The following is a 55,293-nucleotide window of genomic DNA, read 5'->3' on the forward strand; positions in this document are numbered from 1 at the left end:
GCGACGAAGATCGTCGGGGTAGGGGATGCCATCGGCGCCGCGGCCGATCTCGCCCAGATCGCCGACGAGGAGTCGAGCGCGAGTGGTGCCGAGCGCGATGCCGCTGAGCGGGCTCGGCTGCTCGAGCTGCTCGGTGCCGACCCGACCGCGCGCACTCAGCCACCCCACATCCGGTCGCAGGTCAGCGCGCTCGAGAAGGAGCAGAAGACCCGGGCCACCCGGTTCGCCCGCGACATGATCGACCGCTCGCTCGTCGACCTCACCTCGATCTACCGCGACGCCCTCGTCACGTCGCTGGGCTCCGGTGTGGCGCTGGTCAACCCTGACGCGATCGACAAGGTGCGGGCGCTGGCCGGCGTCTTCTCCCCTGAGGGTCTGCTCGCGGCGATGGACGCCATCAACGAGGCGCGCGACCGCATCAACGCCAACGTGCCCCCGCTGCTCGCGCTCGAGGCCATGGCCCTGCAGCTACGGGTGCCCCGAGACCTCGGCGCCTGACCCTCCCCGTCGGGTGAGGCTCGGGAGCCAGGTCGACGTCTCCATGTCTCCATGTCTCCATGTCTCGATGTCTTGACGTCTCGATGTCGCAGCCACCCGCCGAGTCGGCGCCGAACGACGTCGCGGGTTACGGTTTCGGGCATGAGTCTCCGGTCGCGCACCCGCGCCGTCGTCGTCGCGGTCGCGGTGGCGACGGTGCTGTCGTCGGCGGGCGCCTGCACCACCTCGGGCCCCGACCCGGTGGCCCCCACCGTCGTCGCGCCGCCTGCGACGGCCGCGCCTGACGCGGCGCTCAGCACGTTCTACGACCAACAGCTGACGTGGCAGGCCTGCGCGACGTTCGAGTGCGCCGACCTGCGCGTGCCCATCGACTACGCGAAGCCGGCTGACGGTCAGATCGACCTCAAAGTGCTCCGGGTCAAGGCACGCGACCAGGGCAAACGGCTCGGCTCCCTCGTGGTCAACCCCGGTGGCCCGGGCGGGTCGGGGGTCGACTATGCCGCGAACGCCGATGCGATCGTCGGCGACTCGGTGCGTCGCTACTACGACGTGGTCGGGTTCGACCCGCGCGGGGTGGGGAGGTCGGCTCCGGTCGACTGCCTCTCCGACCGCCAGCTCGACGCCTTTCTCGGCACCGACCCCACTCCCGACAACCGGGCCGAGGAGCAGCAGCTGCTCGTCGAGGCCAAGGACATGGCGGCCGGCTGCGAGCAGAAGAACGCCAAGCTGCTGCCCCACCTGTCGACCGAGGACGCTGCGAAGGACATGGACGTGCTGCGGGCCGCGCTCGGCGACCCGCAGCTGAACTACCTGGGCAAGTCGTACGGCACCTTCCTCGGCTCGACCTACGCGGGCCTCTTTCCACAGCGGGTCGGTCGGTTCGTGCTCGACGGGGTGGTGCCCCCTGACCTGACGAGCGCCGAGCTGGGCCTCGGTCAGGCCCAGGGTTTCGAGCTGGCCACCCGGTCGTACGTGCAGAGCTGTGTCGACGGTGGCGACTGCATCCTCGGTGGTTCCGTCGACGAGGGCATGCAGTGGATCCGCACCTTCCTCAAGGGCCTCGACGCCAAGCCGTTGCCGTCCGGCGACTCGGCGGTGCCCGAGCTGAACGAGGCGTGGGCCTCTCTCGGCCTGGGCCAGGCCCTCTACGACGAGGGGTCGTGGGGCATCCTCACCGACGCCCTCACAGAGGCGAAGGCGGGCAGCGGCGTCGGCCTGATGAGGCTCGCCGACCAGTACGCCGACCGCGACCCGGGCGGGAAGTACACCGGCAACCTGCTCGAGGTCATCTACGCCGTCAACTGCCTCGACCGGCCCGACAGCCCCGACCTCTCGGCCTACGAGCAGTACGCCAAGGACTTCTCCAAGACCGCGCCGACCTGGGGCCCTTTCCTGGCCTGGGGCGCCCTGCCGTGCGGCGTCTGGCCGGTCAAGGGTGGCACGCCACCGCACACGATCTCGGCTGAGGGCAGCAACACGATCGTCGTGGTCGGCACCACCCGCGACCCGGCCACCATCTACGAGTGGAGCAAGCGGTTGCGTGACCAGCTGAGCAACGCCGTGCTCGTCTCACGTGACGGTGACGGTCACACTGCCTACCGGCGGGGCAACGCCTGCGTCGACTCGGCGATCGACTCCTACTACGTGCAGGGCACCACCCCCAAGGACGGACTTCAATGTTGAACGACGACCACGAGGCAGAGCCCGTTCCGCACGACCTGCCGCAGGGGCCACACCCGACCCAGCCGTATGCGGCCGTGCCGCCGCAGTACACGCCACCGGTACCGCCCTCGCGCAGGCCCGACTCCGCGCCGAGCTCGGGGAGCCAACGGCCACCGGATGCCGGTTCGTCACCAGGCCGTGTCGCCGTCGGCGTCGCCGGTCTGCGCACCCGACGGTCGTTCCCCGTCGTGACGGTCGGGGTGGTTGTCGCGCTGCTCGCTGTCGTCGCGTTCGCGGTCTGGCGCATCGGAGACATCGGCGGGTCGACGCCGGTTGCCGGCCCCACCGCATCCGTCACCCCTCTTGCGGCGCCTGCGACGACCGGCACCGTGCCGACCCCGACGTCACCCACTCCTTCGACGAGTAGCACGACGACGGCCGACTGGGCGCCTGCCCTCAGCGCGTTCTACACGCAGCCGGTCTCATGGTCGAGGTGCTCCGACAAGACGAAGCACCAGTGCGCCACGATCGCGGTGCCGGTCGACTACGCCAAGCCCGACGGCGACCGGTTCGAGCTGGCGCTGCGCAAGGTGTCGGCCCCCAACCCGTCGAAGCAGATCGGGTCGCTGCTCATCAACCCCGGCGGGCCGGGCGGCTCGGGAACCGAGTACGCGCAGTACGCCTCGTTCGTCTTCAGCCCCCAGGTGCGCGCGTCCTACGACATCATCGGGTTCGACCCTCGGGGCATCGGTCAGTCGAGCCCGGTCGGTTGCCTGATCGACAACGACATGGACCTGCTGTTCGCCGACGACCCCACGCCCGACACCCCCGCCGAGAAGGCGAAGCTGCTGGCTGACGCGGATGCCGTCACGGCGCGGTGTGCCGTCAAGGGGGGCGAGCGGGCCCGGCACATGAGCACGGCCGAGGTCGCCCGAGACATGGACGTCATCCGGGTGCTCGTGGGCGACCAGAAGCTCAACTACTTCGGCGTCTCCTACGGCACCATGCTCGGGGCGCTCTACGCCGACCAGTTCCCGCAGAAGGTCGGCCGCTTCGTGCTCGACTCGGCCATCTCGCCGAACCAGACGCAGACGCAGGAGATGACCTACGACATCCAGGGCTTCGAGAGCTCGATCGACGCCTTCACCGACTGGTGCGTGGCCCGCAGCGACTGCGCGCTCGGCACCGACCGGTCGGCCGCCCGGGGCAAGATCGTCACCCTGCTCGACGAGGTGGAGAAGAACGGCCTGCGCACGTCGAAGCCGGGGCTCGAGACGATCGGTGAGGGCTGGGCCAGCTTCGGCATCTTCATGTGCCTCTACTCCGAGCAGAGCTGGCCGACCCTCAACCAGGGCCTGCGCGAAGCGCTCTCGGGCCGCGGCGACACCCTGCTGACGCAGGCGATGACGGTCGTGGGGCGCGACGCCTCAGGGCAGTTCGCCGCCTCGTCGTACCTGCAGGCGATGATCCCGGTGCGTTGCGCAGACTGGCCACGTAGCCCCCAGACCCCCGCGCTGGCAGCCGAGGAGGCCACGGCGAAGGCAGCGCACCCGCTGTGGGCCCGGATGACCGGTGAGCTCTACGACAACTGCAAGAGCTGGCCCGCGGCCGGTCGGACGCCGAAGGGCAAGACGCTTGCGGTGGGGGCGGCCCCGATCCTGGTCATCGGCAACCTGCGTGACCCGGCCACCCCGATCGGCGGCACGAAGCAGCTCGCCGCAGATCTCGACTCCGGCACTCTGGTGACGTCCGACCATGACGGACACGGCACCTACTACGCCGGCAGCGCGTGCGTGGACTCAGCCGTCGACGGCTATCTGAACCAGGGCGTCGTGCCCAGGAACGGTCTCGCCTGCGGACCGTCGCCCGCTGTTCCCTGACCGCCACACGGCGGGCCCTGATACGGGTCTGCCCTTCGACGGACTGGAGGCGCACCCGCTCAACGACCGCCATCAACCGGCCGAGCGTCCAGCGCAACGATGCCGGCACCTACTCGTCGCCGGGCTTCGCGAGACAGCGAGGGTCGCTGCAGCAGTCGGCGCGGGAGCCTTGGCCGTCTCAGATGCGGCCGGTCTCGTGGGCCCACATGGCGACCTCCACGCGGTTTCGGGCGCCAAGCTTTCTCATGAGGCTGGCCAGGTGGGCCTTGACGGTGCTCGGGGTGATGTACAGCTCGCTGGCGATCTCGTTGTTGGTGCGTCCTCGGGCTACCGGTACGAGGACCTGTTCTTCGCGGGCGGTGAGCGGCTCTATCGGCTGTTTCGGTGGTGAGGTCTGTGTGTGGGCGAATGCTGCGAGCAGGCGGACCGTCACGCTGGGTGCGATCAGTGCGTCTCCGTCGGCGGCGGCGTGGATCGCCTGGGTCAGCAGGGCGGGGCCGGCGTCTTTGAGCAGGAACCCGCGGGCGCCGGCCTTGAGTGCGCCGTGGACGTACTCATCAAGGTCGAAGGTGGTGATGACCACGATGGGCAGGGGGTCGACGACGTCGGGGCCGGCGAGTCGACGGGTGGCTTCGATGCCGTCCATCAGCGGCATCCGGATGTCGAACAGGCCCACGTCGGGGCGCAGCCGGAGCGCCAGGCGAACTGCTTCGCGCCCGTCGGCGGCCGCGCCGACCACGTCGATGTCGGGTTGGGCGTCGAGCAGCATCGTCAGCCCGGTGCGCACGATGGGCTGGTCGTCGGCGATGAGAACCTTGATGCTCATCGTGGCATCCCGGTTCGGGGCAGGATCGCTTCGACCCGCCAGCCCCGCTCGACGGTGGGGCCGGCGTCGAAGGTGCCACCGAGCAGGGTGGCGCGCTCGTGCATGCCCACCAGGCCGTAGCCCGCTGGGCCGCGGCCGCCGGCCCCGGAGGAGCCGTCGTCGTCGACGGTCAGTCTTACCCGGTCGGCGTCTGCTGTGACGGCCACGGTGACCTGGGTCGCGTGGCGGGCGTGCCGTCGAGCATTGGTGATGGACTCCTGGGCCAGGCGGTAGATCGCGGCCCCGACCGCCGGGCTGAGGTCGTCGAACTCGCCTGAGAGCGTCACCTCGACGCAGGGCCGCGTCAGGCCATCGGTGGCGAGCTGCTCAACCTCGGCCATGCCGGGTTGCGGTTCGAACTCCGCGTGCTGCGAGGCGCGGAGCACGCCGACGATGGCGCGCAGCTCGGTGAGGGTGCGGGTCGCCGCGTCCTCGATGGTGGCCAGGGCCTCGATGGCCTGCTCGGGATGGGATGCCGCGACGGCGCGGCCTGCTTGAGCCTGGATGGCGATACCCGACACGTGATGGGCCACGGTGTCGTGAAGCTCGCGAGCGAGCTGTTCACGTTCGCGAGCCCTGGCCTGGTCGATGTCGCGGATGCGGACTCTCGCGCCGTACCGGGTCGCGGTGCCGAGCGCTGCGGCGCACAGGAAGAACGCGTAGCCGGCAACCACCTCCGCCAGGCCGGCCGGGTTGGCGACGAGGGTGATGGGTAGCCAGACCAGGATGACACCGAGGCCGCTTGCGGCCTCGCGACCGGAGCCCCACCGGAACAGGGCGTAGGTCAGCACCAGGGTGGCCGAGACACTTGAGGGCAGAGCGCCTTGCGACCCGGTGAGGATTCTGACGAGGTCGACCACGGTCAATGTTCCGAAGGCGACCGCGACCGCGACGAGCGGTTGCTGGCGTCGCCAGAGCAGGGGGGTGACGACCACGATCACGGCGAGCAGCAGCAGCGGGCGCGGCGCCAGATCCTCACCCAGCACGGCCTCCAGCACGGACCAGCAGATCAGAGCGGCGACCAGGGCCCAGTCTCGACGCCCCCTGCCCGGGGGGTCCGCCGGTCGAGGTTCGGCCCACAGCGAGCGGAGTGCGTCGGTGGCCATCTGATCAGCCTAGGCAAGCCGCGTGGTCGGTGTACTGGCCGAAAGTACGAGAGCACGGCTGTGCCCGCGGCCAGGTCAGTTCAGGCTTCTGGGCTGATGTGCCCGCCGCCGCCGGCCGTGATGGTGGAAGCACCCACCCAACCAGATCAAGGAGCAACCTGATGAGAACGCCTCAATCGCACACCGCGCTGGAAGATCTGCGCATGCCCGTGCAGGCCAAGATGGCTGCCGCATGGACCAGCTTGATGTTCCTCGTCATCTACGTCGACTACTACCACCTCTACCAGCCCGGCGCCATCGACCAGATCCGGGGTGGCCGCATCTTTGAGTTCGACATCACTCCGACGTTGATGACCATATTCCTCGTGGTCATTGGGATCCCGGCCCTGATGGTGATGCTCTCCATCACGCTGCCCGCCCGGGTGAACCGCGCCACGAACCTCGTGGTGGCATCGATCTATATCCCGGTCATGGTGTTCAACGCGGCAGGGACGTCCTGGGACTGGGCCTTCTACTACGGCCTTCACATCGGGCTCGAGGTGCTGCTGCTGGCCTTCATCCTGCGCTCCGCCTGGGCCTGGCCGCGCCGCACCGCCTCGCCGGCGACCCTCGCCGCCGGCCTCGACAACGAGCCACGCCGCACGCGGCAGCAGGCCTGACTGCCGCGCGGAAGGTGTCTCCCCGCTCGCGTTCCGCGCGGGAGCGGGTCTCACGATCGTTGGCTCTGGACAGCTCGACGGCGTCGTGGTCGATTTCTCCCGGCCTGCGCCTCTGCGTATACTCGCTGTCCGTGCCAGTCGCTCTCGCCAGCGGCTGGACACGTTGCCGCTTTAGCTCAGTCGGCCAGAGCGATTCACTCGTAATGAATAGGTCATCGGTTCGATTCCGATAAGCGGCTCCACAACAGCACGCCGACGCCTCCGCCTTCGTGGCGGGGGCGTTTCTGCTGCCCCGACTGGGTGGCGGTACCCGCAGCGACGCGGCGGGCGGCGGGCGTCAGCGGCATCCGAGAAGGGCCCCGTCCGCCTGAGCGGGAGGGGCCCTTCTGGGCGAGCGGCTGCGGATCGTTGCTCGTGGCCCGTGCTCGTGGCCCGTAGAAAACGGCCCGCGGCTCGGCTCAGCGGGTCTGGGCGCGCCCACCGCTCGGAACACGCGCCGTCAGGCCACCCGACTGCTCACGCTCGGCCGCGACTGAGCGCCGTGCACCGGGGGCCGGGGTCGCCTCGTAGTACTCCATCGTGCCGGTGACGTCGATGATGACGTCGGTCGAGCCGGAACCGTTGAACACCTTGAAGGCGTTGGTGCTGGCCACGCCCACCATGGCCATGCTGGCCGCGATCGTGCCCTTGGCCGGGTTGAGGTTGCTCACGGCCGGACGGGGCACCCCGCTGAGGCTGCTCCACAACGTCAGGTAGGTGTCTGCGGTCGGCAGCACCCCGGTGACGTTGGCGACGATCGCGCCGGTGTCTGGCCCGGCGACGGTTGACGGGGTGGCGACGGTCTTGGTCTGACCCGCGCCGAGCTTGGTCATTCCCTTGCCGACGCGGGTGTCGACGATCCGCTTGGGGTCGATGCTCTTGAACCGCAGTCCCAGACCCGAGGTGTCGTCGTCGAAGAAGCCGACCACGTCGACGATGACGTGAGAGCTGCCCTTGCTGACGTTGTCGATGTCGAAGGCCTTGACCGGGTAGTCGGCGCAGTCGGTGCAGGTTCTGACGGGGACGACCGCCATGTTGGGGGTTGTCTGCTTCGGCAGGTAGTTGACCGTCGACGTGCCCGGGCGGTTGTCGCTGTCGCCGGCCCAGGCCGTGAGGTAGCCGGGCGCCGTGGGCGCCACCGAGGTGATGTTCACGGCGACCGCCTTGACGTGCAGGCTGTACTCCGGCCCGATGTCGAGCGGAACGGTGAGGTACTTCCCGCTGGGGAGGGGGCTCTTGCCCCACTCCGCGGTACGGGTGTCGACGGCGCGGAAGGGTTCGAAGCGCTGGTAGGAGCCGTAGCTGCCGGCGGTCGCCGTCGTCGACCCGCTCAGGTAGTAGCCGGTGACGTCGGCGAGCACGTGGGTGGAGCCGGTCGCGTTGCGAATGCTCAGCTTTCCGCCGCTGCCGAGGGGGACGGTGACGAGGTTGGCGCGCGTGCCGCCCTTGCCGAAGTTGACGCTCGAGGTGCCCGGGAACGCCCTGCCGGCCGGGTAGGCGGCCAGGTAGCCCGCGGCCGTCGGGTTGACGGCCGTGAGGTTGAGCACGACAGCTGACACGCCGGATGCCGGCACGCCCCCGCGACCGCTGACCTGCAGGCTCACGGTGGCTCCGGGCCCGACCGGAGACGTGGTGGTGACACCGTTCTTCGAGCGAGTGTCGAGGATGCGGGCCGGTCTGACGGAGGTGTAGGCGCCAGTGGTGGCAGTGGTGGCAGTGGTGGCACTGGTGGCGGTCGGGCTCGCCGCGGGGACCGGCGATGCGGTGGCGACCGCCAGGGGGCTCGCGGCCAGGGTGAGCGCGGCGGTGGCGCCGAGCAGGATCGACGTGCGCATGGGTGGGTGTTCTTTCGTCCGGCCGATGGGTGACGGCTGAAGGTAACCCTGATGAACTACCCCAGCCGGTGAAATTAGTGACGTTTCGGTCACAACGGCCGATCGTGCACGCTGAGGGTGGGCGACCGAGCCGGGTCAGGCGGTCGAACCCTCGGCCGCGGCGTTGCCCTCGCGCTCGCTCTCACGCAGGATGCCGGAGCACGCCCATGACAGCAGCACTGCGGCTGCCGCCGCGCCGACGGTGACGGCATACGCAGGGGTGTGGCCGCCCCAGTCGGCGAGCCGACCAGAGGCGGCAGCGCCGATCGCGTAACCGAGCCCGGTCGCGGCGGCGAGGATCGTCATGGCGGCTCCGGTGCGTGAGGGCGGGGTGACCCGCTCGCCGAGGGTGAAGGTCGTGATCACGTAAGGGGCGATGGTGCAGCCGAGCACGAGCAGCACCGGAACGAGGCCGCCGAGGGAGTTGACGAGCAGCAGCGGGGCGGTGAGCACGAGCAGGCTGATGGCGAACCAGCGGAGCCGGGCCGGCAGCGAGAAGGATGCCGGGAGCGCGGCCATGCCCAGGCCCGCGGCCACGCTGCCCACCCCGAGCAGGGCGTGGAAGTAGCCGGTCAGCCCGGGTGAGCCGGAGGCGGTGGCGAGCACCGTCGTGCCGGTCTGCACCGAGCCGAACACCGTGCCGATGAGCAGCTGGGCGCCGCACAGCACGAGGAGAGCGGGGGTGAGCAGGCGCCCCGTCGAGGCACCGGCGCTCGCCGTGGCCGCGTGGGTCGTTCGTGCCGTGTCGTGCAGCGCGAACCAGGTGCCGAAGACGCCGAGGCCGACGGCTGCGATCACCAGCGCCACCGTCGGGTTGGCGACCGAGACGCCGAGGCCCACCAGGGCCGGCCCGAGCACGAACGAGGCTTCGTCTGCGGCGCCCTCGTACGAGAAGGCGACGTCGACGAGGCGGCCCTGCGACAAGCCCGCGTCGGCCGTGATCGGGCGCCAACGCACCCGGGCCAGGGGGCCGATCTGGGGCAGCAGCAGCCCGGTGACGGCGCTCGCGGCGGCAGCCATCCCCCAGGGCAGCTCGGCGTGCACGACGAGGAGCACCACGATCAGGGCGGTGGCCCCGGACAGCGACTGGAACGCCACCACTCGCCGTTGGCCGAGACGGTCGGCACGCGTCCCCCAGAACGGGGCGCCGACGGCATTGGCCACGGCGAGGGCACCCGCACAGAAGCCCCCCGCGCCGTAGCTGCCGGTCTGGCCGGCCACGAGCAGCAGGATGCCCAGCTGGCTCATCGCGAGCGGCATCCGAGCGAGGAACGCGACCACGACGTAGGTCGTGCCGGTCAGGTTGAACAGGCGGCGGTACGAGTCGATCGGTGACACGGGCGGCTCCGGGACGAGAGACCTTCGCGGGTACGCGAAAGGGGTGTGTGCCTACCCGCCCTTCAGGCACACCGGATCCCTGTGCACCGCCAGTCTACGAGCCAGGGTCGGGCTGGCCCAAGTCGTCGCCGACCCTCGATGCGGCGGCTCTCATCCGCCGTCGTGCCGGCTCGGGCCGGGACCGGGGGCAAAGCGGTGGACCAGCTCGACCGCACCCGCGCCCACGGCGCCGACCGCGAGCGACTGCCAGACCAGACCGGCCGGGGCGTCGAACCCGAAGAGCTCGCGGCCGGCCGGCAGCACGAACGCGAGAACGGCCACGGCGACGAGAGACCCGACGAGCACGACCTTCCACGCGGCCAAAGGTCGAGCGAGCACGATGAGGATGGCGAAGAAGACGACGAGCAGGGTGATGGTCGCCCCGGTGCCGGTCTGCCAGCAGGCGTGGTCGGGCACCGTCGACTGGCCGGGCGCCACCGTGCACCGCCTCAGGAACTCTTCGCCGGGAACGCCGTAGTTGCGGTTCGCGATGAGGTACGAGGCGAACACCGACACCCCTGCCACGACTCCCACCGGCACGGCGAACCGCAACACCCGACCGAGAAAGCCGGGAACGTAGCGGCGGGGGGTCGGCCCCAGCGCGGGGAAGAACGCGGGGATGCCGATCGTGACCGCTGAGACGAGGCTCAGGTGGCGCGGTAGGAAGGGGAACGGCAACAGGGCGATCGCGGCGGCAAGAATCGCGACGAGGCTCATCGCGTTCTTGGCCACGAAGAGGTTGGCGACGCGCTCGACGTTCGCGATGACCCGGCGTCCCTCGGCGAGCACCCGGGGCAGGTGCGAGAACTTTCCGTCGAGCAGCACGAGCTCGGCGACGGCTTTGGTGGCCTGGGCTCCGTTGCCCATCGCGACACCGATGTCGGCGTCCTTGAGGGCCAGCGCGTCGTTGACCCCGTCACCGGTCATCGCCACCACGTGCCCGTCGGCCTGCAGGGCGTGCACGAAGGCGCGCTTCTGCTCGGGGCTGACCCGACCGAAGACGCTGGCGGTGCGCAGCACCTCGCGCAGGGAGTCGGGGTCGTCAGACAGCGTGCGGGCGTCGACCGGCTCGCCGACATCGAGGCCGACCTCGCGCGCTACCGCCGCGACCGTCGCCGGGTTGTCGCCCGAGATGACCTTGACCGCCACGCCCTGCTCGGCGAAGTAGGCGAACGTCTCCCTGGCGTCGGGGCGCACCTGCTCGGTCAGCGTCACGAGCCCGGCCGGGGTGAGGTCGTCCGGCAACTCCGTCTCGGTGAGCGGCTGCGGGCTGCGGGCGATCATCACGACGCGGCGGCCCGAGGCGGCCAGGTGGGCGACCTGCTGACGGATGCCGTCGCTGGGCGGGCCGTCGCCCGGCCGGCTGCCGCTGGTCGCGCAGTGAGCGAGCAGCACCTCGGGGGCTCCGAGCACCCAGGTGTCGTGTCCCTCGAAGGTGGCCGCGCTCCACTTGCGGGTCGAGTTGAAGGCGACGCTGTGGGTGCGGGTCCAGCCGGGGGGGGCGATGGCGCGACCGATGGCCAACAGGGTGCCGTTGGCGAACGGGTCGTCGGCGATCGCTCCGAGCGCTTGACGGGTGGCGTCGGCGTCGGCGTCGGCCTCGCGACGCGGCAGCGGGTGCAGCTGCTCGAACGCGATGTCGCCGATCGTGAGGGTGCCGGTCTTGTCGACGCAGACGACGTCGACCCGGGCCAGGCCCTCGACCGCCGGAAGCTGCTGCACGAGCACCTGCTGGCGGGTCAGCTGAACGGCCGAGAGGAGGAAGGCGACCGAGGTCAACAGCACCAGGCCCTCGGGCACCAGCCCGACCACGCCGGCGGCCGAGCGGATGACCACCTCGCGCCAGCCCTGCTCACCGACGGCGCGCCACTGCGACCACAACGCGACGGGCAGGGCGATGACGATGACCCAGGTGATGTACCGCAGCAGGGTGTTGACCGAGTCCTGGATCTCCGACCTCGTGCGGGTGAAACGGCGGGCATCGGCCGCGATCTTGTTGACGTAGGCGTCGGCTCCCACCGCCCTCGCGCGGTACCGGCCCGAGCCGGACACGACGGTGGTGCCCGAGCGAACCTGCTCACCGGCGGCGTGTGGCACGGGGTCGGCCTCACCCGTGAGGTTCGACTCGTCGAGCTCGAGCCCGTTCGCGCTGGTCAGGGGGCCGTCGGCGGGCACCTCATCGCCGGTGCGCAGCTCGATGAGGTCGTCGAGCACGACCTCGCTCGTCGGCACGTCGATGATCTGACCGTCGCGCACCACTCTCGTCGTGGGGGAGTTCAGCAGCGCGAGCCGGTCGAGCTTGCGCTTGGCGAGGTACTCCTGCACGATCCCGATCGCCGAGTTGAGCACGAGCACGCCGCCGAAGAGCCCGTCTGCGAACGAGCCGGTGACCATGACGAGCACGAAGAGGGCGCCGAGGATGGCGTTGAACCGGGTCAGCACGTTGGCCCGGAAGATCTCCGCCAGCGAGCGCGACGTGCGTTCGGTGAGGGCGTTGACCTGGCCCCGGGCCACCCGGTCCGCCACCTCGGCGCTGGTCAGCCCCGTCTGGCGCTCGGCAGTGGTCTCACGGGCAGTCGTCACGACGACATCCTCGCCCACGACCACGCAGCGGTCCGGGATGCCGGTGGGCCGCGGGGATCGGACCGTGGCGGGGTTTGGTGGGGTCGTGGGGGCATCTGGCCGCGGGGATCGGACCGTGGCGGGGTTGTCGGCGTGGATGCCGGTGGGGCCGCGGGGATCGGACCGTGGCGGGGTTTGGTGGGGTTGGTCCCGGCATCCGGCCGCGGGGATCGGACCGTGGCGGGGTTTGGTGGGGTCGGGGGCGGCATCCGGCCGCGGGGATCGGACCGTGGCGGGCATCGGGGTGCTGGGACGCGCGCCCCCGCACCACGGGGCGCGAGATGCGGGAGTGCGCCTGCGTCGATTCGTGACAGGATGACCTCCGTGTCAGAGTCGAAGAATCGTGCCCGCGCCACAGCGGCGTCCTACTCGATCACCATGCGCATCCACGCCGGCACCGATCCTGCCGTCATCGGGGCGCTTGCGATGAAGGTGGCCGACGGAGGTGGCATCACCACCGCCCTCGACATCGTCGACTCCCACCCCGACCGACTGGTCATCGACCTCACCTGCTCGGCGTCGAACGCCGACCACGCCGGCGAGATCGTCGACGCGGTCGAGACGCTCGAAGGTGTGCACGTGCACAAGGTCAGCGACCGCGTGTTCCTGCTCCACCTCGGCGGCAAGATCAGCGTCGAGAGCAAGGTGCCCATGCGCAACCGGCAAGACCTCGCGATGGCGTACACGCCCGGTGTCGGCCGCGTGAGCCAGGCTCTGTTCGAGCACCCAGAAGATGTGGGCCGCCTCACGATCAAGGGCAACTCGGTCGCGGTCGTCACCGACGGCACTGCCGTGCTGGGCCTCGGCGACATCGGCCCGATGGCCGCGCTACCCGTGATGGAGGGCAAGGCGGCGCTGTTCAAGCGGTTCGCCGACATCGACGCTTGGCCGATCTGCCTCGACACCAAAGACGTCGACGAGATCGTGCGCACCGTCGAGCTCATCGCGCCCGGCTTCGGAGGCATCAACCTCGAGGACATCTCCTCGCCCCGCTGCTTCGAGGTCGAGGCGAAGCTGCGCGAGCGGCTCTCGATCCCGGTGTTCCACGACGACCAGCACGGCACCGCCATCGTCGTGCTCGCAGCGTTGACCAACGCCCTGCGGCTCATCGACAAGCCGCTGCCCGACGCCAAGATCCTCGTCTCGGGTGGCGGGGCCGCCGGCTCGGCGATCGTGCAGCTGCTGCTTGCGGCCGGCGCGGTCGACGTCACCGTGTCTGATCGGGCCGGACTGCTCAACAAGGCCGATGACACTCTCACCCCGGCGTGGAAGAGCCTGGCCGAGAAGACCAACCCCCGCGGGCTCACTGGCACGCTCCGTCACGGCCTGCAGGGAGCTGACGTCTTCATCGGCGTCAGCGCCCCCAACATCATGGATGCCGACTGGATCGACGAGATGGGCGAGAAGCCGATCGTGTTCGCCCTGGCCAACCCCGACCCCGAGGTCGACATCTACCTCGCCACGCAGAAGGCGACCGTCACCGCCTCCGGTCGCAGCGACTACCCCAACCAGATCAACAACGTGCTGGCCTTCCCCGGGGTCTTCCGCGGGCTGCTCGACGCACGGGCCACCGACGTCACGACCGAGATGCTGATCAAGGCGGCCGAGGCCATCGCCTCGGTGGTCACCGACGAACAGCTCAACGCGAACTACATCATTCCCAGCGTCTTCCAGCCCGACATGGCCAAGACCGTCGCGAAGGCCATTGTCGACTGCGTGCCCAAGGCGCCGGCGGCCAAGTCGGCGGCCACGAGCGCCATCGACTGAGAAGGGCTGTTCGTCCGAGATCCGCACGTCTGAGATCTGCACGTCTGAGAACCGCACGTCCGTGAGGCCAGCATGACCCAGCACGACCGGCCTGCCCAGCGCTACGCCCTCGACGGGCGCCGCGCGTGGGCGGTTTGGGGTACGGCGATCTTGGTGTACGTGCTCGCCGTCTTCCACCGCACCTCGCTCGGGGTGGCCGGTCTGGATGCCGCTGAACGCTTCGGTATCAGCAGTGCCCAGCTCTCGACCTTCACCATCGTGCAGGTCGCCATCTATGCGGCGATGCAGATTCCGGTCGGGGCGCTGCTCGACCGGTTCGGGTCGAAGAAGCTGCTCGGGGTCGGCCTGACCCTGCTCACGGTGTCGCAGTTCGCGTTCGCCTTCGTCGACTCCTTCGAGGCCGCGCTCGTCTGCCGGGTGCTGCTGGGCATGGGTGACGCGATGGTCTTCATCTCGGTGCTGCGTCTCGTGGCGCTCTGGTTCTCACCGCGCCGCACGCCCATGGTCACCCAGATGACGGGCCTGCTCGGTCAGATCGGGGCGCTGGCCGCGGCCGGGCCGCTCGCGTTCTCGCTGCACCGGTTCGGCTGGACCCCCTCGTACGCTGTGGCGTCGTCTCTCGGTGTCATCTCCGGCATCCTGCTCGTCATCGTCGTCAAGGACAGCCCGTACGCCGACCAGCGCCGCGACGAGCTGCGGTTGCGCGCCATCGCCCGCACCCTGAAGCAGGCCTGGCTCGTGCCCGGCACCCGGCTCGGTCTGTGGTCGCACTTCACGTCCCAGTTCTCCGCGAACATGTTCACGATGCTGTGGGGCTTCCCGTTCCTCGTCGCGGGGGAGGGGCTCTCGGAGGCGACGGCGAGTGTGCTGCTCATGGCGATGACGGCGACGGCCATGGTCTCCAGCCCGATCATCGGCACGATGACGATGCGCTTCCCGTTCTCTCGAAGCACGTTGGTGCTGGGCATCGTCGCGGCCGCGATCGTGGCGTGGACGACGGTGTTGCTGTGGCCCGGTCGGGCACCCACCTGGATGCTGGTGATCCTGGTCGTGGTGATCGCCGTGGGGGGCCCCGGCTCGATGATCGGCTTCGACCTGGCGCGCACCTTCAACCCTCCGACCCGCATCGGCAGCGCCTCCGGCATCGTCAACACCGGGGGGTTCATCGCGACCCTCGCTGGCGTCGCGATGGTCGGCATCGTGCTCGACCGCGTCGCCCCGGGCGGCCCTTCCACCTGGGACGTCGACGCCTTCCGGGTCGCGATGACGGTGCAGTATCCGGTGTGGGCCCTGGGCCTGGTGATGATCCTGCGGTTCCGTCGTCGGGCTCGCCGGGCGGCGCTCGCGGCCGACCCCGACGGGTACGCCGACATCAAGGCCGGCAAGCCGGTCACCTTCCACTGAGCGCCGGCCCAGCGGCATCCTCGACCGGCCACCCAGCTGCATTGACGCAACACACCGAGCAATCACCAACTCACCGGGTTGTTACCCGGTGAGTTGGTGGTTACTCGGTGTGTTGGCGGGATGGGGCCTCAGGCGTCGCCGACCGACAAGGCCTCGGCCTCGACCCGCGAGGTGACCGGCTCGGCGCCGTGGCCGGGCTCGGCGTCGAGGATGCGGAAGATGCTCTTCGCGGTGAGCAGCACCAGCACGGCGAGCACCACGGCGCCCGAGCCGACCCAGAACGGGAGGTGGATCGACTTCTCGCCGAGCGTGCCGGCGAGCCAGGGCGCCACGGCCCCGCCGCCGAAGCGCACGAAGCTGTAGGCGGCCGAGGCGACACCACGCTCGACGGGGGAGATCTTCATGACGGTCTCGGTGATGAGCGTGTTGTTCACCCCGAGGAAGGCTCCGGACAGCACGACCCCGACCACGAGCACGGTCTTGCTGTCGGTGCCGAGTGCCATCGCGGCGAGAATGACCGCGAAGCCGAGCAGAGCGCCAGAGATGGCGGCCAGAGTGCCCACCTTGCGCTGGATCCACGGGGCGACGAACACGGAGGTCAGGGCGAGCAGCAGGCCCCAGCCGAAGAAGATGAAGCCGATCTGCTGCGCCCCGAGGCCCAGGGGGAACGGGGTGAAGGCGAGCAGGGTGAAGAAGCCGAAGTTGTAGAGCAGCGCGGTGATGCCGACGGTGAGCAGCCCGCGGTGACCCAGCGCTCGCAGCGGGGCCGTCAACGAGGTCGTCTGCGGTGACCTCGGGGTCTTCGGGAGGCTGGTGGCGGTGGCGATGAAGGCGACGGCCATGAGGATGGCGACGCCGAAGAACGGCCAGCGCCACGAGATGCTGCCGAGCCAGCCGCCGAGCAGCGGGCCGGTGGCGATACCGACGCCCAGCGCGGCCTCGTAGAGGATGATCGCCTGCTTCACCGAGCCGGATGCCGCGTTCACGATCGTTGCGAGGGCGGTGGCGATGAAGAGCGCGTTGCCGAGGCCCCAGAGCGCACGGAAGGCCACGATGCCGCCGATGGTGTCCTGGCTGCCAGCGAACGCGGCGCCGATGATGATCAGGGCCAGCCCGACGAGCAGGGTGCGCTTGGCGCCGATACGGCTGCTGACCCATCCGGTGCCGAGCATCGCGACGCCGGTGACGGCGAGGTAGCTGGTGAACAGCAGTGACACCTGGGAGGGGCTCGCACCGAGCTGGTCGGCGATCGGCTTGAGGATGGGGTCGACGAGCCCGATCCCCATGAAGGAGATCACGGAGGCGAAGGCGACTGACCAGACGGTCTTGGATTGACGCAACATGCGACGGTCATCCGTCCTTTCAGGAGGTGGTGTGGTCTGTGGCTTCGGTAGCGGCCCGAAGCAGCTCGTTGATGACCTCGACGGCGACGCGCATCCGGTCACGGCCGGTGTCGTCGAGCTGGTCGAGCGCGGGGGCGAGCACGGCGAGGCGAGCCCGTCGCACCCCGGCGAGGGCGGCCTGGCCGGCCTCAGTGAGTGAGACGACACTGGCCCGCGCGTCGTCGGGGTCGCCCTCACGGCGCACCCAGCCGGCGGCCTCCACCTTGTGCAGCTGGGTGGTGATGGTGGGCTGGCTGCTGTGGTCGGCGGCGGCGAGCACACTGACGCGTGACGGGCCGAGCTCGTCGACCAGGGCGAGCAGCCGGGCCTGCGCGAACGGCACGTCGAACGAGGCATTGCGGCTGGCCCAACGCGAGAGGCGCGCGGCCGAGCGCAACAGGTCGTTGCCCAGGCTGTCGGTCTCGATCACCAGATCAAGATACATAGATAATCTATGTATCGCAACCGGCCGCCGTCGGAGAGAGGGGTGGGGCGAGCCGGGTCAGGGCAGGAGGGCGTCGGCGATCTCGGTCAGGTGGTCGAGGTCGGCGAGGTCGAGCACCTGCAGGTACATCCGCTCGGTGCCGACCGCCGCGAAGGCGGCCAGCTTCTCGGCGATCTGCTCGCCCGTACCGGCCAGGGAGTTCTCGCGCAGGTCATCCAGGTCACGCCCGATCGCCGCCGCCCGACGCCGCAGGGTCGCGTCGTCGTTGCCGAGGCACACCGCCTGGGCCGAGGAGTAGACCAGGTCGCCGGGGTCGCGGCCGTGTTCCTGCGCCATCTCGCGAACCCGGGCGAACAGCTCTCCGGTCGCGGCGGCGGGCTGGAACCCGGCGTTGAACTCAGCGGCATACCGAACGGCGAGCGAGGGGGTGCGCCGCTTGCCCCCGCCGCCGATGATGATCGGCACCCCGCCGGCCTGAACCGGCTTGGTCAGGCCGGGGGAGTCGACCACGGGGTAGTGGGCGCCCGCGTGGCTGAAGGTCTCGCCGGGTCGGGTCGCCCAGAGGCCGGTGATCACCGCGAGCTGCTCCTCGAGGCGGTCGAAGCGCTCGCCGACCGCCGGGAACGGGATGCCGTAGGCCTCGTGCTCGGCCTCGTGCCACCCGGCGCCCAGGCCGAGCTCGACCCGGCCGCCGCTCATCTGGTCGACCCCGGCGACCTGGATCGACAGGGGCCCGGGCAGCCGGAAGGTGGCCGAGCTGACCAGCGTGCCCAGCCTGATGGTGGTCGTGTCGCGAGCCAGCCCGGCGAGGGTGGTCCAGGCGTCGGTCGGCCCAGGCCCACCGTCGCCGCCCATGTGCAGGTAGTGGTCGGAGCGGAAGAAGCCACTGAAGCCGAGCTGCTCGGCGGCAAGCGCCACGGCGAGCAGCTCGTCGTAGGTCGCGCCCTGTTGGGGCTCGGTGAAGATGCGCAGGTCCATGAGCCCATCCTGCCCCCCCCGGGACGCGGGGGAGCGCGGGGGAGCGCGGGCGGCTCAGTGACCCTGTGGCATCGCCCAGCGCGCTGTTGACAGTCCCTGCTCGGTGGCGCGCACGATGGCCTCGCCGATGACCCTCTCGGCCGCCGCGCAGTCGGCCCAGTCGGAGGCCTCGACGAACTTGCCCGGTTCGAGGGTCTTGTAGTTCTCGAAGAAGTGCTGGATCTCATCGAGCGTGAAGCGGCTGATATCGCCGAGGTCCTGAAGGTGCTCGGTGCGCGGGTCGACCGGCACGCACAGCACCTTGTCGTCGCCGCCGGAGTCATCGGTCATGTGGAAGATACCGACGGGACGCGCCTTCACGACGACACCCGGGAAGAGCGGCTCGGGCAGCAGCACCAGGGCGTCGAGCGGGTCGCCGTCCTCGCCGAGGGTGTCCTCAATGTAGCCGTAGTCGGCCGGGTAGGCCATCGGCGTGAAGAGGTAGCGGTCGAGGCGCACCCTGCCCGTCGCGTGGTCGATCTCGTACTTGTTGCGCTGGCCGCGCGGGACCTCGATGGTGACGTCGAACTCCACGTCTTCCCCTTCGTGTGTGCCCTGTGATGGCTTCCCGGTCGTCGCGATGACGACCGGCCCTGCCCACATCAGGCTGCTGCTGACAGAATCTCCCGCGACAGTGTGGCAGCATGCCCCGGCCGTTGGCGAACGTGCCGGCCCGAGACCAAGGAGGGAGGTGGCCCGATGAAGCGTGCCTGGGCCGCTCTCGCTGCCGTCGGGGTGCTCGTCGCCGGGTACGCCGCTCTCGACGCCGCCGACCTCGCCCCTGGACTGCTGACGACGGCCCCAGCCCCGCCACCCCCACCCACCGAGACCCCCGGAACCCGCACCCTGCCGCTCGTTCCCCAGCCCACCCCGACCACCTCGGCCGGGATGCCGCTGCCCCCGCTCAGCGGTGCCTCCGCAGCACCCGACGTGGCCGGCATCCGGGGCAGGCTCGGGCCGGTGACGGCGCTGCCCGCCCTGTCCGACTCCTCCCTGGTGGTGCGCGACGGCCAGACCGGTGACGTGCTCTACGACCGCGACGGTGACCTGCTGCGCACCCCCGCGTCGACCACGAAGCTGCTCTCCGCAGCCTCCATCGGGCAGACCTTCGCGCCGGGCGCCACGCTGCGCACCCGCGTCGTGGCCGGGGTCGGCCCGAGCGAGATCGTGCTCGTGGCCGGCGGAGACTCGCTGCTTGCTCCCGGCAAGGGCGACCCCAACGCTGTGGCCGGCCGGGCCGGGCTGGCCGACCTCGCCGGGCAGGTGGCGAAGAGCCTCAAAGCCAAGGCGCTGACGTCGGTGACCCTCTCGGTCGACACCACCTATGCCGCCGGGCCGCCCGTGGCCCCGACCTGGGGAGCCGGCTTCCGTCCGCTCGGCATCACCGCCGCCGTCGCGATGCTGGGCCGCTCCGACCAGCGAGAGACGGCCGGCAAGGCGTCGCCCGCCGACCCGGTCGCATCGACTCGCGACCTGTTCGCGAAGCGACTGCGCGAACGCGGCCTCCAGGTCACAGTGTCGACGAAACCCGCAAAGCCTCGGGTCGAGACCGACGGCGCCTACGGCAGCGTCGAGTCGGCGCCCGTGCGCGACCAGCTCGCCCTGGCCATCACCGACTCCGACAACGCGTTGACCGAGATCCTGGCCCGGCAGGCGGCGTTCCGCTCGGGCATCGACACCGACGCCGCCGACGGGTTCGCCCGCACCGGAGCGTGGGTGGTCTCGAAGGTGGGCTCGCTCGGTCTCGCGACGAAGGGCATCGTGCTGCGAGACGGCAGTGGTCTCTCCCGCGAGAACCGGGTCACCGCCAACCTGCTCACCGAGCTGCTCGTGCTCGGCTACGACGGCCGGCACGCGGTGCTGCGCGCCGCCCTCGACGGCCTCCCGATCGCCGGCCTCACCGGCACGCTCGCCGACCGCTTCGACGGTGGCGCCACCCGCCCCGCGGCCGGCCGGGCCCGGGCCAAGACGGGCACCCTGACCGGCGTCAGTGCGCTCGCCGGCAGTGTCGTCGACGACGACGGACGGCTGCTCGTGTACTCGGGCCTGGTCGCCGGGGCGGGAACCAACGAGGCCCGGGCAGCGTTGGACCGTTTCGTAGCCGTGATCGCCTCGTGCGGATGCCGCGCAGTCCCCTGAGGGTGCAACGGCGCGGGGAGCACGACCGCTGGGTATGAAAGCGTGGAGACCGTGACGTCCCGAATCCTCGGCTCGTCGAGCGGGTGTGATGCACGACCAAAGGGGCTGGCATGACCGAGACGACCGTCGCGAACGATCCATCCGCGGGGCGGTCGCACGGGGCGGAGCGGGGCAGCACGGTAGCCGTTGGCGCGTCCCGGTCGGCCTACGTCGACTACGCCTTCGCGAAGAAGACCGGCCGCACCCTCGTCAAGGCCGGTCCTGCGGTGACGAGCGCCGAGGCGAACGACATCGTCGCCGACCTGCGCGCGGCCGCGGCCGAGGCCACCGCCCCGGTGGCCGAGACGAGCGACCTGCACGCACCGGACGGGGCTCCGGCCGCGCTCGTGGTCGACCGCCCGGGCTGGATCAGTGCGAACGTCGACTCCTTCCGGGCGCTGCTCGACCCGGTCGTCGACAAGCTGGCCGCCACGGGCAAGTCGTCACCTAGCCCGGCAGCGGCCGCGATCGGCGGCAAGGTCACCGGGGCCGAGATGGGTGGCCTGCTCGCGTTCTTGTCGAGCAAGGTGCTCGGCCAGTACGACCTCGCGCCCGGAGGCACCCCGCGACTGTTGCTCGTCGCGCCCAACATCGTCGCCACCGAGCGCAAGCTGCAGGTCGACCCGCACGACTTCCGGCGCTGGGTCGCGATGCACGAGGAGACCCACCGACTCCAGTTCACCGCCGTGCCGTGGCTGCGTGACCACCTGGTCAACGAGTCGCAGGGGCTCGCGGTCGACCTCGCCCCGACACCCGAAGACCTGACCAAGCGTTTCGAGCACCTGACCCGCAACATCTCCGACGTGTTCAGCTCTGGTGAAGGGATCGCCCAGCTGTTCGCCACCCCGGAGCAGAAGGCCCGGATCGCCCGGCTCACGGCCGTCATGTCGCTGCTCGAGGGCCACGCCGACGTCGTGATGGACGACGTGGGCCCCAGGGTCATTCCCTCCGTCGCCGAGATCCGCCGCAAGTTCGACCAGCGGCGCACCGGTGCGGTCGGGATCGACCGCATCCTGCGCCGTCTCCTCGGTCTCGAGGCCAAGATGCGTCAGTACCGCGACGGTGCCGCCTTCGTGCGGGCCGTCACCGACCGGGTCGGCCGCGACGGCTTCAACGCCGTGTGGCACTCGGCCGAGTCGTTGCCCCAGCCCGCCGAGATCCTCGACCCTGCCGCGTGGGTGCGGCGGGTGCACGGATGAAGGGCGGGCCTGAGATGGCTGGTCCTGACCCGGCCGTGGCCGCCACCCGCCTCGCGGTGCGTGAGCACTTCGCCGACGTTCCCGAGGGAGCCCTGCTGCTCGTCGCCTGCTCCGGCGGCACCGACTCCATCGCGCTGGCGGCGGCGCTCGCCTTCGAGGCCCCCCGCGCCGGTCTGCGCTGCGGGGCCGTGGTCGTCGACCACGGCCTCCAACCGGGGTCTGACGACGTGGCCGACGAGGCCGCCACGCTCTGCCGCGAGATGGGCCTGACGCCCGTGGAGGTGGTCACGGCGCAGGTGCGAACCACGGGTTCGGGGCTCGAGGCCGATGCCCGCACGGCCCGCTACGCCGCCATCAACGCTGCCGCCGACCGGCTCGGGGCCGCGCTCGTGCTCGTCGGTCACACGCGCGACGACCAGGCCGAGCAGGTGCTGCTCGGGCTCGCGCGCGGCTCGGGGGCGCGCTCGCTCTCCGGGATGCCGGTGCGCCGCGACCGGTTCGTTCGGCCGCTGCTGGCCCTGCCTAGGGCCACGACCCTGGCGGCGTGTGCGGCCTACGGCATCGAGCCGTGGGAGGACCCCCACAACAGCGACGACTCGTTCCGGCGGGTTCGGGCGCGTCGGCTGCTCGCGACCCTCGAGGCCGACCTCGGCCCCGGCTTCGGAGCGGCGCTCGCCCGCAGCGCCGACCTGCTGCGCGAAGACGCCGACTACCTCGAGACCCTCGCCGTCAGGGCGCGAGCCGACCTTCCCGACGCCGATGGCCACCCGGGGGTCGACCTCGACGCGCTGGCCGCCCTGCCGCGGGCCATCCGCACCCGCGTGTGGCGTCTGCTCGCCGCCGAGGCCGGTGCCCCGCTCGCCGATGTGAGCGCGGCCCACGTCGAGTCGCTCGATGCCCTGCTCACCTCGTGGCACGGTCAGGGGCCGCTGCACGTGCCCGGTGGCATCGCCGTCGCGCGCGACCGGGGCACGATCCGGTTCACGCCGTTGCGCGACCCGGCGAACGCCTGAACCCGACTGACCCGGTAGGCCGCTTCCGGCATCCGGCAGCCGGCCTAGCAGGTCGCAAACCGGGTCGCCAACCGCGTCGCCAACCGGGTCGCAAACCGAGTACGTGACCCAGCCAAGGGTGCGGCCTGAGGGATCTCAGGCCCCGCGTGGCGGGCGAGGCTGCAGCACGCTCTGACACCACCGCCTGACGAGCCGACGGCGGGTGGGGTTGAATGGTCACGCCCACTGCCTGTCCCGCACCACCTGCCCAGCCAAGGAGTCGTTCGTGGACCACGAGCACATGGGAGACGACCTCGCAAAGGTTCTGCTCACCGAGGAGCAGATCCAGGCCCGGCTCGGTGAGCTGGCGGTCGACATCTGGCGCGACTACGAAGGCAAGGACGTACTGCTCGTCGGCGTGCTCAAGGGCGCCGTCGTGGTGATGGCCGACCTCATGCGGGCCCTTCCCGGCACCGTGCCGATGGACTGGATGGCGGTCAGCTCGTACGGCTCCGGCACGAAGAGCTCAGGGGTCGTGCGCATCCTGAAGGACCTCGACGCCGACATCACCGGAAAGCACGTGCTGATCGTCGAGGACATCATCGACTCGGGGCTGACCCTGTCGTGGATCAAGGCGAACCTCGAGTCGCGCAACCCGGCCTCGGTCGAGATCTGCACGCTGCTGCGCAAACCCGACGTCGTCAAGGTCGACATCCCGGTGAGGTACGTCGGCTTCGACATCCCCAACGAGTTCGTTGTGGGCTACGGCCTCGACTACGCCGAGAAGTACCGCAACCTGCGCTGCGTCGGCACCCTCGCCCCCCACGTGTACGAGTGAGACGACAGGCGGCCTCGTCATGACCTTCTCGATCGTGGCCCGCCAGGGCGAGGCCTACGGTGTCGCCGTCGCCAGCAAGTTCCTCGCCGTCGGCGCGGTCGTGCCCGCGGCGGTCAACGGGGTCGGAGCGGTGGCGACCCAGGCCTCCGCTCGCGTCGCCTACCTCGACGAGCTGATCGGGGCGCTGCGCTCAGGCGAGGCCGCCGACGACGCGCTCGCGGTGGCCACCGTCGCCGACGACGAGAGCGCGACGCGTCAGGTCGGGGTGGTCGGGCAGAGCAGCGCCGCGACCTTCACGGGCGCCGACTGCCTCTCCTGGGCGGGCGGCACCGCGCACGACGAGGGCGAGAGCGCCTACGCCATCCAGGGCAACATCCTCACCGGGCCCGAGGTGGTGGCGGCGATGGAGTCGGCCTGGCGCGCGTCGGCCGGTCGACCGTTCGCGCAGCGGCTCCTCGCGGCGCTGGTGGCCGGCGACGACGCCGGCGGCGACTCGCGCGGGCGTCAGAGTGCGGCGATGTATGCCGTGGAGCCCGGTGCGGGCTACGACGCCTGCGGTGTGCTGGCCGACCTGCGCGTCGACGACCACGGCGACCCGGTGGGTGAGCTGACCCGGCTGCTCTCCGAATGGGAGATGTACTTCGGCCGGCCCGAGAACGTGCAGCCGCTTCACGCTGATCTCGCCGAGGAGGTTCGCGGCCTGCTCGCCGATGCGGGCTACGTGGCCGACGACCTGCCGGTCGCCCTGGCCGACTGGGCCGGGCACGTCAACTACGAGACCCGGCTGAGCCCCGACGGCATCGACTCCCGCGTGCTCGAGGCTCTGCGCGCCACCCGAGCCTGACCCGGCCCGAAGCTGAGCGAACCTGATGAACCGGGTTCAGCCGGCCTGGCTGGTCGTGGTGATGTGGCACGAGTTCGTCACGACGAGCACGAATGCGGAACACTGGTGACAGGCCGGACGTTGTGCCGGTGGATCAACTCATCTGACGAGCAGGAGGACCGGGGCCAACGGCCCCGCAGGTACATGGACGCTAAGCGGATACTACGCACACCCCTGGTGTGGATCTTGGTGCTCGTCGCCGCGCTCGTCTTCGGGATGCTCTTCTCCAGCTCGGGCCCGCCCCGCATCGACACGTCGGCGGCCATGAAGCAGATCACGTCGGGCAACGTCGAGTCGGCCAAGCTGCTCAACAACGAGCAGATGCAGCTGACCCTGAAGACGGCGTACACCTCTCCTGACGGCGAGGTCAAGGACGCCAAGAGCGTCTACGCCTACTACGTCGACGCCCGCGGAACCCAGGTGGTCGACGCCCTCAACAAGGCGGCTCCGCCCAAGGGCGTCACCGACCAGATCGACTCTCCCAGCTGGTTGAGCTCACTGCTGTCGTTCATGTTGCCGATCATCATCCTGCTCGGCCTGTTCTGGTTCCTGATGGGCCGGATGCAGGGCGGGGGCAACAAGGTGATGCAGTTCGGCAAGTCCCGAGCCAAGCTCGCCAACAAAGACACTCCGAAGGTCACCTTCGCCGACGTCGCCGGCTGCGACGAGGCGATCGAGGAGCTCGACGAGATCAAGGAGTTCCTGCAGGAACCCGCGAAGTTCCTCGCCGTCGGGGCCAAGATCCCCAAGGGCGTGCTGCTCTACGGCCAGCCCGGAACGGGCAAGACGCTTCTCGCGCGCGCTGTCGCCGGTGAGGCCGGCGTGCCGTTCTACTCCATCTCCGGTTCCGACTTCGTCGAGATGTTCGTCGGCGTGGGCGCGAGCCGCGTGCGCGACCTGTTCGAGCAGGCCAAGGCCAACGCGCCCGCCATCGTCTTCGTCGACGAGATCGACGCTGTCGGCCGGCACCGTGGCGCCGGCATGGGCGGCGGTCACGACGAGCGTGAGCAGACCCTCAACCAGCTGCTCGTCGAGATGGACGGCTTCGACGTCAAGACGAACGTCATCCTCATCGCGGCGACCAACCGGCCCGACATCCTCGACCCGGCCCTGCTGCGCCCGGGTCGCTTCGACCGCCAGATCGCCGTCGACAGCCCCGACATGATCGGCCGGCACCGCATTCTCGAGGTGCACTCGCAGGGCAAGCCGATGGCCGGCGACGTCGACCTGCTCGCGGTGGCCCGTCGTACGCCCGGGTTCACCGGCGCCGACCTGGCCAACGTGCTCAACGAGGCCGCGCTGCTGACCGCCCGCAGCGACAAGAAGATCATCGACAACTACGCCCTCGACGAGGCGATCGACCGTGTCATCGCCGGCCCGCAGAAGCGCACCCGCATCATGTCGGCCAAGGAGCGCAAGATCACGGCTTATCACGAGGGTGGCCACGCCCTCGTCGCTGCCTCGCTCAACCACACCGACCCCGTCACCAAGGTGACGATCCTGCCGCGCGGCCGGGCCCTCGGCTACACGATGGTCATGCCGCTCGACGACAAGTACTCAACGACGCGCAACGAGATCCTCGACCAGCTGGCCTACGCCCTCGGCGGGCGAGTCGCCGAGGAGATCGTCTTCCACGAGCCCACGACCGGTGCCAGCAACGACATCGAGAAGGCCACCGGCATGGCCCGCAAGATGGTCACCGAGTTCGGCATGTCCGAGCGCATCGGAGCCATCAAGCTCGGCCAGAGCGACGGCGAGGTGTTCCTCGGCCGTGACATGGGCCACCAGCGTGACTACTCGGAGGAGATCGCCGCGATCGTCGACGCGGAGGTGCGCGGCCTGATCGAGGCCGCCCATGACGAGGCGTACTCGGCCCTCAACGCCAACCGCGACGTGCTCGACACCCTCGTGCTCGAGCTGCTCGAGCGCGAGACGCTCAACGCCCACGAGCTCGCCGAGCTGTTCAAGCCGATCACGAAGCAGGCGCCCCGCCCGACCTGGCTCTCGAGCCAGACGCGTCAGCTCAGCAACCGGCCTCCTGTGCTCACACCGGCTGAGATCGCCGCGACGCGCAACGGGCACGGCCCGACGCAGAACGGTCACCTGCCTCCGCCGGTCGCCCCCGACCGGAGCATGGAGGAGAAGATCGACGAGGCGGCCTCGGTGGGTGCGCACCCTCTGGCCGAGGAGCACCCCCCGGCCGAGATCGTCGAGGTGCCCGACGACCGGCCGGTCAACCCGGGCGAGCGGAGCTAAGACATGGCCGTCGACCAGGCGCGTGCCGAGGCAGCCGTTCGTGAGCTGCTGCTGGCCGTCGGGGAAGATCCAGACCGTGAGGGCCTGGTCGACACACCGGGTCGGGTGGCGCGGGCGTACGCCGAGATCTTCGCGGGCCTCGACATGAGGGCCGACCAGGTGCTCGACAAGACCTTCGAGATCGACCACCAGGAACTCGTCATCGTGCGCGACATCGAGCTCTACAGCACGTGTGAGCACCACCTGGTGCCGTTCCACGGGGTGGCCCACGTGGGCTACATCCCCAACAAGAGCGGACGGGTCACCGGCCTGTCGAAGCTGGCCCGCCTCGTCGACGTCTATGCGCGCCGGCCTCAGGTTCAGGAGCGGCTCACCTCACAGATCGCTGACGCCCTCGTCGAGCACCTCGACGTGCAGGGCGTGATCGTCGTCATCCAGGCCGAGCACCTCTGCATGTCGATGCGCGGCATCCGCAAGAGCGGCGCCAGCACGATCACGTCGGCGGTGCGCGGCCAGCTGCGCGACCCGGCCACTCGAGCTGAAGCCATGTCGCTGATGCTCCAGAGCAACCGGTGAGCGCCGGCGCTGCCGAGCTGCTCGCCCAGCGTGACCGCACCCTCGTCATGGGGGTCGTCAACGTCACCCCCGACTCCTTTAGCGACGGAGGCGAGTGGTTCGAACCGGTCGCCGCGCTGGGTCACGGTCGTGAGGTCTTCGAGGCCGGAGCCGACATCGTGGATGTCGGCGGCGAGTCGACCCGTCCCGGTGCCGAACGCCCCTCCGTCGAGGAAGAGCTGCGCCGGGTGGCTCCCGTCGTGTCCGACCTCGTCGAGCACGGTGCGGTCGTGTCGATCGACACGATGCGGGCCGAGGTGGCTCGCGTGGCCGTCGAGCTGGGTGCGGCCATCGTCAACGACGTGTCCGGCGGCCTTGCCGACCCCGAGATGGTTCCCTGGGTCGCGGAGGCAGGCGTGCCCTACATCGCCATGCACTGGCGCGGCCACAGCACGCACATGCAGTCGCGCGCCATCTACACCGACGTCGTCGGCGAGGTGCTCTACGAGCTGGGGGTGCGCCGCGACGAGCTGCTGGCCGCCGGGCTCGACGCTGAGCGGCTTGTGCTCGACCCCGGTCTCGGCTTCGCCAAGAATGCCGAGCACAACTGGGCCCTGATGGCCGCCCTTCCAGAGCTGCACGACCTCGGCCAGCCGATTCTGTTGGGCGCCTCCCGCAAGGCCTTCCTGGGCCGTCTGGGGCGGGCTGAGCACGATTCACCGAGGCCGGCTCCCGAGCGCGACCTCGAGACGACGGCGACGTCAGTGATGGCGGCCATGGCCGGCCTGTGGTGTGTGCGAGTGCACGACGTCGCCTCGACCGTGAGGGCCCTCGCAGTCGTCGAGACGGCCGTGCGCCACCTTCCCGACGAGGACGCCGCCCAGTGACAGACCCGACCCGCCCCACCGATCGCATCCTGCTACAGGGCGTCTCGGCGTTCGGTCACCATGGGGTGCTCGACTTCGAGAAGCGCGACGGCCAGACCTTCGTCGTCGACGTCGCTATGACTCTCGACCTCGCCCCGGCCGGCCGCTCTGACGCGCTCGAGACCACGGTCAGCTACGCCGAGGTCGCGACGGCGGTCGTCGAACGCATCACCGGTCCGTCGTTCGACCTCATCGAGAGGCTGGCCGAGGTGATCGCCGACGACGTGCTCACCCACGCCCTCGTGGATGCCGTCGAGGTCGCGGTGCACAAGCCGCAGGCTCCCGTCGGACACGCCTTCACCGACGTGCAGGTTCGGGTCGAGCGCTCGAACGCGCCCGCGGTGGTGCTTGCCCTCGGCTCGAACCTCGGCGACCGCGGCGAGACGCTGGCGGCAGCGGTCGGGTCGCTGAGGGGGCTCGCCGGGCTCACGGTCACGCGCGTCTCTCCGCTCGTCGAGACCGACCCCGTCGGTGGCCCGGAGCAACCGCCCTACCTGAACGCCGTGGTCGTCGGCCGGTCGACGCTGTCTCCTGCTGCCCTGCTGGCAGCGCTGCACGACATCGAGCACGACCACGGCCGGACGCGCGACATCCGCTGGGGTGCGCGAACCCTCGACCTCGACCTGATCGCGTTCGGACGACCCGGTTCCCGTCACGAGGTGCTCAGCGACGACCCGGCCCTGACGCTGCCTCATCCGCGAGCAGGGGAACGGGCCTTCGTGCTCGTGCCGTGGAGCGACGCCGACCCCATGGCCACCCTGCGGACCGCACCCGGCGTTGACGGCATCCGCCCGGTGGCCGGCCTCGTTGCGGAGCTCGACCGATCGGGTGTTCGCGCCGGCCCCGCGTGGGAGCAGCCGTGACCCCGCACGCCGGCGTCCGCGTCACCACGCTCGTGCTCGCGGGCCTGGCCACGACGGTCGTCGCCTGGCTCGGGCTGCGCATGCTCGCCGGCTCCAGCGTTCCCGAGCCGGGTCGGGTGGGCCTCGCGGCGATGCTCTTTCTCGGCGGAGGGTTGCTCGCGGCGGGCTGGCAGGTGCGTCAGGTTCGCGACGGCCGGGCCCTGTCCCACATCACCCCGCTACGGGCGGCCCGAACCCTCGTGCTGGGTCAGGCCGGAGCCCTCACCGGCGCCGTGCTGGTCGGCTGGTACGCAGCGAACGTGCTCGTGCTGCTGCCCGACAGCGACGTCGAGTCACAGCGCTCGCGGCTCTGGCTCTTCACGGCCCACGTCGTGGTGGCGCTGCTGCTGGCGGTCTGCGGGATGCTCGTGCAGCGGTGGTGTCGACTGCGTCGGCGCGACGACGACGACGAGAACCTGGCCTGACACACATTCTCCTTGAGCCAAACGGCACTTCGCGCACGGACGCATGACGAGCGGGCAACTCGGTTCTCCGCCGAGCCGTCAGGAGCCGAGCTGGTCGAGCCCCTTCTCGAACCGGGCGAGGGCCGCGTCGACGTCGGTCAGCTTGTCGAGACCGAACAGCCCGATGCGAACCGTGGAGTAGTCGGCGGGCTCTCCGCACTGCAACGGCACGCCGGCCGCCACCTGAAGCCCGACCTGCTTGAACGCGGCACCGCTCTTGATCGCCGGGTCGTCGGTGTGCACGACGACGACGCTCGCGGCGGCGACGTCGGCGGCGGCCACCGAGGGCAGGCCCCGGTCCGCGAGGAGGGCGCGCACCCGGCGGCCCAGCTCGAGCTGGGCGTCTCGAGCCGTCTCGAGACCCAGGTCCAAGGTCTCGCGCATCGCCGTGGCGTTGTGGGCGAGAGCGTCGGTCGGCATGGTCGCGTGGTATGTCGCCTTGCCCTCCAGGTAGGCCTCGGCAACCCCCAGCCACACCTTGAGGTCGGCCGCGAAGCTCGACGACCGAGACGCCAGCACGGCCTCTCGGGCCGCGGTGCCCAGCATCACGTACCCGGCCGCCGGCGAGCCGCTCCAGCCCTTCTGGGGCGCGCTCACCAGCACGTCGACGCCGAGGTCGGCCATGTCGACCCAGAGGGCGCCCGACGCGATGCAGTCGAGCACCAGCAGCCCGCCGACCTCGTGCACGGCCTCCGCGAGCGCCCGCACGTAGTCGTCGGTGAGCAGCATCCCGGCCGAGGTCTCCACGTGAGGCGCGAAGACGACCGCCGGTCGCTCTGACCGGATCGCGGCAGCGACCTCCTCGATGGGCGCCGGAGCCCAGGCCGACTGGTGCCCGGTGTCGATGGGACGGGCCTGGCACACGGTCGCCGACTTCGCGATCGCGCCGGCGTCGAGGATCTGGGTCCAGCGGTAGCTGAACAGGCCGTTGCGCACGATGAGGCAGTGCTGGTCGGTGGCCAGCTGGCGCGCAACGGCCTCCATCGCGAAGGTGCCACCACCGGGCACGACGGCCACGGTCTCGGCGCCGTAGGTGGTCTTCAGCATGCCCAGCAGGTCTTGCATGACGCCGACGAAGCGCGCCGACATGTGGTTCAGGGATCGGTCGGTGAACACCACGGAGTACTCGAGCAGGCCATCGGGGTCGATCTCGTCGCGAGGAAGGTCCATGGGTCCAGCGTTTCACAGTGCCGTGAGGGCGGCCAGGCCGCCACTCGGCCGAGCCCTCGGAACGCCCGGCGATCCAGGTCGAGATCGGTGGTGACCCTGACAGTCAGCATGCGCTGGTTGTCCCAGGGCGCGAACAGCCTTGCGGCGTAGAGCAGCTCGCGGCTGCCGAAGGAGTGCACGTTGACCCGGCCGAAGGCGTGTTCGACGCCCACGAGCAGGATCGCTGCAACTGATGCGGTGATCAAGACGGCAATGAGGCCATGGACGCGCCGGCGGCAAGAGAGTGGGTGCCTGTGACTGGTCAGATGAGGTCGACGTTGAGTGACGGGAATGCCAGCCGATCCTCGTCGGTCGGTGCTGAGGGGCCGATGATCTCGGTTCGGAAGGTGACGCTCGTCCCGCTCCGCGCGCGAGGCTCCAGGGGTGTGAGCTCTTCGTCAGGGATGCCGCGACGGTAGGTCTGGGACCACGATCCGTCGTTGCGGTGGTTGTCGTGGATCAGTTCGCTGCTGAGGGCCGCGACCGTCGACATGCCCCGTCGCGGTAGGCCATCCGGGAGCAGGGGGGAGCCAGCAGGATCGGCGAAGCGCACATCGGCGGTGGCCATGACGGGCTTGCGGACGATCCGTCCATCGCTGTCTCTTCGGGTATCGGTGCCTCGACCGTCGTCATCGACAGTGACGCGCCCGTCGGCGTGGAGGATCACGGTGGCGTGGCCGGTTCGACTCTGACTGTGTGCCTCGTCGCTGGCGTAGGCCAGCACTTCGAGGATGAGGTGGCGCCGACCGCCGGCCGCGCCGGGTTGACCGAGTCGGCGCCTCACATCGGCAAGGTGTTCGGGATCGACGTCGCTCCTCCAGTCGTGCGTGGTGGTGGTGGTCCACGATGATCGCTCGCTCACCCTTCGAGCCTAGGTTCTGAACCGCCGAAGTCAGAGGCCGCGGGGGCTGTTTGAAATGGGGGGCGACCCGGTCGGGTCCGTTGATGGGGGTGCCCGCCTGGTTCGTGGCCGCTCAGGCCCGGTCCCGAACGACGTCGCCGGCGCGGCATGGAGGTCTTGGCAGTCACCTTCCTGGAGGACCCCGGTGCCGTTGCAGTCGTGGGTGTCGCTGCCGAGACCGGCCTGCGGACCGTTTTTGCCGACGTGGTGCGCTGGCGATGCGTTCGCCTCTTGGCCGAGTGAGACGAGCGGATGCCGCAGGGGTGTCTGTACAGGGCGACCTGGGCTGGAACCGTTTGGCCTATATCGGCATCCGGTAGGTATGACCTCTGGCCCGGTGCCCGACGACGTAATTCACCCCTTGCAGCGCCTGGAGCAGGCGCGGGACGACCTGGCCGAGCGCGAAACGGTCAACCATCGACTTCGCCTCGTGGGCGGATCGCTTCGGCGGGCAGAGGCCGTGCGCCGGCAGCTAGGTGAAGAGTTGGCGCGCGAGCAGCTCGACGTCGATCGCCTTCAGGGCCGGTCGGTCGCCCGGCTCTGGTCGGGGCTTCGTGGTTCACGAGCCACGGATCTTGAGCGCGAGAGCGTCGAGGCGGCTCAGACCGCCGCAGCCTACGACAAGGCCAGCGAGGGGGTCGAGACGCTTCAGGACGAGGTGGCCCGACTCACTCGGAGGGCAGCCCAGCTGGAACACGCAGATCGCGACTACGAGCTCGCCCTTGAAGCTTTGGCGACGGCCACGCCCACGCCTTTCGACGACACCACGGGGCCCGCGACCGACGCCGTCCGTGAGCTCGCTCGAATCCGTGAGAGCCGCGAGATCGAGCGGACCACCATCGTTGCCCGCTCGGCGCTGCAGAGTCTCGCGGCGGCGCAGGAGGTGCTGCGCCGCGCGAACTCCTGGTCAACCTTCGACACCTTCGGAGGCGGCGGTCTGTTCAGCTCCTCGATGAAGCACCGCCGTCTCGACGAGGCCCGCCTCTGTTTGCAAACGGCCGCCGATGATCTCAAGCGCTTGTCCACACTCATCGACGGGCAGTCGCACCCGTTGCCCGCGATGCCGGAGCTCACGACCCTGAACCGCACCATGGACGTCTGGTTCGACAACTTCTTCAGCGACATGAAGGTGTTGAACCAGATCCACCGATGCCGCGATGACATCGCTCGCTCTGTCGCTGCAGTCGAGAAGGTGCTGACCGTTCTGGACCGACGCCGTCGTGAGCTCCTGGCCGACGATGCGCCAGGCGGAATGAACCGCTGAACACCAGGAACCGGCTACAACCCATGAGATGGGGAAGACCGCTGCGGTCCATCACGCACGGTAAATATCGCCGCGGTGGCCGATCGCCAGGACGGTCACCGTTCGGGCGTGATCGTCGATGCGGTAGAGGATGCCGTAGGTGCCGCGTCGTGCGCTATGTCGGTCTGCCAGGGGTGGACGAAGCCGCTTACCCACGAGATGTGGGTTCTCGAGCAAGGGGCCGGTGATGAACTCGAAGGCAGCGGTGGCGGCGGCTTCTGGGAGATCTTCGGTGAGGTGGCGGCGAGCTGAGGAGACGATCCGCAGCTGATAGCGCGCGTCGGTCACGCCGAGTTCCGGCGTGAGCGCATCGCCGCCTCGAGCTCGCTCAGGGTCTCGACCCGGCCAGCAGCCAGGTCGGCTTCGGCGGCGGCAAGCTGCGTCATGAGGTCTCGGTCGGCAAGCACGGCGATAGTCTCCTCGAGCATCGCGAGGTCATCGGGCGCCACTAGGACGGCCGAGGGCTGGCCGTGCACGGTGACGGTCACTCGTTCGTGGTACTTGCTCACTCGGCTGACGACCTCGGAAAGGTGTGCCTTGGCGTTGGCCAACGGAATGCTCGTCATGGTCCAAAGTATGACCATAAATGACCGCTCGTATCCAGCGACACAACCTTCCGTGTCGCGGCAGATGAGTGCGCACCAAGGGGTCGTGATATCTTCGGATATCTAGGAGGTTCATCATGCCCGACGTCCTGATTCGCAACTTCCCCGCCGAGGACCTCAGCCTGCTCGACGAGCAGGCCGCGCGACTCGGTCTCTCCAGGACCGAGTATTTACGCCGACACCTGCATCGGGAGGCCCGCCGCACGGCAGGGTCGGTAACCGCGAACGATCTTCGGGCGGTGGCCGAACTTCTTCCCGACCTGGCAGACGACACGATCATGTCCCACGCGTGGTCATGAGCTCGACCTGGCTCATCGACAAGTCCGCCCTCGTTCGGCTGGGTTCGAGCCCCGACGCTGAGCAATGGGCGAACCGGGTCGAGCGCGGCCTCGTCGCCATCAGCACGGTCACCCTGCTCGAGGTGGGCTTCTCGGCTCGGTCCGCGGTCGAGCTGTCCCGAGCCATGGGGTCACCGCCGTTGGCAGCGATGCCGGTGGAGTACCTGACCCCGGCGACCGAGGACCGGGCGGTGGAGGTTCAACGCCTGCTGGCAGAGCGCGGCCACCATCGCGCATCGTCTATCCCGGATCTGCTGATCGCCGCCGCCGCGGAACTGAACCAGCACACCGTCCTGCACCTGGACAAGGACTTCGACCTCATCGCCGAACTCACCGCCCAACCCGTCGAACGCCTCCGCATCGAGTAGCTTCTGCCCTCAAGCTCTCGCGGACCGCGGCATGAGCGGACGTAGGCGCGGTCTGCTGGATACTTTTCGCATGAGCGGCAGCGGGTGGATCACAGATGGTCCTTGACGCCATCACCGGCATCCTTGGCACATTCGCGTTCGTCCTCGTCGTGTACTGGCTCGCCCAGCGCAAGAGGCGTCGCGCTCCTCGACGAGCCAAGGCTTTTGCCTCCGGCGCCAAGGTGGCTGTACCGATCTGGTACGAGGACTTGGCGGGGCGTGAACTCACGAAGATGCCCATCCACCTCAACGGGGGCATGACCGTCATCTGCCAAGCGGGTCAACCGCTGCGGCAGGGCAAGGGACACCCGCTCCTGCTCGGCGACCTCGACACGTTCTGGGCACACAGCTTCCGCGATGTCGAAGAGGGCACGGCGGTGACCATCACGGACGAGGAAGACATCTGCTTCCTCGCGCAGCTGCCGTGGCCTCAGGGAGCGACGGTCATCGTGCTACTGGCGAAGTCCGACTGGTCGATCCTTCGTTCAGGGCCGCGGTAGTCAAGTCCCCGGTCCGGCTTTCACGCCGCCGGACGGTCGGCGCCACGGTCGGCGAACATCGCGTCCGACACGCGGCATGTCCAGTAAACGTCGCGTGCGCGCATGCGTTGCACCCGGCGCCTCGAGCCGGGTGTCACGCCGTTGTGGGTGGGTGGTCTGGCCAGGGGACCGCGTAGGCGTCGGGTCGGTTTGAACACACTCGCGCGTAGCGGAGGAGTTCGCGCACGATTCCGGCGTTGCCCATCGCCCAACCGGGGCGCGGCGCCAGGGTCGGGGGGTCTGCGCGGTGCTCGTTGTTCGACCATGCCGCTCCCGATCGGTCGATGGTGGCTCGGCTGGTGAGGTCGTCGACCAAGCGGTCAGCGAAGTCGAACGCATCTCCCCTTTCTACGATTCGGTCGAGTACGAGGGCGAGCACGCCCGCGGTCCCGCAGCATCGCCCGTTGTTGTCCCAGAACCCTGGCCGGATCCGCTGCGGCAACCCGGAGGTGGTGACGGTGTGCCAACACTGATCCGCCAATCGCTCCCAGCCGAGGTCGCCTGTGATCTGGGCCAGGAGCCGGAAGACCTGGGCGTTGCCAGTGGGCCCGTTGCACCAGCCCAAGCTGTATCGCTCGACGAGGTCAGGACGGTGCGGTGGGTCGGAGTGGGCCACCAGAAACCCATCGGGGCCGGCCTCGTTGCGGCCGACCACATCGGCAGCCCCCTCAAGCGCGATCTCGATCAGGTCAAGCCGTTTGGCGGCCTGCCCGATCGTCGCCAGCGCGTACACGATTCCGAGGGTTCCGTGCGCGATGTGGTGTGACCGTGGCGGGGTCGGTCGTACGGGCCAGTTCACTCCATGCGCCGTCCTGGTCGCAGCCTGCAGGTACGGGGTGACTGCGTCGACGGCCAGGTCGATATCGCCGGCATGGAGCGCGCCGAGGCCGATGCCGGCATTGCCGCCGAGCAGCTCGAACATCTGACCCCAGCGGCCGTTTTGGCACCGATCCCGCACCAGCCGTAGGGCCTGGCCGGCGGCCTCGTCCCTACCGATGGCGTGCAAGGTGAACCCGATACCGCTCAGACCGAAGTACAGCGAGCAGTCGGCAACCTCGGCCAGGCTCGCAGAAAGCACCTCACCCCCGCGGTCGACCGCATTCGCATACCCCGGGTCATCGAAGTGTGCGTGTGCCTCGTTCAGTGCCAGCAGGATGCCGGCCTGCCCGTGGTAGAGCGAGGGCTCAGACCAGTCAGCCCCATCGTGACCAAGGATCCAGTTGACCGCCGACCGTCCGAGTCGCTCGGCGCCCTCGGCCCTGTCCTTGCGATCAGAGCACGCCATCCCTTGACCGTATCTGCGAAAGCCTCTCGAGCAGTGGCGCGCTCATCAGCACGACCGCGCGGAGAGCAGCAAATCCGGTAGTCGCTGGTGTGGTCAGACGTCATCCTGACTGGCCATCGAAAACGGATCCGAATCGAACGTGTCACTCGCCCCGGCAGGAAGGGCCACGAAGGTGTTGACCCAGCGCTCCAGACTCATTCCCTTGGCAGCCTCCAAGCCCGCGAGCCCATGGGCGTGCAAGATCTCGCTTGCGGCCGACTCCATGTTGTACACGCGATGCTGGGCGTCCTTCTTGGAATCCTTGGGCCACGCGCGGCGGTAGGCCCTTCGGCCGGAGCGCAGGACCGCCTTCTCATCAGTCACCCGGAAGTCCCACCGACCGACAAAGGCAAGCATGTCAACTGGTTCGCCCTCGCCGTGGTCGTCCTCGAAGTCGCTCTCGGAATCGGAATCCTCCGTATCGAGGGCGAGCGGGAAGGAGCCACACCAGTCGAACTCCGCGTCGTTTAACGCGCCGGCGGCGGCCGTCAGTTGCCTGGCCGAGCCGATGTACGCGGCCATCTCCCGTTGATGGCCAGACCGGTCAAGGTTCAGTTGCGGGTGAGCTCGTAGAGCGTCGATGAGGGCTTCTGCCGCGTCCTCGTAGGATCGTCTCGCTTTCTTGGTCCACTGCGTCTCAACGTCGTCGTTATCCACGTTGCGGACGTTACCTGTCAGCCCACAGCATGGTCATGCACGTCCTCAAATCGGCATCGACCGTGTCAACGGACCGGTCCGACTGTGACTACCGATGCTGAACAGGGCGTGAGCGCACCGGCCCCGACGTTGCCGGCCGCGGAAGATGCGGCACAGTGGCGGTCATGACCCCAGATCTGGATGAACGGTTACGAGGGTCTGGCAATCTGGGCGTCGAGGCCCTGACGGACCTCGGTTGTGAGCTGGCTGAGGGTGGCCGGCTGGTTGAGGCCGAGGGCTGCTTTCGTCGGGCATCGGAGAACGGCTCGGCCAGGGCGTCGTTAAATTTGGGCAACTGCCTCGCCGAGCAACAGCGATGGCTTGAGGCCGTGACCGCTTTCGAAATCGCCATCAGCCGCGGTGACAGCGAAGCGTGGGTGAACCTCGGTTGGGTCCTCCACGAGCTCGGTGACCTGGCTGGCGAGATCCGGGCGTACCAGAGCGCCGAGGCAGCCGGGGAGAGTGGCGGCCCGCTCGGACTGGCGTTCGCTCTGCGGGAGCAAGGTGACCGGGACGCGGCCCTGGCCGCGGCGCAACGCTCTGCTGCGGCAGGAGACGAGACCGGCGCCGCTGTCGTCGCGTGCTGGCAATGGTGCACCTCGTTCGACCCCAGTTTGGAGCCTGCTCTGCGAGCAGGGGCAGAGCACTTCCCCTCCGCCCGGGCCGATCTCGCGGACTTGCTGATCGCGACAGGCCGTGTCGAGGAAGCCCGCCAGGTCCTCGAACATGGCATGAGTCTGGGCGAGCTCGAGAGCATGCTGCCTCTGGGCAACCTCTACGCCGACGTGCTCGACGATAAGGACGCCGCCCAGACGGCCTATCTCGCCGGCGCCGCCCTCGGAGATGCTCATTCACACCACAACCTCGCCGTCCTTCTCGATGAGAACGGTGACCTAGCAGGCGCGGAGCGACACTATCGGGCTGCGATCGAGGGTGGAGACTCGCTAGCTGTCGGCGCCCTGCGCGACCTTCTAGGAGACTAGAGCCCGAGTGCAGGCCGGTGAAAAACGTCACGAACGGACCCAAGTTCAACGTCTGCACATCGGCATTATGTGCGTGAATTGAGCCAAGGCGAGCGACCTCCACCGATGCCATCCGACGGGTCCAGTTCTGAGTCTGCCGTCTCAGTCTCAGTGCTTCGTCGAGTTCTGGGTTCTCAGTTGGCCGCCGATGTGCGACCAGCGAGAGCGGCCGCCGCTCGGACGAGCTCGCGGAAGGCTCGACGGTCCAGGTCAAGGTCGGCGGTGACCTTGACGGTGAGCATCCGCTCGTTGTTGCTGGATGCGAACAGCAGAGCGGGATCAGGCAGCTCGCGGCCGCGGAAGAAGTACACGTTGACCCAGTCGTTCGCGCAGAACCACTTCGTGACCGCGGCACCGGCATGGCTGAAGTAGGGCTGCCCCCACTTCAGGTGCTCAGCGAGACCGGGTGTGGCGCGGGTGTCGGTCAGCAGCCGAGCACAGGCCTCCCGCTGCCAGCCCTGCGCGAGCGCGGCCACGAAGTGATCGACATCGGTTTGGCTGGCGCCCGCTTCAACCACGGCTGCCTCCTGACGCTCAGGGCCGAGCGGTGGTCGTTCGGGTGGGCTTGGGCGTCTTCGACCTAGTCGTCGTCATGGAGGTGGAGGTGGAGGTGACGGGTGTCCGGCGGGACGTGCTGGGCGCGGCCGTGCCGCCGGTGGAGCCGGGAACGCCGGCCGGGCCGTCGGGCTGGACCGTTCGCGTCGGCCATGGCGGTGGCACGGAGTCGACGGTGTCTTGGTCTGAGCACGCGGCCGCGAGGGTGATGGTCGCGGTGATGGCGACGACCCCGGCGGCTCTGAGCCAGGTCGTCCGGCTCGGCTTGCCGTTCACTTGTCGATGTCCCCGACGACGAAGAACATCGAGCCCAGGATGGCGACCATGTCGGAGATCAGCTGGCCGGGAAGCATCTCGGCGAGCACCGACACATTGTTGAACGAGGCTGACCGCAGCTTCAGCCGCCAGGGAGTCTTGTCGCCCCGCGAGACCAGGTAGTAGCCGTTGAGGCCGAGGGGGTTCTCGGTGGCGCAGTAGATCTGGCCCTCCGGCACCTTGACCACCTTGGGCAGCTTGACGTTGATCGGCCCCTGCGGCAGACCCCGCAGTCGCTCGACACAGGCCTGCGCGAGGTCGAGGCTGACGTGCACCTGCTCGAGCAGCACCTCGAGACGAGAGAGGCAGTCGCCGGCCGAACGAGTCACCACCCGGCCGGGGCCACCCTCGCAGAACAGCTCAGCGTAGGCGAGGTAGGGAGCATCGCGGCGCAGGTCGAGGTCGAGGCCGCTGGCGCGCGCGATCGGGCCGGAGACCCCGAAGGCCAACACCTTCTCCCTCGGCAGCACCCCGACCTGCCGGGTGCGGGCCTCGAGGATCTCGTTGCCGACGATGAGGCGTTCGAGGTCGGGGATGCGCTTGCGCACGTCGGCGATGGTCGTCTCGACCCGGGTGAGCCAGCCGGCGGGCAGGTCTTCCTTGAGGCCGCCGACGCGGTTGAACATGTAGTGCATCCGGCCACCGGAGATCTCCTCCATCACGGCCTGCAGCTCCTCGCGCTCACGGAACGCGTGGAAGATCGGCGTGATGGCGCCGAGCTCGAGCGGGTAGGAGCCGAGGAACATCAGGTGGTTGAGCACCCGGTTCAGCTCGGCCAGCAGGGTGCGGGCCCAGACCGCACGGGTCGGCACCTCCATGCCGAGCATCTGCTCGACGCCGAGCACGACGCCGAGCTCGTTGCTGAAGGCGCTGAGCCAGTCATGACGGTTCGCCAGAACGATGATCTGCCGGTAGTCGCGCACCTCGAAGAGCTTCTCGGCGCCCCGGTGCATGTAGCCGATGATCGGCTCCGCGGTCACGATGCGCTCGCCGTCGACGACGATGCGCAGCCGCAGCACCCCGTGGGTGGCCGGATGTTGAGGGCCGATGTTGAGCACCATGTCGGCCGTCGCGAGCCCGCCTGCGCCGATGCCGACCGTCAGGGCGCGCTCGGTTCCGGAACGGGCCTCAGCGGTCGTCTCGGTCATAGGCCGAGTATGCCGTGTGTACCTGCCCGCGCCGCGCGCGAGTGGGGCAGAGTGTTCCCGTGACGACATCGCTCGACCTCCACGATCCCGCCTTCGTGGCCGACCCCTATCCCGGCCTGGCGCAGGCCCGGGAGCAAGCCCCCATCGTGTGGCACGAGGGCCTCGGTCAGTGGGTGACCACCACCCACCGGGCCGCCAGTGACGTGCTGCGCAACCGCCGGTTGGGCCGCATCTTCCACGAACGCTCGACCTCAGCCGATGACCCGTGGACCGTGTTCGACTGGCTGCACGCCGACTCGATCCTCGACTCGGAGCCGCCCAAGCACACCAGACTGCGCCGGCTTGTGGCCGGAGCCTTCGCGCGCGGCCATGTGGCCCGGCTCCAGCCACGGGTCGAGCAGATCGCCGCGAGCCTGCTCGAGGAGGTGGTGGCCCGGTTCGAGCGTGACGGGCAGGTCGATGTCATCGAGACGTTCGCCGAGCCGCTGCCCGTGCTGGTCATCTGTGAGCTGCTGGGGGCGCCCACCGACGACTGGAAGCAGCTGCGTGACTGGAGCCAGGCCATCGTCAAGATGTACGAGCTCGATCCGTCACCTGAGTCTCAGCGCGAGGCGCAGCGAGCGTGTGACGGCTTCGCCACCTGGGTCGAGAGTCTCGCGGCGGATCGTCGTGAGCATCCCGGCGACGACCTGCTCACCTCGCTGGTCGAGGCCCGCTACGGCAGCGACCGGCTGTCGGCTCGAGAGCTGGTCGCCACGGTCGTGCTGCTGCTCAACGCCGGCCACGAGGCCAGCGTCAACGGCTTCGGCAACGGCCTCGGGTCACTGCTGTCGAGCCCCAAGCAACGCGATGCCGTGATAGCCGGTCTCGACGACGACGCCGTGGTCGCGCGACTGGTCGAGGAGATGCTGCGTCACGACTCGCCCCTGCACCTGTTCGAGCGCACCGCCACCAGCGACGTCGACCTGCACGGCGTCACGATCAGGGCCGGGCAGAAGGTCTGCGCCCTGCTCGGGGCTGCGAACCGCGACCCGGCCGTGTTCGACGCGCCTGACGAGTTCCGGGCCGACCGTGAGCCCAACCCGCACCTGGCGTTCGGCCTCGGCATCCACTTCTGTCTCGGTGCCCCGCTGGCGCGCATGGAGCTGGCGGTGAGTGTGCGGGCACTGCTGCGGGCGCTGGGCCCCGTCGAGGTGGTCGAGGCGCAACGCCGCCCGACGTTCGTGCTGCGAGGCTACGAACGGCTGGTCGTCGCAGCCGAAGGGGGCCGTCGATGAGCGAGCTCACCCCCTACATCTGCGTCTCCGACGGGCGGGCCGCCATGGCCTGGTACCGCGATGTGCTGGGCGCCGAGATCGTCTATGAGCCGATCGAGATGCCCGACGGACGCATCGGGCACGTCGAGCTGGCCATCGACGGCGCCCGGTTCATGATGTCCGACGAGTTCGCCGACGCCGGCGTTGCGGCACCCGACCCGAGCCGCGGCAACGACGTCGGCCTGCACCTGTCGGTTCGAGACGTCGACGCCATCGCCGCCGGCGTCGTCGCGTCTGGGGTGGCGCTCGACCGGGGCCCGGAGGACAGCCCCCCGGCCGGTCGGGTCGCGGTGTTCCACGACCCCTTCGGGCACCGCTGGTTTCTCAACCAGCCGCTCGAGCAGCCCCTCGACTAAGGGAGCCCCAAGCTCAGACGAAGTCAGACGAGCTCAGACGAACTCACTGCTGACGACGCCCGCGGAGCACGAGGAACGCCCCGACCGCGATCACGACGAGCACGCCGATGACGCTGAGCAGCACCGGCACGAGTGACGAGCCCTCGTTCGCGACCGGGTTGGAGGTGGAGGCAGAGGCGCCCGCCACCGTGCTCGTCGCCGCGGTGGCAGGCAGGGTTGTGGGCGGGGTGCTGGTCGCTGGGGTGGGAGCGGCAGGGGAGCCGTCAGCCCCGGCGCTGGCCTCGAACGAGAAGGTTCCCGTCACCGGGTGACCGTCGTCGGAGGTGACCCGGTAGGTGACGGTGTAGCTTCCCGCGGGCGCGGTGGGCGAGACGGCCTGAACGAGTGTGCTGCCCTCGATGGTGGGCTTGCCGGTGGCAACGTCACCGGTGGGTCCCTTGACGATCACTTGGGTGCCGATGGCGAGCGGTGGTTCCGAGAACTGCAGGCTGACCGTCGACGGCATCCCCGCCAGGGTGGTGCCGTCGGCCGGTGTCGTCTTCTGGAGGACGTCGTGCGCCGACGCGAGGCTCGGCAGGGCGAGGGCGATCACGGCGAGGAGAAGCAGAGAGAAGAGCGAGGTGACGAAGCGGCGCATGAGCTCAGGCTACGTCGCCACCGGATACCGGCTCGATGGCCCACCAGAAGGCGCCGTAGCCGTCAGGGTCGATGAGGGCGGCCTCGGCCGAACACCTCTCCAGCTCGCGGAGGTAGGCGAGCGGATCGGCAGCGGCGAGCCTGTGGTCAGGCAGTCGCCCCTCCACCCCGAGCTCGCGCAGCACGTCGCGCTGGAGACCGACACGGTGGGCCCCTAGGGTGTCGACCGCCACGTGCGCCGTGATGTCGCACGACCCGTCGGGCACCGGGTCGACCTGCCGCCCGGACGCGTAGGCCACGAGCGTGCCCTCGGGGGGGCGGGTGACCCGGGTGTGCCCGTAGTCGACGGCGACGACGATGCCGGACGCGACCCGGTCGCGCAGCCCGAGCCAGGCCTCGTCGCGCGAAGCGCCGACCTCGACCCGGTCGCCGGCTCGGCTGACGGGCCAGTTCGACTGGCACCAGGCCAGCTCGGGCGGGTCGAGCGGCCCGCCCAACGACTCACGGCCGGATGCCGGGTCGACCAGCACCGTGCGCAGCCGGTCGTGTTCATCGACCTGCGCCACGACACAGGGCACGACGTCGAGCCACTCGTGCGCGATCACCAACGCGTCGGTGAGGCCCCTGAGCTGGGCGGGCAGGTCGCTACCGCCCGGGGAGCGCACCCACTCGACGGCTTCATCCAGGCCGTCGGGGCGGTCGACGACGTCGACCGCCACCACCCGGGTGGCCGCCCGTCCCGGGCCAGTGGCCACCTCTTGGCGAGTAGCGTCCTGCTTCGGTCGAGTGGCCACTTCCGTTCGCGGGGTTGCTCGCTCAGGCACCGGCACGGCGGACAGGGCGGACAGGGCGGCCAGCAGGTGAGTCGCCAGCTCGCCCCGGCCCGCTCCGACATCGACGACGACGGCGGGCGGGGCGGCGTGGGACCTCATCCAGAGGCGGAGCAGGGCCGTTGCGAGCACCGCTCCCGTAGGGCCGTGTGTGGCCGTGCTGAAGTGGGCCGCCGGCCCTCCGGCGGCACGGTAGAAGCCCCGGTCGGCGCCGTACAACGCCTCGTGCCAGGCCTCGCGCCAGGGGCGGAGCAACGGAAGAGGATCCACGGCGACCGACTGTAGGCGATAGCGTTCAGCACGTGACCAGCCCGCTCGACCGTCCTGCCCGCTTCGACGTCGGCATCGTCGGCGCGGGCCGGGTCGGCGCCACCCTCGGAGCGGCCCTCGCCCGGGCGGGGCACCGGGTCACAGGCGTGTCGGCCGTGAGCGAGGCCAGCCTGGCCCGGGCCGACGCGATGCTGCCGGGGGTGCCGGTGCGCACCGTGCCGGAGGTCGTCGACGGTGCCCATCTCGTGCTGCTGGCCGTGCCCGACGACGCGCTGGCCGAGCTCATCGCTGGCCTCGCCGCCACTGAGACCTTCACCCCGGGCCAGCTGGTGGTACACACCTCGGGCGCCCACGGCATCGCGGTGTTCGAGTCGGCCGCCGACACCCAGATCATGCCCCTGGCCCTGCACCCGGTGATGACCTTCACCGGCACGGCCATCGACCTCGACCGCCTCCAGGACTGTTGCTTCGGCGTCACCACGGTCGACCTGGCCCGCCCCTTGGCCGAGGCGCTCGTCATCGAGATGGGCGGCGAACCGGTGTGGGTGCCGGAGCGGCAGCGGGTGACCTACCACGCCGGGTTGGCGCACGGCGCCAACCACCTTGTGACCCTGGTGGCCGAGTCGATGCAGCTGCTCGAGACGGCGGGCATCGACGATCCCGCACGGCTGCTCGAGCCGTTGCTGTCGGCCGCGCTCGCGGGCGCCCTTCAGCAGGGGGATGCCGCTCTCACCGGCCCGGTGGCCCGGGGTGATGCCGGTACCGTGGCCGAGCACGTGCGGGTGCTGGGTCAGGTGGCCCCCGACATCCTGCCCACCTATCTGGCCCTGGCCCGCGCGACGGCGCAGCGGGCCCTGCTGAGCGGTCGGCTCAAGGCGTCGACGGCGCAGCCTCTGCTCGAGCTGCTCGCCCACCAGGAGGAGAACCCGTGACCGACGAACCCGCCCGACCTGACGGCACGGCATCCGGCCCGGTCGTGGTGCGCAGTCGCGACGAGCTCTTCGCGGCCCGCTCCGCCCTCGGCGACGGCGACGTCGCGGTCGTCATGACGATGGGGGCGCTGCACGAGGGCCACGCCACACTCATTCAGACGGCCCGCGCAGCGCACGCGAACGTCATCGTGACGATCTTTCTCAACCCGCTGCAGTTCGGCCCCAAAGAAGACCTCTCGCTCTACCCTCGCACCTTCGACGGCGACCTGCGGATCTGCTCGGATGCCGGTGTCGACCTCGTCTTCGCCCCCACCCCCGACGTCATCTACCCCGACGGCGACCCGGCGGTTCGGGTGTCGGCGGGCCCTCTCGGCGACGTGCTCGAGGGGCAGTCACGACCGGGACACTTCGACGGCATGCTGACCGTCGTGGCCAAGCTGATGCACCTGACCCGTTGCGACGCAGCGTATTTCGGTCAGAAGGACGCCCAGCAGCTGCTGCTCATCCGGCGAATGTGCCGCGACCTCGACTTCCCAGTGCGGGTCGTGGCGGTGCCCACTGTTCGCGAGCCCGACGGCTTGGCGATGTCGAGTCGCAACACCTACCTGACCGAGTCCGACCGCGAGACCGCGGCCTGCCTGTCGGCCGCCCTGCGCGCCGGAGCCGCGGCGGCAGCCGACGGGCCATCGGCCGTGCGCCGGGCCGCGCGGGCCGTGCTCGTGCGTGAACCGCTCGCGCTCGTCGACTACCTGGTGCTGGTGCACCCTGACACGTTGGTCGACGTGCCCGAGTGGTATCGCGGTGAGGCACTCTTGGCGGTCGCCGGCCGGGTCGGAACGACCCGCCTCATTGACAACCTGCCACTGCTGCTCGGCCCCGGGGGCAGTGCCCTCGAGGTGTTGACCGTCGCATGAGACCGAAGGGACACCCTGTGCCGAGCACCCCGCCCGACCCAGCAGCGATTCACCCAGCACCGGTTCACCCAACACCGGTTGACACCCCACCGACCGGCATCCGGATACCGCGACGCCTGCGGTCTCGCGAGCCCGGCTGGACCACGACCGCCGACGTCATCGTCGTCGGCTCCGGCGTGGCTGGGCTGACCACGGCGCTGCGCCTGCGACGGCGCGTGGCCCGGGTGCTGCTCGTGACCAAGACGGTGCTCGACGAGGGGTCCACGGCGTGGGCCCAGGGCGGTATCGCCGCGGTCATGTCGCCCGAGGACAGCGCGGCCGAGCACGTGATCGACACGCTGGTCGCGGGCGTGGGCCTGTGTGACATCGAGGCCGTCGAGACGCTCGTGCGTGAGGGCACGGATGCCGTGTGGGACCTCATCGCGCTCGGCGCCGAGTTCGACCGGGGCGACACGGGTCAGATCTCGTTGACGCGCGAAGGCGGCCACCATCGCGACCGCATCCTGCACGCCGGTGGAGATGCCACCGGCAAGGAGATCTCACGGGCCCTCATCGCGGCGCTCAAGCGCGTGCAGGACGACCCCGGCATCGAGGTCATCGAACACGCCCTCGTGGTCGACCTGCTGACCGACGCCGCGAGCCGGGTCTGCGGCGTCACCCTCCACGTCATCGGGGAGGGCCAGGTCGACGGGGTCGGCGCCGCGCACGCCCGCGCGGTCGTGCTCGCCACGGGGGGCCTCGGCCAGATCTACGCATCGACGACGAACCCGCCGGTGGCGACCGGCGATGGGATGGCGGCGGCCCTGCGAGCCGGGGCCACCCTCGCCGACCTCGAGTTCGTGCAGTTCCACCCGACCGTGCTCTGGCTGGGCGAGGGCTCGCTCGGTCAGCAGCCGTTGATCTCGGAGGCGGTGCGGGGTGAGGGGGCCTTTCTCGTCGACGGCGAGGGGGTGGCGTTCATGCAGGGCCAGCACCCGCTGGCCGATCTCGCCCCCCGTGACGTCGTGGCCCGCGCGATCCTGCGCCGGATGCGCGAGACCGGCACCGACCACGTGTTCCTCGACTGTCGTCATCTCGGGGCGGAGTTTCTCGAGCGCCGGTTCCCCTCGATCGTGGACCGGTGTCGAGAGCTCGGGTTCGACCCCGCCACCGAGCTGCTGCCCGTGGCGCCGGCTCAGCACTACGCCAGCGGCGGCGTGAAGACCGATCTTCGGGGTCGGTCTTCGCTCGAGGGGCTCTACGCCTGCGGTGAGACCTCGTGCACCGGTGTGCACGGAGCCAACCGGCTGGCCAGCAACTCGCTGCTCGAAGGCCTGGTGTTCGCGCGCCGCATCGCCGATGACCTCACCGCTCGGCTCACGGCCGGAGAGCTGCCCGAGACCGCGCCGGTCGACCCGGGTGGCGACCGGGAGCTGCTCCGACCCAAGCGACGGCTCACGGTGCAGCGCGCCATGACCGCCGGGTCGGGAACGGTGCGTTCGGCGGCATCCCTCGACGCGACCGAGCTCGCGTTGGCCGCCCTGAGCGTCCGCGCGGCTGACGGTGACGGGGGGCGCAAGGGCGGCCCGAAGAGCTGGGAGACGACCAACCTGCTGCACCTGGGCCATGCTCTGACCCGGGCCGCGTTGCTGCGTGAGGAGACCCGGGGCGGCCATGTGCGAGAAGACTTTCCGGACCGAGACGACGCCCGGTTCCTGCATCACGTGCTGCTGTCGCGTTCGACCACCGGTGAGCTGATGACCCGGGTGCTCGAGGTGCCTCCCGAGAACCTGGTCGGTCTCGATCTCGACCAGGCCGCTGACCCGCGACGAGAGACGGTGGGCCAGGAGTGAGCGACGTGGATGCCGTGAACGCGCGGCCGGGCGCTGACGGCCTCGAGGGTTTTCCCGAACGCCAGGCGCGTGACCTCATCCGGGTCGCGTTGCTCGAAGACCTCGGCCCCGACGGTGTCGACGTCACGACCATGGCCACGATCCCGGCCCAGCAGGAGCGGGTCGCCGAGATCGTGGCGCGGGCGCCCGGCGTGGTCGCAGGCGTGCCCGTCATCGCCCTGACACTCGCTGCCGTGGCGGAGACGATCGGCGGCGAGATGCCGTCGGTCGAGGTGGTCGCCGGTGACGGCACCCGGCTGAACCGCGGAGATGTCATCGCGCGCCTGTCGGGTCAGGCCCGGGTCATCCTCGTCGCCGAACGCACCATCCTCAACATCATCAGCCGGTTGTCGGGAGTGGCGACCCACACGCGTCGCTGGGCCGACGCCCTCGACGGCACCTCGACCATGGTGCTCGACACCCGCAAGACGACACCGGGGATGCGCTGGCTGGAGAAGTACGCAGTGCGCACCGGCGGCGGCACCAACAAGCGGATGGGCCTCTACGACGTCGCCATGATCAAGGACAACCACAAGATCGCAGCCGGGTCGGTCGCCGGGGCCTACGACCTGGTTCGGAGCGCCTACCCGAACGTGACCGTTCAGGTCGAGGTGACGACCGCGGAAGAGGCGCAGGAGGCCTACGCGGCCGGTGCGCGCTTCATCATGTGCGACAACATGGCTCCCCAGCTGCTCGCCGAGACGGTCGAGCTGCTCCGCGCCGCAGGCGAACCCGTCGAGATCGAGGCCACCGGCGGGCTGACTCTCGAGGTCGTCAGGGAGTACGCCGACACCGGGGTCGACTACGTCTCGGTCGGTGGGCTGACCCACAGCAGCCCCATCGTCGACATCGCCCTCGACCTGACCGACTGACCGACTGACTGATCGACTGGCTGACTGCACCCAGCGGTGTCAGAAGCGGCGGTGCCAGAGGTTGACGGCGTAGTCGACCCCGGTGGCGTCGGGGAACTCCTCGAGGATGAGGTCGGCGTGCTCGGGGGCGAACTCGATGGCGACCACGGCCTCGAAGTCGGCTCGGGTGTCGAAGGTCCACCGGATGTCGAGCCGCTCACGCTGCCAGCCCTGCCGGCCCCAGAAGCGCTCGACGGCCCGCGGGTCATAATGTGGCAGCGCTCGGCGGAACCACCGCCCGAACGTCGAACGGGTGGCGTCGTTGTCGATGACGAACGCGGCCCCACCCGGACGCATGACCCGGGCGAGCTCGGCGAGGCCGGGCTCGCAGCCGGGCCCGAAGAAGTACGACCATCTCGCGTGGGCGAGGTCGAAGGAGTCGTCGGCCACGCCGATGGCAGCGGCGCCCTCCTCACGCACCGAGCACGACGGCATCCGCGAGACCCGTTCTGCCGCAAGGGCCGACAGCGGGGGATGCGGTTCGACACCGACCACGGAGCGCGCCTCTCGAGCGAACACCGGCAGGTGGAAGCCGGTTCCGCAGCCGATGTCGACGACGTCGAGCCCCGACCAGTCGAGCACCGACCTCATCGCCGCCTCGATGACACCCTCACGGTCGACGCCGCGGTTCTCGACCTCGTAGACGTCGGGGCTCTCCCAGATGTTGGGGGAGGGGATGATCTCGTTCACGCCGTCGTCACCTGCCCTCACTTCGACTTCTGGGCCTCGATCGTGGCGGGGTGAACGAGCAGGGGCAACAGCTTTCGCACGCCGCGGGCCCGCACCGCCTTCACCTGCGCGAGGTGGGCCTCGGCACGAATCGCCAGCTGTTCGTAGGCTGCTGCACCCATCAGCTCGACGAGCTCGGGCCGGTTGGAACGGTAGACCGGCTCGCGGCCGACGTGCGCCTCAGAGTTTCCCGAGCAGTACCAGTCGAGGTCGTGCCCGCCCGGCCCCCAGCCGCGACGGTCGTACTCGGTGATCGTCACCTCGAGGTAGCTCGTGTCGTCGGGCAGCTCGACGGTGCGGAAGGTGCGCCGGATCGGCAGCTGCCAGCAGACGTCGGGCTTGAGGGTCAGCGGCTGCACGCCGGTGAGCACGGCGTGCTGGTGCAGCGAGCAGCCGGCGCCGGCCGGAAAGCCCGGTCGGTTGAGGAAGATGCAGGCGCCGTCGACGACCTTCGTCTTGTGCGCTCCGTCCTCCTTCTCGGTCCAGTCCTTGCGGCCACCGGTGGCGGTGCCGACCGCGTGGTACTGCCACTCGTCGTCGCCGAGCTCTGCGACAGCAGCCGCCACCCGCTTGAGGTCGTCCTTACCGGTGAAGTGAGCGCCGAGGGTGCAGCAGCCGTCGTCGGGACGGCCCTCGTAGATGCCGGCGCAGCCGCTTCCGAAGATGCAGGTCCAGCTGCTCGTCAGCCAGGTCAGGTCGCAGCGGTAGCGCTGTGCCGCATCGTCGGGATCGGTGAACTCGACCCAGACGCGAGGAAGATCCAGAGGTGCTTCGGCCACCGGCACACCTTATGCGCTCGTGGTTTCCGACCGTGCAGGCTCGCTCACGGAGTGGTCACGGGCGGTAGAATGGGCGCGGCGTCCAGGTCGCCACCGGTGCGCGGGAAGGGGCCCAGCCTCCCTGGCGGTGAGAACAGCAGGCCGACCTCCTTTCGGCCCGACCAGCGCACACCGGGCACGACGAGAGGAGGGCGTCATGGCCCTGTCCCTGCCCAACAACCCCGACCTCGAGCGGTTCCGTAGAGACGCTCGCCGGCTCCAGCGCGCCGTGCGAGCCGAGCAACCCGAGGCGTTCTCTCTGGTCGCCGCCCACCACCCCGGCGGAGTGCCCACCAGCGCCTCGGCGTTCACCCTGGCCGACGCCCAGCTCGTGGTCGCGAGATCGTACGGTCTGGCCAGCTGGCCGAAGCTGCGGGAGTTTCTCCGGCGGAGCGAGCCGATGCGACGAGACCCCACCGCGCTGTCTGCCGAAGTGGTCGAGGCTGACCCGGCTGCCGCCGTGCCGGCCCTGGCCTGCCTGGGCTACGACGAGAACGACGATCCGGCCCGGTGGGCTCGCGCAGCGCAGCTTCTCGAGCAGCATCCGGGGCTGGCGGCGCACGGCCTGGCCGTGGCGGCAGCGTCAGGCGATGCTGCTGCCGTGCGGGCCCACCTCGCCGCCGACCCGAGCAGCGCCCGTCGCGAGGTGGGCCCGTTCCGGTGGCCACCACTGCTCTACGTCGTCTACTCCCGGATGCCGCAGGCCGACGCGGTGGCGAGCGCTGGGCTGCTGCTGGCCGCCGGCGCCGACCCCGACAGTGGCTACCTCTGGCAGGGCTTACCCCCGCCCTTCACCGCGTTGACCGGCTGCTTCGGGGAGGGTGAGATGGGGCCGGGTCGTCAGCCCCGGCATCCACGCTGGCGCGAGCTGGCCCTGGTGCTGCTCGAGCACGGCGCCGACCCCAACGACCGACAGACGCTCTACAACCGGATGTTCGGTCGCGACGACAGTCACCTGCGGCTGCTTCTCGACCACGGTCTCGGCGAGTCGAGCAGCGAGGTGTGGGCCGGGCGCACGGGGGTGGCCGGCGAGACGGTCGAAGAGATGATGGGCCGGCAGCTGCGCTGGGCGCACGCCCACGGGTTCGCAGACCGGCTCTCCCTGCTCGAGCAGCACGGGTTCGCGCTCGAACCCGGCGACACCGCATCACCGTCGCGAAGAGTACCCCGCATCCACCGGGCCGCCACGGCAGCGGCTGTTCGGGGTGCCGTGGCCGCCGGCGCCGACGTCGACGCCCGGCACCACGGTCGTACCGCCCTGCACCAGGCCGCGTTGATGGGTGACCTCGAGGTCATCGCAGCCCTCCTCGATGCGGGCGCCGACCGGGCCGCCGTCGACAGCGAACACGGCACCACCCCCCTCGAATGGGCCCGGTGGGCCCGTCAAGCAGCCGCTGCCGAGCTCTTGCGAGACCCCCCGCACTACGGTGGCGCTCATGACGTCCCGTGACCGACAGCAGCCAGCCGGCACAGGCCGGCGCGGCCGGCGCCCGGGCGGCGACGACACGCGGGCGGCCATCATCGAGGCGGCCCGGGCGTCGTTCGCGGCCAAGGGCTACGACCGGGCGAGCCTGCGCGGCATCGCCCGTGATGCCGGGGTCGACCCCGCGCTCGTGCACCACTACTTCAAGGGCGGCAAGGCCGAGCTCTTCGTGGAGACCCTCGCGGTGCCGGTCAACCCCGCCGCTCTGGTCGACCGGATCCTTGCTGGTGATCCGGAGCGTCTGGGCTGGCGCCTCATCGAGACGTTCCTGACCGTCTGGGACCCGCCCGACCGGCGTGACAGCCTGGTCGCGCTGATCCGCTCGAGCATGACCAGCGACGACTCGGCGCGCATGCTGCGAGAGTTCCTTGGCCGCGAGGTGTTCGGTCGCATCGCGATGTCGGTGGGCGCCTCCGACCCCCTGCTGAGGGGTTCGCTCGCGGCCTCGCAGGTCATCGGCATGGCCGTCATGCGCTACGTCGTCAAGCTGCCGGCCCTCGCCGAGGCCTCCAACGAGCAGATCGTGGCTCGGCTCGGGCCGGTGCTGCAGCACTACTTGCTGGACAGCGAGATCGGCGAGCGCTAGATTTCATCACATGATGAATAACTTCGAGGGTCCGGCGATCTCGATCAACGGTTTGCAGGTCTCACGGGGTGGGCGGTCGGTCATCCCCGACCTCTCGCTGACGGTGGCATCGGGTCAGGTCGTGGGGCTGCTCGGCCCCTCAGGTTCCGGCAAGTCGACCCTGATCCGTTCGATCGTGGGCGTGCAGATGATCAGTGCCGGCACCATCACCGTGCTCGGTCACCCGGCCGGATCGCCGGCCCTGCGGTCTGAGGTCGGCTACGTCACCCAGAGCCCCAGCGTCTACGGCGACCTCACCGTGCGCGAGAACATCGCCTACTTCGCCCGGGCCGTCGGACTGCGCGGGGCCACGCTGGCGGATGCCGTCGAGCGCACCCTCGCGGAGGTAGACCTCACCTCGCAGGCCGCGCAGCTGGTCGGGAGCCTCTCGGGTGGTCAGGGATCGAGGGTCTCTCTCGCCGCGGCCCTCGTCGGCCGGCCCACGTTGCTGATGCTCGACGAGCCGACGGTCGGGCTCGACCCGGTGCTGCGCCGCGACCTCTGGAACCTGTTCGGGCACCTCGCGGCAGCGGGCCACTCGCTGGTGGTGTCGAGCCACGTCATGGACGAGGCCGCCCGGTGCGACCGGCTGGTGCTGCTGCGCGAGGGTGAGGTGCTGGCCGACGTGACGCCCGCCGAGCTGCTCGCGCAGACCGGCGCCGCCGACGCGGATGCCGCGTTCCTGACGCTCATCGACGCCGAGACCTCGACGTCACAGCGGGGCACGGCAGGGCACGACAGGCACGACGGGCACGGCGGGCACGAGGGGCGGGAGGCGTCGTGAACGCCGGACTGACCCTGGCCACCGCCGCTCGGGTGCTGCGCCAGGTGCGCAGCGACCCGCGCACCATCGCCCTGATCCTCATCGTGCCCTGCGTGCTGCTGGGCCTGCTCGCCTGGATCTACGAGAGCACCCCGGTCTTCGACGGCATCGGCCCGGCCCTGCTCGGCGTCTTCCCGATGATCGTCATGTTCATCGTCACCTCGGTCGCCACCCTGCGCGAGCGCCAGTCGGGCACTCTCGAGCGACTGCTCACCACCCCGATGGGCAAGGGCGACTTCATGATCGGGTACGCCGTCGCGTTCGGGGTGCTCGCCGTCGTACAGGCCCTGGTGGCAACGGGGTTCGCGGTGTGGGTGTGCGGTCTCGAAGTCGCCGGGCCGGTGTGGCTGCTGATCGTCGTGGCCGTGTTCAACGCCCTGCTCGGTACGGCTCTCGGCCTGCTCGCCAGCGGCTTCGCCCGCACCGAGTTCCAGGCCGTGCAGTTCATGCCGGCGTTCATCCTGCCGCAGTTTCTGCTGTGCGGGCTGCTTGTCGCCCGTGATGCCATGCCCGAGGTGCTGCGCTGGGTGTCCGACGTGCTGCCGCTCTCGTACGCCGTCGACGCCATGAAGCAGATCGCCGTCAGCGCCGACCCGTCGGCCGCGGTGGCGGGTGACCTCGGCATCGTCACCAGCTTCGTCGTGCTGTCGCTCGCCCTGGCCTCGCTGACCCTGAGCCGCCGCTCGCCCTGAGAGTTTCGTCGTCGAAGGCCGGGTTGATGGTCGAACGCCGGGCTGATGGTCGAACGAGCCGGCACACCACCGTGTTCGGCCCCGAACGACTCGTTCGCGGGGGAGGAGAGCGGGAGGGTGGGGGCGGCGGGGCGAGAATGACGGACAATGGGGGCATGACGATCCGGGTCGGGCTCTCGACCTCGTCGGTGTACCCCGACAACGCGGCGACCGCCTTCGCGACCGCAAGCAACCTCGGCTACGACACCGTCGAGGTGATGGTCTGGACCGATCCGGTCACCCAGGAGGCCGGGGCCCTGCGTGCGCTGGCCGACCACCATGGCGTGCCCATCGTGTCGGTGCATGCCCCCACCCTGCTGGTCACCCAGGGCGTCTGGGGCAGCGAGCCCTGGGAGAAGGTCGACCGGTCGATCGAGATGGCCCTCGAGGTGGGCGCGCAGACGGTGGTGCTGCATCCGCCGTTCCGGTGGCAGCGTGAGTATGCCGCTGGGTTCGTCGACGGCATCGCCCTTCGGGAGCACGACTCGGGGGTGAGACTCGCCGTCGAGAACATGTACCCGTGGCGCACCCCCGGGCGCGAGACCCTCGTGTACCTGCCGCACTGGGACCCGACGTCACAGCCGTACGACCACGTCACGCTCGACCTGTCGCACACGGCCACGGCCGGCTCCGACGCGCTCGCGATGGCCCGGGCGCTCGGTCCCCGGCTCACCCACCTGCACCTCACCGACGGTCTCGGGTCGTTCAAGGACGAGCACCTCGTGCCGGGCCGTGGGGGGCAGCCGTGCGCCGAGCTGCTGCAGCACCTCGCCGACATCGCCTGGCCGGGCGAGGTCGTCGTCGAGGTGAGCACCCGCAAGGCCGGCCCCGACCAGCGCGAGGTCGACCTGGCCGAGGCCCTGGCCTTCGCCCGGTTGGGGCTGGTGCCGACCAGGGGGGCCAGCCGTATCTGAGACCCGCTCGGGCACGACTCGGCTAGCGTCGACCCCAGCGATGCCCGTGGCCGATCGAAGGATGTGAACGTGGACGACAGCGACAAGCGGTGGCCGAGCAGCGTGTACGACCAGGGCGAAGAACCTGACCCGCGGTTCTCGCTCGCCAACGAGCGCACCTTTCTGGCCTGGGTGCGCACGACCCTGGCCCTGCTTGCGGCGGCAGCGGCCATGGACGCCCTCGACCTGCCGATGCCCGACCGGCTGCAGCGCGCCGTCGCCGTGCTGCTGGCCGTGGTCGCGCTCTTCACCGGGGTGCAGGCCTGGCTCGGCTGGGCCCGCACCGAGCGGGCCATGCGCACCGGTCAACCGCTTCCGAGCAACCGGGCCAGTCTGCCCATCGCGATCGCCGTGTCGGTCGTGGCGCTCGCGTTGGCTCTCGCCTCCCTGCTGCGGGTCTGAGTGACCGGCGACGACACCGGTGCCGGCCCCCCACGAGGCATGGCGCCCGAACGCACCGCCCTGGCCTGGTCGCGCACCGGGCTGGCGCTGCTCGGCGCCGGGCTGCTCGTCGGACGGCTGGCGCTGGGCTCGCTGGGCCTCGCGGTGGTGGTGCCGCTGGCCCTGGCCCTGGCCCTCACCGGCTGGGTGCTGGTCAACTCGCTGCGCCGCGGGCGGTGGTCGCGTCCGGTGACGAACGAGGGGCTGCCGGCATCCGTCATCCACGACGGACGGCTCCCCGCGGTGGTGTCGGTCGTCATCACGCTGCTCTGCCTGTGTGAGCTGGCCTCGGTGCTGGCCGGCTGGATCTAGCGCTGCCGCCCCGAGATACGTTGGTGGTCCCACCAGAAAGGCGCCGCATGATCGAGATCCTCACTGCCAACCAGCTGCCCCGAGCCAGGGCGGCCGGCGCCCTGGTCGCTGACATCCTGCAGACGCTGAAGAGCCGCAGCACCGTGGGCACCAACCTGCTCGACATCGACGGGTGGGCCCGGGGCATGAT

The 55,293-nt window shown here is 70.0% G+C and carries 56 protein-coding genes, 1 tRNA gene and 1 CRISPR repeat array (2 of these 58 cut by a window edge); of the genes, 36 read left to right on the forward strand and 21 right to left on the reverse strand.

What is annotated here, in order from left to right; all coding sequences use genetic code 11:
• The 3 genes from BA895_RS01320 to BA895_RS01330 all read left to right on the forward strand — a co-directional run.
• Positions 1 to 498: the final stretch of a DNA polymerase III subunit delta' gene (locus BA895_RS01320; RefSeq protein WP_070190052.1), read on the forward strand. The gene continues 663 nt to the left of window position 1, outside the view; 498 of the gene's 1,161 nt are visible here — the last part of the coding sequence; the start codon falls outside the window, past its left edge; the stop codon is at positions 496 to 498.
• A 141-nt stretch (positions 499 to 639) separates the two neighbouring features.
• Entirely contained in the window at positions 640 to 2,181 is a 1,542-nt protein-coding gene (locus BA895_RS01325) for an alpha/beta hydrolase (RefSeq protein WP_070190053.1), read from the forward strand.
• The gene (locus BA895_RS01330; protein ID WP_070190054.1) at positions 2,175 to 4,040 is read left to right on the forward strand and encodes an alpha/beta hydrolase; all 1,866 of its coding nucleotides are present in this window, start codon (positions 2,175 to 2,177) and stop codon (positions 4,038 to 4,040) included. Before BA895_RS01325 ends, BA895_RS01330 begins: the two co-directional genes overlap by 7 nt.
• Before the next feature lie 178 nt (positions 4,041 to 4,218).
• Here the strand turns inward: BA895_RS01330 and BA895_RS01335 are convergent, their stop codons facing one another.
• On the reverse strand, positions 4,219 to 4,866 hold the full coding sequence (locus BA895_RS01335; RefSeq protein ID WP_070190055.1) for a response regulator transcription factor: 648 nt from the start codon (positions 4,864 to 4,866) through the stop codon (positions 4,219 to 4,221).
• Positions 4,863 to 6,011 (reverse strand): sensor histidine kinase, encoded by a 1,149-nt coding sequence (locus tag BA895_RS01340; protein ID WP_070190056.1) that lies wholly within the window; start codon positions 6,009 to 6,011, stop codon positions 4,863 to 4,865. Before BA895_RS01340 ends, BA895_RS01335 begins: the two co-directional genes overlap by 4 nt.
• Positions 6,012 to 6,172: 161 nt before the next feature.
• Here BA895_RS01340 and BA895_RS01345 point away from each other — a divergent pair, with 161 nt between their 5' ends.
• Both BA895_RS01345 and BA895_RS01350 read left to right on the forward strand, forming a co-directional pair.
• On the forward strand, positions 6,173 to 6,670 hold the full coding sequence (locus tag BA895_RS01345; protein ID WP_070190057.1) for a DUF6326 family protein: 498 nt from the start codon (positions 6,173 to 6,175) through the stop codon (positions 6,668 to 6,670).
• A 165-nt stretch (positions 6,671 to 6,835) separates the two neighbouring features.
• Positions 6,836 to 6,912: transfer RNA gene (locus BA895_RS01350), tRNA-Thr, on the forward strand.
• A 216-nt stretch (positions 6,913 to 7,128) separates the two neighbouring features.
• On the opposite strand, the gene BA895_RS01355 is transcribed toward BA895_RS01350, so the two are convergent.
• From BA895_RS01355 to BA895_RS01365, 3 genes are all read right to left on the reverse strand, one after another.
• Complete coding sequence (locus BA895_RS01355) at positions 7,129 to 8,544, reverse strand: hypothetical protein (protein ID WP_070190058.1); 1,416 nt, start codon at positions 8,542 to 8,544, stop codon at positions 7,129 to 7,131.
• 135 nt (positions 8,545 to 8,679) lie between these two features.
• On the reverse strand, positions 8,680 to 9,921 hold the full coding sequence (locus BA895_RS01360) for an MFS transporter (RefSeq protein ID WP_070190059.1): 1,242 nt from the start codon (positions 9,919 to 9,921) through the stop codon (positions 8,680 to 8,682).
• Positions 9,922 to 10,071: 150 nt separating this feature from the next.
• The gene (locus BA895_RS01365; protein ID WP_070190265.1) at positions 10,072 to 12,543 is read right to left on the reverse strand and encodes an HAD-IC family P-type ATPase; all 2,472 of its coding nucleotides are present in this window, start codon (positions 12,541 to 12,543) and stop codon (positions 10,072 to 10,074) included.
• Between the two features lie 46 nt (positions 12,544 to 12,589).
• Positions 12,590 to 12,822: a CRISPR direct-repeat array (repeat unit 29 nt; unit sequence GGCCGCGGGGATCGGACCGTGGCGGGGTT).
• 75 nt (positions 12,823 to 12,897) lie between these two features.
• Here BA895_RS01365 and BA895_RS01370 point away from each other — a divergent pair.
• The gene (locus tag BA895_RS01370; RefSeq protein ID WP_070190060.1) at positions 12,898 to 14,349 is read left to right on the forward strand and encodes an NAD-dependent malic enzyme; all 1,452 of its coding nucleotides are present in this window, start codon (positions 12,898 to 12,900) and stop codon (positions 14,347 to 14,349) included.
• 72 nt (positions 14,350 to 14,421) lie between these two features.
• Positions 14,422 to 15,753 (forward strand): nitrate/nitrite transporter, encoded by a 1,332-nt coding sequence (locus tag BA895_RS01375; RefSeq protein ID WP_070190061.1) that lies wholly within the window; start codon positions 14,422 to 14,424, stop codon positions 15,751 to 15,753.
• A 128-nt stretch (positions 15,754 to 15,881) separates the two neighbouring features.
• Here the strand turns inward: BA895_RS01375 and BA895_RS01380 are convergent, their stop codons facing one another.
• From BA895_RS01380 to BA895_RS01395, 4 genes are all read right to left on the reverse strand, one after another.
• A complete protein-coding gene (locus BA895_RS01380; protein WP_070190062.1) occupies positions 15,882 to 17,096 on the reverse strand; it encodes an MFS transporter in 1,215 nt (404 codons plus the stop codon).
• A gap of 19 nt (positions 17,097 to 17,115) precedes the next feature.
• On the reverse strand, positions 17,116 to 17,565 hold the full coding sequence (locus tag BA895_RS01385) for a MarR family winged helix-turn-helix transcriptional regulator (RefSeq protein ID WP_083282891.1): 450 nt from the start codon (positions 17,563 to 17,565) through the stop codon (positions 17,116 to 17,118).
• A 72-nt stretch (positions 17,566 to 17,637) separates the two neighbouring features.
• Entirely contained in the window at positions 17,638 to 18,558 is a 921-nt protein-coding gene (locus BA895_RS01390; protein WP_070190064.1) for a TIGR03560 family F420-dependent LLM class oxidoreductase, read from the reverse strand.
• Between the two features lie 54 nt (positions 18,559 to 18,612).
• Complete coding sequence (locus BA895_RS01395; RefSeq protein WP_070190266.1) at positions 18,613 to 19,131, reverse strand: inorganic diphosphatase; 519 nt, start codon at positions 19,129 to 19,131, stop codon at positions 18,613 to 18,615.
• 165 nt (positions 19,132 to 19,296) lie between these two features.
• Here BA895_RS01395 and dacB point away from each other — a divergent pair, with 165 nt between their 5' ends.
• The 10 genes from dacB (at position 19,297) to BA895_RS01445 (ending at position 29,751) form a co-directional block, all read left to right on the forward strand.
• Entirely contained in the window at positions 19,297 to 20,736 is a 1,440-nt protein-coding gene (gene dacB / locus BA895_RS01400; protein WP_070190065.1) for a D-alanyl-D-alanine carboxypeptidase/D-alanyl-D-alanine-endopeptidase, read from the forward strand.
• Positions 20,737 to 20,846: 110 nt separating this feature from the next.
• On the forward strand, positions 20,847 to 21,974 hold the full coding sequence (locus BA895_RS01405; RefSeq protein ID WP_070190066.1) for a zinc-dependent metalloprotease: 1,128 nt from the start codon (positions 20,847 to 20,849) through the stop codon (positions 21,972 to 21,974).
• 14 nt (positions 21,975 to 21,988) lie between these two features.
• Positions 21,989 to 22,987: a tRNA lysidine(34) synthetase TilS gene (tilS, locus tag BA895_RS01410; protein WP_070190267.1), complete on the forward strand. Its 999-nt coding sequence runs from the start codon at positions 21,989 to 21,991 to the stop codon at positions 22,985 to 22,987.
• A 265-nt stretch (positions 22,988 to 23,252) separates the two neighbouring features.
• Positions 23,253 to 23,804, forward strand: coding sequence for a hypoxanthine phosphoribosyltransferase (hpt, locus tag BA895_RS01415; RefSeq protein WP_070190067.1), 552 nt, complete (start codon positions 23,253 to 23,255; stop codon positions 23,802 to 23,804).
• Positions 23,805 to 23,823: 19 nt separating this feature from the next.
• Positions 23,824 to 24,648: a DUF1028 domain-containing protein gene (locus tag BA895_RS01420; RefSeq protein WP_070190068.1), complete on the forward strand. Its 825-nt coding sequence runs from the start codon at positions 23,824 to 23,826 to the stop codon at positions 24,646 to 24,648.
• Positions 24,649 to 24,831: 183 nt separating this feature from the next.
• On the forward strand, positions 24,832 to 26,943 hold the full coding sequence (ftsH, locus tag BA895_RS01425; protein ID WP_070190069.1) for an ATP-dependent zinc metalloprotease FtsH: 2,112 nt from the start codon (positions 24,832 to 24,834) through the stop codon (positions 26,941 to 26,943).
• Between the two features lie 3 nt (positions 26,944 to 26,946).
• Positions 26,947 to 27,519, forward strand: a complete 573-nt coding sequence (folE, locus tag BA895_RS01430) for a GTP cyclohydrolase I FolE (protein WP_070190070.1) — start codon at positions 26,947 to 26,949, stop codon at positions 27,517 to 27,519.
• 47 nt (positions 27,520 to 27,566) lie between these two features.
• A complete protein-coding gene (folP, locus tag BA895_RS01435) occupies positions 27,567 to 28,385 on the forward strand; it encodes a dihydropteroate synthase (protein ID WP_070190268.1) in 819 nt (272 codons plus the stop codon).
• Positions 28,382 to 29,287 carry a 2-amino-4-hydroxy-6-hydroxymethyldihydropteridine diphosphokinase gene (gene folK, locus BA895_RS01440; protein ID WP_070190071.1) on the forward strand — a complete coding sequence of 302 codons (906 nt, stop codon included), beginning with the start codon at positions 28,382 to 28,384 and terminating at the stop codon, positions 29,285 to 29,287. Before folP ends, folK begins: the two co-directional genes overlap by 4 nt.
• Positions 29,284 to 29,751, forward strand: a complete 468-nt coding sequence (locus BA895_RS01445) for a DUF3180 domain-containing protein (RefSeq protein WP_070190269.1) — start codon at positions 29,284 to 29,286, stop codon at positions 29,749 to 29,751. Before folK ends, BA895_RS01445 begins: the two co-directional genes overlap by 4 nt.
• A 78-nt stretch (positions 29,752 to 29,829) precedes the next feature.
• Here the strand turns inward: BA895_RS01445 and BA895_RS01450 are convergent, their stop codons facing one another.
• The gene (locus BA895_RS01450; protein WP_070190072.1) at positions 29,830 to 30,960 is read right to left on the reverse strand and encodes an aminotransferase class V-fold PLP-dependent enzyme; all 1,131 of its coding nucleotides are present in this window, start codon (positions 30,958 to 30,960) and stop codon (positions 29,830 to 29,832) included.
• Positions 30,961 to 31,261: 301 nt separating this feature from the next.
• The gene (locus tag BA895_RS01455; protein ID WP_070190073.1) at positions 31,262 to 31,861 is read right to left on the reverse strand and encodes a hypothetical protein; all 600 of its coding nucleotides are present in this window, start codon (positions 31,859 to 31,861) and stop codon (positions 31,262 to 31,264) included.
• A gap of 184 nt (positions 31,862 to 32,045) precedes the next feature.
• On the opposite strand from BA895_RS01455, the gene BA895_RS01460 reads away from it, so the two are divergent.
• Positions 32,046 to 33,164 (forward strand): hypothetical protein, encoded by a 1,119-nt coding sequence (locus BA895_RS01460; RefSeq protein WP_139142462.1) that lies wholly within the window; start codon positions 32,046 to 32,048, stop codon positions 33,162 to 33,164.
• 51 nt (positions 33,165 to 33,215) lie between these two features.
• On the opposite strand, the gene BA895_RS01465 is transcribed toward BA895_RS01460, so the two are convergent.
• Positions 33,216 to 33,491, reverse strand: coding sequence for a type II toxin-antitoxin system RelE/ParE family toxin (locus BA895_RS01465; RefSeq protein WP_070190075.1), 276 nt, complete (start codon positions 33,489 to 33,491; stop codon positions 33,216 to 33,218).
• Positions 33,488 to 33,769 (reverse strand): type II toxin-antitoxin system Phd/YefM family antitoxin, encoded by a 282-nt coding sequence (locus tag BA895_RS01470; RefSeq protein WP_070190076.1) that lies wholly within the window; start codon positions 33,767 to 33,769, stop codon positions 33,488 to 33,490. Before BA895_RS01470 ends, BA895_RS01465 begins: the two co-directional genes overlap by 4 nt.
• 116 nt (positions 33,770 to 33,885) lie before the next feature.
• Between BA895_RS01470 and BA895_RS01475 the strand changes: the two genes are divergently transcribed.
• From BA895_RS01475 to BA895_RS01485, 3 genes are all read left to right on the forward strand, one after another.
• Positions 33,886 to 34,107, forward strand: a complete 222-nt coding sequence (locus tag BA895_RS01475) for a hypothetical protein (protein ID WP_070190077.1) — start codon at positions 33,886 to 33,888, stop codon at positions 34,105 to 34,107.
• Complete coding sequence (locus BA895_RS01480) at positions 34,104 to 34,514, forward strand: PIN domain nuclease (RefSeq protein ID WP_070190270.1); 411 nt, start codon at positions 34,104 to 34,106, stop codon at positions 34,512 to 34,514. The genes BA895_RS01475 and BA895_RS01480 overlap by 4 nt, the downstream gene beginning before the upstream one ends.
• Positions 34,515 to 34,609: 95 nt before the next feature.
• Entirely contained in the window at positions 34,610 to 35,053 is a 444-nt protein-coding gene (locus BA895_RS01485; RefSeq protein ID WP_070190078.1) for a hypothetical protein, read from the forward strand.
• 133 nt (positions 35,054 to 35,186) lie between these two features.
• Here BA895_RS01485 and BA895_RS01490 read toward each other — a convergent pair whose 3' ends face one another.
• Together BA895_RS01490 and BA895_RS01495 are read right to left on the reverse strand one after the other, a co-directional pair.
• A complete protein-coding gene (locus BA895_RS01490; protein ID WP_083282850.1) occupies positions 35,187 to 36,377 on the reverse strand; it encodes a lanthionine synthetase LanC family protein in 1,191 nt (396 codons plus the stop codon).
• A gap of 93 nt (positions 36,378 to 36,470) precedes the next feature.
• Positions 36,471 to 37,073 (reverse strand): hypothetical protein, encoded by a 603-nt coding sequence (locus BA895_RS01495; protein ID WP_139142463.1) that lies wholly within the window; start codon positions 37,071 to 37,073, stop codon positions 36,471 to 36,473.
• A 164-nt stretch (positions 37,074 to 37,237) separates the two neighbouring features.
• On the opposite strand from BA895_RS01495, the gene BA895_RS01500 reads away from it, so the two are divergent.
• On the forward strand, positions 37,238 to 38,095 hold the full coding sequence (locus BA895_RS01500) for a tetratricopeptide repeat protein (protein WP_070190272.1): 858 nt from the start codon (positions 37,238 to 37,240) through the stop codon (positions 38,093 to 38,095).
• A 173-nt stretch (positions 38,096 to 38,268) separates the two neighbouring features.
• Here the strand turns inward: BA895_RS01500 and BA895_RS01505 are convergent, their stop codons facing one another.
• Together BA895_RS01505 and BA895_RS01515 are read right to left on the reverse strand one after the other, a co-directional pair.
• Positions 38,269 to 38,652 carry a DUF1801 domain-containing protein gene (locus tag BA895_RS01505; protein WP_070190080.1) on the reverse strand — a complete coding sequence of 128 codons (384 nt, stop codon included), beginning with the start codon at positions 38,650 to 38,652 and terminating at the stop codon, positions 38,269 to 38,271.
• A 309-nt stretch (positions 38,653 to 38,961) separates the two neighbouring features.
• On the reverse strand, positions 38,962 to 40,152 hold the full coding sequence (locus tag BA895_RS01515) for an NADH-quinone oxidoreductase subunit D (protein WP_070190082.1): 1,191 nt from the start codon (positions 40,150 to 40,152) through the stop codon (positions 38,962 to 38,964).
• A gap of 59 nt (positions 40,153 to 40,211) precedes the next feature.
• On the opposite strand from BA895_RS01515, the gene BA895_RS01520 reads away from it, so the two are divergent.
• Together BA895_RS01520 and BA895_RS01525 are read left to right on the forward strand one after the other, a co-directional pair.
• Positions 40,212 to 41,429 carry a cytochrome P450 gene (locus BA895_RS01520; protein ID WP_070190083.1) on the forward strand — a complete coding sequence of 406 codons (1,218 nt, stop codon included), beginning with the start codon at positions 40,212 to 40,214 and terminating at the stop codon, positions 41,427 to 41,429.
• Positions 41,426 to 41,824, forward strand: a complete 399-nt coding sequence (locus BA895_RS01525) for a glyoxalase/bleomycin resistance/extradiol dioxygenase family protein (protein WP_070190084.1) — start codon at positions 41,426 to 41,428, stop codon at positions 41,822 to 41,824. The genes BA895_RS01520 and BA895_RS01525 overlap by 4 nt, the downstream gene beginning before the upstream one ends.
• Positions 41,825 to 41,867: 43 nt before the next feature.
• Here the strand turns inward: BA895_RS01525 and BA895_RS01530 are convergent, their stop codons facing one another.
• Entirely contained in the window at positions 41,868 to 42,461 is a 594-nt protein-coding gene (locus BA895_RS01530; protein WP_070190085.1) for a copper resistance CopC family protein, read from the reverse strand.
• A gap of 4 nt (positions 42,462 to 42,465) precedes the next feature.
• Positions 42,466 to 43,560, reverse strand: coding sequence for an SAM-dependent methyltransferase (locus BA895_RS01535; protein WP_070190086.1), 1,095 nt, complete (start codon positions 43,558 to 43,560; stop codon positions 42,466 to 42,468).
• A gap of 32 nt (positions 43,561 to 43,592) precedes the next feature.
• Here BA895_RS01535 and BA895_RS01540 point away from each other — a divergent pair, with 32 nt between their 5' ends.
• The 4 genes from BA895_RS01540 (at position 43,593) to nadC (ending at position 48,149) form a co-directional block, all read left to right on the forward strand.
• Complete coding sequence (locus tag BA895_RS01540; RefSeq protein WP_070190087.1) at positions 43,593 to 44,492, forward strand: Rossmann-like and DUF2520 domain-containing protein; 900 nt, start codon at positions 43,593 to 43,595, stop codon at positions 44,490 to 44,492.
• Complete coding sequence (gene panC, locus BA895_RS01545) at positions 44,489 to 45,406, forward strand: pantoate--beta-alanine ligase (protein ID WP_070190088.1); 918 nt, start codon at positions 44,489 to 44,491, stop codon at positions 45,404 to 45,406. Before BA895_RS01540 ends, panC begins: the two co-directional genes overlap by 4 nt.
• 98 nt (positions 45,407 to 45,504) lie before the next feature.
• Positions 45,505 to 47,238 (forward strand): L-aspartate oxidase, encoded by a 1,734-nt coding sequence (locus BA895_RS01550; protein WP_254666280.1) that lies wholly within the window; start codon positions 45,505 to 45,507, stop codon positions 47,236 to 47,238.
• A 14-nt stretch (positions 47,239 to 47,252) separates the two neighbouring features.
• Positions 47,253 to 48,149 (forward strand): carboxylating nicotinate-nucleotide diphosphorylase, encoded by an 897-nt coding sequence (nadC, locus tag BA895_RS01555; RefSeq protein WP_070190274.1) that lies wholly within the window; start codon positions 47,253 to 47,255, stop codon positions 48,147 to 48,149.
• Positions 48,150 to 48,188: 39 nt separating this feature from the next.
• Here the strand turns inward: nadC and BA895_RS01560 are convergent, their stop codons facing one another.
• Positions 48,189 to 48,878: a class I SAM-dependent methyltransferase gene (locus tag BA895_RS01560; protein WP_070190275.1), complete on the reverse strand. Its 690-nt coding sequence runs from the start codon at positions 48,876 to 48,878 to the stop codon at positions 48,189 to 48,191.
• Between the two features lie 17 nt (positions 48,879 to 48,895).
• Positions 48,896 to 49,696, reverse strand: coding sequence for a hypothetical protein (locus tag BA895_RS01565; RefSeq protein WP_070190276.1), 801 nt, complete (start codon positions 49,694 to 49,696; stop codon positions 48,896 to 48,898).
• A gap of 196 nt (positions 49,697 to 49,892) precedes the next feature.
• On the opposite strand from BA895_RS01565, the gene BA895_RS01570 reads away from it, so the two are divergent.
• The 8 genes from BA895_RS01570 to map form a co-directional block, all read left to right on the forward strand.
• Entirely contained in the window at positions 49,893 to 51,185 is a 1,293-nt protein-coding gene (locus BA895_RS01570) for an ankyrin repeat domain-containing protein (RefSeq protein ID WP_070190089.1), read from the forward strand.
• Positions 51,172 to 51,804, forward strand: coding sequence for a TetR family transcriptional regulator (locus tag BA895_RS01575; protein ID WP_070190090.1), 633 nt, complete (start codon positions 51,172 to 51,174; stop codon positions 51,802 to 51,804). The genes BA895_RS01570 and BA895_RS01575 overlap by 14 nt, the downstream gene beginning before the upstream one ends.
• Before the next feature lie 10 nt (positions 51,805 to 51,814).
• Positions 51,815 to 52,627, forward strand: coding sequence for an ABC transporter ATP-binding protein (locus tag BA895_RS01580; RefSeq protein WP_083282852.1), 813 nt, complete (start codon positions 51,815 to 51,817; stop codon positions 52,625 to 52,627).
• Positions 52,624 to 53,358, forward strand: a complete 735-nt coding sequence (locus BA895_RS01585) for an ABC transporter permease (protein WP_070190091.1) — start codon at positions 52,624 to 52,626, stop codon at positions 53,356 to 53,358. The genes BA895_RS01580 and BA895_RS01585 overlap by 4 nt, the downstream gene beginning before the upstream one ends.
• 155 nt (positions 53,359 to 53,513) lie before the next feature.
• Positions 53,514 to 54,311 carry a sugar phosphate isomerase/epimerase gene (locus BA895_RS01590; protein WP_070190092.1) on the forward strand — a complete coding sequence of 266 codons (798 nt, stop codon included), beginning with the start codon at positions 53,514 to 53,516 and terminating at the stop codon, positions 54,309 to 54,311.
• 69 nt (positions 54,312 to 54,380) lie between these two features.
• On the forward strand, positions 54,381 to 54,752 hold the full coding sequence (locus tag BA895_RS01595; RefSeq protein ID WP_070190277.1) for a YidH family protein: 372 nt from the start codon (positions 54,381 to 54,383) through the stop codon (positions 54,750 to 54,752).
• Positions 54,753 to 54,791: 39 nt separating this feature from the next.
• A complete protein-coding gene (locus tag BA895_RS01600) occupies positions 54,792 to 55,103 on the forward strand; it encodes a DUF202 domain-containing protein (RefSeq protein ID WP_070190278.1) in 312 nt (103 codons plus the stop codon).
• A gap of 47 nt (positions 55,104 to 55,150) precedes the next feature.
• Positions 55,151 to 55,293: the beginning of a type I methionyl aminopeptidase gene (gene map, locus BA895_RS01605; RefSeq protein WP_070190093.1), read on the forward strand. Its footprint extends 628 nt past the window's final position; 143 of the gene's 771 nt are visible here — the first part of the coding sequence; it begins with the start codon at positions 55,151 to 55,153; its stop codon lies beyond the right edge, outside the window.

The organism is Humibacillus sp. DSM 29435 (genome assembly GCF_001758225.1).
GTDB lineage: Bacteria > Actinomycetota > Actinomycetes > Actinomycetales > Dermatophilaceae > DSM-29435.

Excerpts from the sequence above, each read along its gene's own strand:
- BA895_RS01325 (WP_070190053.1), top strand. The coding sequence starts at position 640 with ATGAGTCTCCGGTCGCGCACCCGCGCCGTCGTCGTCGCGGTCGCGGTG.
- BA895_RS01330 (WP_070190054.1), top strand. The coding sequence starts at position 2,175 with ATGTTGAACGACGACCACGAGGCAGAGCCCGTTCCGCACGACCTGCCG.
- BA895_RS01335 (WP_070190055.1), bottom strand. The coding sequence starts at position 4,866 with ATGAGCATCAAGGTTCTCATCGCCGACGACCAGCCCATCGTGCGCACC.
- BA895_RS01340 (WP_070190056.1), bottom strand. The coding sequence starts at position 6,011 with ATGGCCACCGACGCACTCCGCTCGCTGTGGGCCGAACCTCGACCGGCG.
- BA895_RS01345 (WP_070190057.1), top strand. The coding sequence starts at position 6,173 with ATGAGAACGCCTCAATCGCACACCGCGCTGGAAGATCTGCGCATGCCC.
- BA895_RS01355 (WP_070190058.1), bottom strand. The coding sequence starts at position 8,544 with ATGCGCACGTCGATCCTGCTCGGCGCCACCGCCGCGCTCACCCTGGCC.
- BA895_RS01370 (WP_070190060.1), top strand. The coding sequence starts at position 12,898 with ATGACCTCCGTGTCAGAGTCGAAGAATCGTGCCCGCGCCACAGCGGCG.
- BA895_RS01375 (WP_070190061.1), top strand. The coding sequence starts at position 14,422 with ATGACCCAGCACGACCGGCCTGCCCAGCGCTACGCCCTCGACGGGCGC.
- BA895_RS01380 (WP_070190062.1), bottom strand. The coding sequence starts at position 17,096 with ATGTTGCGTCAATCCAAGACCGTCTGGTCAGTCGCCTTCGCCTCCGTG.
- BA895_RS01390 (WP_070190064.1), bottom strand. The coding sequence starts at position 18,558 with ATGGACCTGCGCATCTTCACCGAGCCCCAACAGGGCGCGACCTACGAC.
- dacB (WP_070190065.1), top strand. The coding sequence starts at position 19,297 with ATGAAGCGTGCCTGGGCCGCTCTCGCTGCCGTCGGGGTGCTCGTCGCC.
- BA895_RS01405 (WP_070190066.1), top strand. The coding sequence starts at position 20,847 with ATGACCGAGACGACCGTCGCGAACGATCCATCCGCGGGGCGGTCGCAC.
- tilS (WP_070190267.1), top strand. The coding sequence starts at position 21,989 with ATGGCTGGTCCTGACCCGGCCGTGGCCGCCACCCGCCTCGCGGTGCGT.
- BA895_RS01420 (WP_070190068.1), top strand. The coding sequence starts at position 23,824 with ATGACCTTCTCGATCGTGGCCCGCCAGGGCGAGGCCTACGGTGTCGCC.
- ftsH (WP_070190069.1), top strand. The coding sequence starts at position 24,832 with ATGGACGCTAAGCGGATACTACGCACACCCCTGGTGTGGATCTTGGTG.
- folE (WP_070190070.1), top strand. The coding sequence starts at position 26,947 with ATGGCCGTCGACCAGGCGCGTGCCGAGGCAGCCGTTCGTGAGCTGCTG.
- folP (WP_070190268.1), top strand. The coding sequence starts at position 27,567 with ATGGGGGTCGTCAACGTCACCCCCGACTCCTTTAGCGACGGAGGCGAG.
- BA895_RS01450 (WP_070190072.1), bottom strand. The coding sequence starts at position 30,960 with ATGGACCTTCCTCGCGACGAGATCGACCCCGATGGCCTGCTCGAGTAC.
- BA895_RS01470 (WP_070190076.1), bottom strand. The coding sequence starts at position 33,769 with ATGACGAGCATTCCGTTGGCCAACGCCAAGGCACACCTTTCCGAGGTC.
- BA895_RS01475 (WP_070190077.1), top strand. The coding sequence starts at position 33,886 with ATGCCCGACGTCCTGATTCGCAACTTCCCCGCCGAGGACCTCAGCCTG.
- BA895_RS01480 (WP_070190270.1), top strand. The coding sequence starts at position 34,104 with ATGAGCTCGACCTGGCTCATCGACAAGTCCGCCCTCGTTCGGCTGGGT.
- BA895_RS01485 (WP_070190078.1), top strand. The coding sequence starts at position 34,610 with ATGGTCCTTGACGCCATCACCGGCATCCTTGGCACATTCGCGTTCGTC.
- BA895_RS01490 (WP_083282850.1), bottom strand. The coding sequence starts at position 36,377 with ATGGCGTGCTCTGATCGCAAGGACAGGGCCGAGGGCGCCGAGCGACTC.
- BA895_RS01500 (WP_070190272.1), top strand. The coding sequence starts at position 37,238 with ATGACCCCAGATCTGGATGAACGGTTACGAGGGTCTGGCAATCTGGGC.
- BA895_RS01515 (WP_070190082.1), bottom strand. The coding sequence starts at position 40,152 with ATGACCGAGACGACCGCTGAGGCCCGTTCCGGAACCGAGCGCGCCCTG.
- BA895_RS01525 (WP_070190084.1), top strand. The coding sequence starts at position 41,426 with ATGAGCGAGCTCACCCCCTACATCTGCGTCTCCGACGGGCGGGCCGCC.
- BA895_RS01530 (WP_070190085.1), bottom strand. The coding sequence starts at position 42,461 with ATGCGCCGCTTCGTCACCTCGCTCTTCTCTCTGCTTCTCCTCGCCGTG.
- BA895_RS01570 (WP_070190089.1), top strand. The coding sequence starts at position 49,893 with ATGGCCCTGTCCCTGCCCAACAACCCCGACCTCGAGCGGTTCCGTAGA.
- BA895_RS01575 (WP_070190090.1), top strand. The coding sequence starts at position 51,172 with ATGACGTCCCGTGACCGACAGCAGCCAGCCGGCACAGGCCGGCGCGGC.
- BA895_RS01580 (WP_083282852.1), top strand. The coding sequence starts at position 51,815 with ATGATGAATAACTTCGAGGGTCCGGCGATCTCGATCAACGGTTTGCAG.
- BA895_RS01590 (WP_070190092.1), top strand. The coding sequence starts at position 53,514 with ATGACGATCCGGGTCGGGCTCTCGACCTCGTCGGTGTACCCCGACAAC.
- BA895_RS01600 (WP_070190278.1), top strand. The coding sequence starts at position 54,792 with ATGGCGCCCGAACGCACCGCCCTGGCCTGGTCGCGCACCGGGCTGGCG.